Origin of the sequence: Marinilactibacillus sp. XAAS-LB27 (assembly GCF_036039175.1) — a bacterium.
Taxonomy (GTDB): domain Bacteria; phylum Bacillota; class Bacilli; order Lactobacillales; family Carnobacteriaceae_A; genus Marinilactibacillus.
In genome coordinates, this window is record NZ_JAYXKP010000004.1 from 173015 (window position 1) to 230685 (window position 57671).

General features: G+C 37.8%; 51 protein-coding genes and 1 pseudogene (2 of these 52 running past the window's edge). 42 read left to right on the top strand and 10 right to left on the bottom strand.

What is annotated here, in order from left to right:
- The 7 genes from VXN63_RS07095 to VXN63_RS07125 form a co-directional block, all read left to right on the top strand.
- Positions 1 to 247 carry the end of an amino acid ABC transporter ATP-binding protein gene (locus tag VXN63_RS07095; RefSeq protein WP_327757327.1) on the top strand. Its footprint begins 497 nt before the window's first position, so 247 of the gene's 744 nt are visible here — the last part of the coding sequence; the start codon falls outside the window, past its left edge; the stop codon is at positions 245 to 247.
- Positions 248 to 726: 479 nt separating this feature from the next.
- Positions 727 to 1560: an ABC transporter permease gene (locus VXN63_RS07100; RefSeq protein WP_327757328.1), complete on the top strand. Its 834-nt coding sequence runs from the start codon at positions 727 to 729 to the stop codon at positions 1558 to 1560.
- Positions 1553 to 2332, top strand: a complete 780-nt coding sequence (locus VXN63_RS07105; RefSeq protein WP_327757329.1) for an ABC transporter permease — start codon at positions 1553 to 1555, stop codon at positions 2330 to 2332. Before VXN63_RS07100 ends, VXN63_RS07105 begins: the two co-directional genes overlap by 8 nt.
- Before the next feature lie 61 nt (positions 2333 to 2393).
- Positions 2394 to 3434 (top strand): ABC transporter ATP-binding protein, encoded by a 1041-nt coding sequence (locus tag VXN63_RS07110; protein WP_327757331.1) that lies wholly within the window; start codon positions 2394 to 2396, stop codon positions 3432 to 3434.
- 25 nt (positions 3435 to 3459) lie between these two features.
- Complete coding sequence (locus VXN63_RS07115; RefSeq protein ID WP_327757332.1) at positions 3460 to 4509, top strand: ABC transporter substrate-binding protein; 1050 nt, start codon at positions 3460 to 3462, stop codon at positions 4507 to 4509.
- Between the two features lie 90 nt (positions 4510 to 4599).
- Positions 4600 to 6306 (top strand): adenine deaminase C-terminal domain-containing protein, encoded by a 1707-nt coding sequence (locus VXN63_RS07120; protein WP_327757333.1) that lies wholly within the window; start codon positions 4600 to 4602, stop codon positions 6304 to 6306.
- Positions 6303 to 7619 (top strand): amidohydrolase, encoded by a 1317-nt coding sequence (locus VXN63_RS07125; protein ID WP_327757334.1) that lies wholly within the window; start codon positions 6303 to 6305, stop codon positions 7617 to 7619. Before VXN63_RS07120 ends, VXN63_RS07125 begins: the two co-directional genes overlap by 4 nt.
- Positions 7620 to 7693: 74 nt before the next feature.
- Here VXN63_RS07125 and VXN63_RS07130 read toward each other — a convergent pair whose 3' ends face one another.
- From VXN63_RS07130 to VXN63_RS07150, 5 genes are all read right to left on the bottom strand, one after another.
- Positions 7694 to 9022 carry a 6-phospho-alpha-glucosidase gene (locus VXN63_RS07130; RefSeq protein WP_327757335.1) on the bottom strand — a complete coding sequence of 443 codons (1329 nt, stop codon included), beginning with the start codon at positions 9020 to 9022 and terminating at the stop codon, positions 7694 to 7696.
- A 29-nt stretch (positions 9023 to 9051) separates the two neighbouring features.
- The gene (locus tag VXN63_RS07135; RefSeq protein ID WP_327757336.1) at positions 9052 to 10665 is read right to left on the bottom strand and encodes a PTS transporter subunit EIIC; all 1614 of its coding nucleotides are present in this window, start codon (positions 10663 to 10665) and stop codon (positions 9052 to 9054) included.
- A 165-nt stretch (positions 10666 to 10830) separates the two neighbouring features.
- The gene (locus VXN63_RS07140) at positions 10831 to 11247 is read right to left on the bottom strand and encodes an SIS domain-containing protein (protein ID WP_327757337.1); all 417 of its coding nucleotides are present in this window, start codon (positions 11245 to 11247) and stop codon (positions 10831 to 10833) included.
- Between the two features lie 10 nt (positions 11248 to 11257).
- Positions 11258 to 11599 carry a MurR/RpiR family transcriptional regulator gene (locus VXN63_RS07145; RefSeq protein ID WP_327757338.1) on the bottom strand — a complete coding sequence of 114 codons (342 nt, stop codon included), beginning with the start codon at positions 11597 to 11599 and terminating at the stop codon, positions 11258 to 11260.
- An 18-nt stretch (positions 11600 to 11617) separates the two neighbouring features.
- Positions 11618 to 12469: a MurR/RpiR family transcriptional regulator gene (locus VXN63_RS07150; RefSeq protein WP_327757339.1), complete on the bottom strand. Its 852-nt coding sequence runs from the start codon at positions 12467 to 12469 to the stop codon at positions 11618 to 11620.
- 144 nt (positions 12470 to 12613) lie between these two features.
- Between VXN63_RS07150 and gnd the strand changes: the two genes are divergently transcribed.
- The 15 genes and pseudogenes from gnd (at position 12614) to VXN63_RS07225 (ending at position 33819) form a co-directional block, all read left to right on the top strand.
- On the top strand, positions 12614 to 13516 hold the full coding sequence (gnd, locus tag VXN63_RS07155; protein ID WP_327757340.1) for a phosphogluconate dehydrogenase (NAD(+)-dependent, decarboxylating): 903 nt from the start codon (positions 12614 to 12616) through the stop codon (positions 13514 to 13516).
- Between the two features lie 110 nt (positions 13517 to 13626).
- Positions 13627 to 15168 carry a gluconokinase gene (gntK, locus tag VXN63_RS07160; RefSeq protein WP_327757341.1) on the top strand — a complete coding sequence of 514 codons (1542 nt, stop codon included), beginning with the start codon at positions 13627 to 13629 and terminating at the stop codon, positions 15166 to 15168.
- Between the two features lie 384 nt (positions 15169 to 15552).
- The gene (locus VXN63_RS07165; RefSeq protein ID WP_442915300.1) at positions 15553 to 16512 is read left to right on the top strand and encodes a LacI family DNA-binding transcriptional regulator; all 960 of its coding nucleotides are present in this window, start codon (positions 15553 to 15555) and stop codon (positions 16510 to 16512) included.
- A gap of 145 nt (positions 16513 to 16657) precedes the next feature.
- Positions 16658 to 18352, top strand: coding sequence for a glycoside hydrolase family 13 protein (locus tag VXN63_RS07170; RefSeq protein WP_327757343.1), 1695 nt, complete (start codon positions 16658 to 16660; stop codon positions 18350 to 18352).
- Between the two features lie 4 nt (positions 18353 to 18356).
- Positions 18357 to 20129, top strand: a pseudogene (locus VXN63_RS07175) (glycoside hydrolase family 13 protein); the annotation flags it as partial.
- A gap of 142 nt (positions 20130 to 20271) precedes the next feature.
- Positions 20272 to 22032, top strand: a complete 1761-nt coding sequence (locus VXN63_RS07180; RefSeq protein ID WP_327757345.1) for a glycoside hydrolase family 13 protein — start codon at positions 20272 to 20274, stop codon at positions 22030 to 22032.
- Positions 22033 to 22145: 113 nt separating this feature from the next.
- Positions 22146 to 23429, top strand: a complete 1284-nt coding sequence (locus VXN63_RS07185) for an extracellular solute-binding protein (RefSeq protein ID WP_327757346.1) — start codon at positions 22146 to 22148, stop codon at positions 23427 to 23429.
- 81 nt (positions 23430 to 23510) lie between these two features.
- The gene (locus VXN63_RS07190) at positions 23511 to 24842 is read left to right on the top strand and encodes a sugar ABC transporter permease (RefSeq protein WP_327757347.1); all 1332 of its coding nucleotides are present in this window, start codon (positions 23511 to 23513) and stop codon (positions 24840 to 24842) included.
- A 1-nt stretch (position 24843) separates the two neighbouring features.
- The gene (locus VXN63_RS07195; RefSeq protein ID WP_327757348.1) at positions 24844 to 25701 is read left to right on the top strand and encodes a sugar ABC transporter permease; all 858 of its coding nucleotides are present in this window, start codon (positions 24844 to 24846) and stop codon (positions 25699 to 25701) included.
- A 36-nt stretch (positions 25702 to 25737) separates the two neighbouring features.
- Complete coding sequence (locus VXN63_RS07200; RefSeq protein ID WP_327757349.1) at positions 25738 to 26571, top strand: DUF1189 family protein; 834 nt, start codon at positions 25738 to 25740, stop codon at positions 26569 to 26571.
- A complete protein-coding gene (locus VXN63_RS07205; protein WP_327757350.1) occupies positions 26572 to 28839 on the top strand; it encodes a glycoside hydrolase family 65 protein in 2268 nt (755 codons plus the stop codon). It abuts the gene before it with no gap.
- 55 nt (positions 28840 to 28894) lie between these two features.
- Positions 28895 to 29557 carry a beta-phosphoglucomutase gene (pgmB, locus tag VXN63_RS07210; protein ID WP_327757351.1) on the top strand — a complete coding sequence of 221 codons (663 nt, stop codon included), beginning with the start codon at positions 28895 to 28897 and terminating at the stop codon, positions 29555 to 29557.
- A 24-nt stretch (positions 29558 to 29581) separates the two neighbouring features.
- A complete protein-coding gene (locus VXN63_RS07215) occupies positions 29582 to 31207 on the top strand; it encodes a glycoside hydrolase family 13 protein (RefSeq protein ID WP_327757352.1) in 1626 nt (541 codons plus the stop codon).
- A gap of 430 nt (positions 31208 to 31637) precedes the next feature.
- Entirely contained in the window at positions 31638 to 33101 is a 1464-nt protein-coding gene (locus VXN63_RS07220) for an ABC transporter substrate-binding protein/permease (protein WP_327757353.1), read from the top strand.
- Positions 33094 to 33819, top strand: coding sequence for an amino acid ABC transporter ATP-binding protein (locus tag VXN63_RS07225; protein WP_327757354.1), 726 nt, complete (start codon positions 33094 to 33096; stop codon positions 33817 to 33819). Before VXN63_RS07220 ends, VXN63_RS07225 begins: the two co-directional genes overlap by 8 nt.
- A gap of 100 nt (positions 33820 to 33919) precedes the next feature.
- Here VXN63_RS07225 and VXN63_RS07230 read toward each other — a convergent pair whose 3' ends face one another.
- Entirely contained in the window at positions 33920 to 34753 is an 834-nt protein-coding gene (locus tag VXN63_RS07230; protein WP_327757355.1) for an HAD family hydrolase, read from the bottom strand.
- Between the two features lie 305 nt (positions 34754 to 35058).
- Here VXN63_RS07230 and VXN63_RS07235 point away from each other — a divergent pair, with 305 nt between their 5' ends.
- Positions 35059 to 35553, top strand: a complete 495-nt coding sequence (locus VXN63_RS07235) for a DUF5626 family protein (RefSeq protein WP_327757356.1) — start codon at positions 35059 to 35061, stop codon at positions 35551 to 35553.
- A 56-nt stretch (positions 35554 to 35609) separates the two neighbouring features.
- On the opposite strand, the gene VXN63_RS07240 is transcribed toward VXN63_RS07235, so the two are convergent.
- Positions 35610 to 36290 (bottom strand): helix-turn-helix domain-containing protein, encoded by a 681-nt coding sequence (locus VXN63_RS07240; RefSeq protein ID WP_327757357.1) that lies wholly within the window; start codon positions 36288 to 36290, stop codon positions 35610 to 35612.
- Between the two features lie 1759 nt (positions 36291 to 38049).
- Here VXN63_RS07240 and purE point away from each other — a divergent pair.
- From purE to VXN63_RS07305, 13 genes are all read left to right on the top strand, one after another.
- Positions 38050 to 38538, top strand: a complete 489-nt coding sequence (gene purE, locus VXN63_RS07245) for a 5-(carboxyamino)imidazole ribonucleotide mutase (protein WP_327757358.1) — start codon at positions 38050 to 38052, stop codon at positions 38536 to 38538.
- A complete protein-coding gene (gene purK / locus VXN63_RS07250) occupies positions 38531 to 39655 on the top strand; it encodes a 5-(carboxyamino)imidazole ribonucleotide synthase (protein WP_327757359.1) in 1125 nt (374 codons plus the stop codon). The genes purE and purK overlap by 8 nt, the downstream gene beginning before the upstream one ends.
- A gap of 31 nt (positions 39656 to 39686) precedes the next feature.
- Positions 39687 to 40985 carry an adenylosuccinate lyase gene (gene purB / locus VXN63_RS07255; RefSeq protein WP_327757360.1) on the top strand — a complete coding sequence of 433 codons (1299 nt, stop codon included), beginning with the start codon at positions 39687 to 39689 and terminating at the stop codon, positions 40983 to 40985.
- 249 nt (positions 40986 to 41234) lie between these two features.
- Entirely contained in the window at positions 41235 to 42230 is a 996-nt protein-coding gene (locus VXN63_RS07260; protein WP_327757361.1) for a D-2-hydroxyacid dehydrogenase, read from the top strand.
- Between the two features lie 324 nt (positions 42231 to 42554).
- Complete coding sequence (licT, locus tag VXN63_RS07265; protein ID WP_327757362.1) at positions 42555 to 43391, top strand: BglG family transcription antiterminator LicT; 837 nt, start codon at positions 42555 to 42557, stop codon at positions 43389 to 43391.
- Between the two features lie 169 nt (positions 43392 to 43560).
- Positions 43561 to 45519 carry a beta-glucoside-specific PTS transporter subunit IIABC gene (locus VXN63_RS07270; RefSeq protein ID WP_327757363.1) on the top strand — a complete coding sequence of 653 codons (1959 nt, stop codon included), beginning with the start codon at positions 43561 to 43563 and terminating at the stop codon, positions 45517 to 45519.
- 75 nt (positions 45520 to 45594) lie between these two features.
- Positions 45595 to 47049 carry a 6-phospho-beta-glucosidase gene (gene ascB, locus VXN63_RS07275; RefSeq protein WP_327757364.1) on the top strand — a complete coding sequence of 485 codons (1455 nt, stop codon included), beginning with the start codon at positions 45595 to 45597 and terminating at the stop codon, positions 47047 to 47049.
- Between the two features lie 133 nt (positions 47050 to 47182).
- Entirely contained in the window at positions 47183 to 48178 is a 996-nt protein-coding gene (locus tag VXN63_RS07280) for an aldo/keto reductase (protein ID WP_327757365.1), read from the top strand.
- 120 nt (positions 48179 to 48298) lie between these two features.
- The gene (locus VXN63_RS07285; protein WP_225743062.1) at positions 48299 to 48655 is read left to right on the top strand and encodes a DUF4288 domain-containing protein; all 357 of its coding nucleotides are present in this window, start codon (positions 48299 to 48301) and stop codon (positions 48653 to 48655) included.
- A gap of 60 nt (positions 48656 to 48715) precedes the next feature.
- Positions 48716 to 49285, top strand: coding sequence for a hypothetical protein (locus VXN63_RS07290; RefSeq protein ID WP_327757366.1), 570 nt, complete (start codon positions 48716 to 48718; stop codon positions 49283 to 49285).
- A gap of 71 nt (positions 49286 to 49356) precedes the next feature.
- Positions 49357 to 49746: a MerR family transcriptional regulator gene (locus VXN63_RS07295; protein WP_327757367.1), complete on the top strand. Its 390-nt coding sequence runs from the start codon at positions 49357 to 49359 to the stop codon at positions 49744 to 49746.
- Positions 49747 to 49846: 100 nt separating this feature from the next.
- The gene (locus tag VXN63_RS07300) at positions 49847 to 50437 is read left to right on the top strand and encodes a hypothetical protein (RefSeq protein WP_327757389.1); all 591 of its coding nucleotides are present in this window, start codon (positions 49847 to 49849) and stop codon (positions 50435 to 50437) included.
- A 10-nt stretch (positions 50438 to 50447) separates the two neighbouring features.
- Positions 50448 to 51929: a flotillin family protein gene (locus VXN63_RS07305; RefSeq protein ID WP_327757368.1), complete on the top strand. Its 1482-nt coding sequence runs from the start codon at positions 50448 to 50450 to the stop codon at positions 51927 to 51929.
- Between the two features lie 224 nt (positions 51930 to 52153).
- On the opposite strand, the gene VXN63_RS07310 is transcribed toward VXN63_RS07305, so the two are convergent.
- Together VXN63_RS07310 and VXN63_RS07315 are read right to left on the bottom strand one after the other, a co-directional pair.
- Positions 52154 to 52516 carry a hypothetical protein gene (locus VXN63_RS07310; protein ID WP_327757369.1) on the bottom strand — a complete coding sequence of 121 codons (363 nt, stop codon included), beginning with the start codon at positions 52514 to 52516 and terminating at the stop codon, positions 52154 to 52156.
- 58 nt (positions 52517 to 52574) lie between these two features.
- A complete protein-coding gene (locus VXN63_RS07315; protein WP_327757370.1) occupies positions 52575 to 52772 on the bottom strand; it encodes a helix-turn-helix transcriptional regulator in 198 nt (65 codons plus the stop codon).
- Positions 52773 to 53068: 296 nt separating this feature from the next.
- Here VXN63_RS07315 and VXN63_RS07320 point away from each other — a divergent pair, with 296 nt between their 5' ends.
- Entirely contained in the window at positions 53069 to 53557 is a 489-nt protein-coding gene (locus VXN63_RS07320; protein WP_327757371.1) for a hypothetical protein, read from the top strand.
- Positions 53558 to 53652: 95 nt separating this feature from the next.
- Positions 53653 to 54510 carry a CPBP family intramembrane glutamic endopeptidase gene (locus VXN63_RS07325; protein WP_327757372.1) on the top strand — a complete coding sequence of 286 codons (858 nt, stop codon included), beginning with the start codon at positions 53653 to 53655 and terminating at the stop codon, positions 54508 to 54510.
- Between the two features lie 52 nt (positions 54511 to 54562).
- Here VXN63_RS07325 and VXN63_RS07330 read toward each other — a convergent pair whose 3' ends face one another.
- A complete protein-coding gene (locus VXN63_RS07330; protein ID WP_327757373.1) occupies positions 54563 to 55270 on the bottom strand; it encodes a DsbA family oxidoreductase in 708 nt (235 codons plus the stop codon).
- A gap of 320 nt (positions 55271 to 55590) precedes the next feature.
- On the opposite strand from VXN63_RS07330, the gene purC reads away from it, so the two are divergent.
- The 4 genes in view from purC to purL are tightly spaced (at most 16 nt apart) and all read left to right on the top strand, a layout consistent with a single transcriptional unit that may run on beyond the window.
- Entirely contained in the window at positions 55591 to 56301 is a 711-nt protein-coding gene (purC, locus tag VXN63_RS07335; protein WP_327757374.1) for a phosphoribosylaminoimidazolesuccinocarboxamide synthase, read from the top strand.
- Positions 56302 to 56317: 16 nt separating this feature from the next.
- Positions 56318 to 56578: a phosphoribosylformylglycinamidine synthase subunit PurS gene (purS, locus tag VXN63_RS07340; RefSeq protein ID WP_327757375.1), complete on the top strand. Its 261-nt coding sequence runs from the start codon at positions 56318 to 56320 to the stop codon at positions 56576 to 56578.
- Between the two features lie 2 nt (positions 56579 to 56580).
- The gene (gene purQ / locus VXN63_RS07345) at positions 56581 to 57264 is read left to right on the top strand and encodes a phosphoribosylformylglycinamidine synthase subunit PurQ (protein ID WP_327757376.1); all 684 of its coding nucleotides are present in this window, start codon (positions 56581 to 56583) and stop codon (positions 57262 to 57264) included.
- Positions 57261 to 57671, top strand: partial view of a phosphoribosylformylglycinamidine synthase subunit PurL gene (purL, locus tag VXN63_RS07350; RefSeq protein WP_327757377.1) — the 5' end (the start) only. Its footprint extends 1821 nt past the window's final position; 411 of the gene's 2232 nt are visible here — the first part of the coding sequence; its start codon is at positions 57261 to 57263; its stop codon lies off the right edge, out of view. Before purQ ends, purL begins: the two co-directional genes overlap by 4 nt.

The window sequence follows — 57671 nt, forward strand, 5'->3', positions numbered from 1 at the left end:
TGAACCTACTTCTGCTTTAGACCCTCAATTGGTTAGAGAGGTACTCAAAGTCATAGAAAATCTAGCAAAAGAAGGACAGACGATGGTGATCGTCACACATGAAATGAACTTTGCTAGACGCATTGCGAATCGAGCATTGTTTATGGATGAAGGATATATTCTAGAAGAGGGACCAGCAGAAAAAGTGCTGACGGATCCAAGAGAAGCCCGTACAAGAGAATTTTTGGCGCTTTTAGAAGATGAGTAAGCTTCAAGATTTTAGATAGGAATTCGAAATTGATTTTACAGTAGCTATAAACGAAACATTACGCTAACTAAATAATACTCAAATAAAGCCAGCTGGTATCTAATACGGGCTGGCTTTATTTGAGTATCGGGGAATATGAGAAACGCTGCCATTATTCTCTCATATAATTCAAGATGTTCAGGACAAGCGCCTAAAAATGAACAACTTATCTTAGTTTGCGCCAGTATTCAAGATATAGGGGGGTAGATAAAAGTCTGATAATTTATTGAAACCGTTATCAAAGCTAAACACGAACATTATTTATTAGAATTTATCCTTATATTCGTTTTGTTGTTGTAATGACTTGGTCATTTACCTATAATTCATTGTGTGCTTACAAAAACTTAACAATCTCATTCAATAGTATATAAATATATGGATTCGAACTGTTTTTTTAATATAAATAGCTTAAACCTCATGAAAAAGGATGATTTATCAGAATGTCTAAAAAAACCTCGTATTTGATTTTAGCACCTGGACTAGTACTTTTGCTCTTCTTTTTAATACTTCCCCTGATTACAATCATATGGCCGACTTTCTATAACGGTGGTATTACGTTCGATGCCTACTTATCATTTTTTCAAGATACCTATAACGTCAATATTCTATACCGAACAATCAAAATTTCTCTAATGGTTACTTTTGTCAGTATTATTTTTGGCGTACCGACAGCTTATTTTATAGCTAATAGTCCTAAGAAATGGCGAGGACTACTAATGTCTTTAACATTATTTCCGTTACTGACGAATTCAGTAGTACGCAGTTTTGCCTGGATCAATATTCTAGGAAGAAACGGGATTATTAATAGTTTGTTGCTTGCAACTGGTTTGATTTCTGAACCCATCACGTTACTGTATACAGAATTTGCGATTATCATCGGATCATTTTACTTATTCCTGCCGGTCATGATCATTTCGCTCGTGGGAACGTTTGAAAATATCGATACAGAAATTATGGAAGCTGCGGAAACGCTAGGGGCTAATCGTTTGATGGCATTTATAAAAGTGATTTTACCCTTAAGCATTCCTGGAATCATCGTCGGAAGTATTCTTGTTTTCACAGGGACGCTGACCGCTTATACAACGCCTCAGTTACTTGGTGGCAACCGAAATATGATGATGTCAACTTTCCTCTATCAAAACGCCATGGCGCTTGGAGACTGGCAAAGTGCTAGTGTGATTGCTTTAATCATGATTGTAACCACGATGTTGGTTATGAAAGGATTTAATGTTTTAGCTTCAAGATTGGATAAGCGAGGTGAGGAATATGCGTAAACAAAGAGGATTATCGATTTTTGTTTTACTAGTTTTTATATTTCTCTGTCTACCTTTAATCATTGTTACGGTAACTGCTTTTGGTGAGAATCCAAGTATACAGTTTCCAATAGAAGGATTTACTTTTGACTGGTTCAAAAAAGTGTTCGAAATTAGTTCATTTATCGACAGCTTTTTCCTAAGTTTACAGATTTCATTTCTTGCGACAATATTGGCACTAGCAGTCGGAGTTCCTGCGGCTTATGCGTTAGCACGTTACCGAACACCAAAAACAGCTTGGTTAAAAAGTTTCTTTCTATCACCGACTGTCATTCCAGGAGTCGTCGTGGGTTATGCCTTGTTTCAATTTATTGTCGTTCAGTTAAATCTTCCAATCTATCAAGGATTATTATTGGGACACTTCCTGATCAGCTTACCGTATGTGATACGGGTTGTGGGATCTAGTCTGGAGCAATTAGATTTTTCTATTGAAGAAGTTGCCTGGACGCTTGGATGCACGAAAGTTAAAGCCTTTATACGCGTCGTATTACCGAACATTACATCAGGAATCTTTGCTTCCTTTATGCTAGCATTTATCAATTCATTTAATAATATCCCTGTTTCTCAATTTTTGTCTGGACCAGGTGTATCCACCTTACCAACAACATTGATGAATTATATTGAATACAATTATGACCCGACTGTTTCTGCATTGTCTGTACTTTTGATGCTAGGAACGATTGTGCTGATGTATTTAATTGAAAAAACATTAGGGCTAGCGAGTGTAGCTTAAAGTTAAATCCACTTGATTTATGATTGTTTGTTTTAGAAGTTGAAGGAGGAAGTAGAAAGGTATGTCATTCGTTGACCTAGAAGATATTCGCGTTTCTTACGACGGGAAAAATAATATTTTAAAAGATTTGAATTTATCTATTGAAGAAGGACAGTTAGTTTCATTATTAGGACCATCAGGATGTGGAAAGACAACAACTTTACGAGTCATAGCCGGTTTGATTGAACCTAATGACGGAGCGTTTAAGGTAGAAGGAGCGAACCTTACAAAGGTACCCGTGCATAAAAGAAATTTCGGAATGGTGTTTCAAAGTTACGCGCTATTTCCTCATTTAACGATTAAAGAAAATGTTGGATTTGGATTGAAATTACGGAAAGAACCAAAAGATATAATCCATAAAAAGGTTATGGAAATGTTAGAAGTGACAGGACTTGCGGACTTTGCGGATCGTTATCCTAAACAACTTTCCGGTGGCCAACGCCAACGAGTGGCCTTAGCTCGAGCATTGGTGATTGAACCGAAATTACTTTTATTAGATGAACCACTTAGTAACCTAGATGCAAAACTAAGAATCAACATGCGTTTAGAAATCAAGAAAATTCAACAACGCCTAGGTATCACTTCTGTATTTGTAACCCATGATCAGGAAGAGTGTTTCTCCATCTCTGATAAAGTAGCAGTCATGAACCAAGGGGTTATCGAACAATTTGATTCACCTGAAGTCATTTACAATTACCCTAAAACCGAATTCGTAGCACGCTTTATCGGCTTCGAAAACTTTTTTGATCTGACGCTTGTGGATGATCAGACTTATGCGGCACCAGATGGAAGTCTGTTCAAGACGAAACGAGCTTGGGAATCGACGAAAAAAGTAGGGACAATTCGACCGGAAGATATCACACTTCTTGAAGAACAGTCAGAACAAACGGTCAATACACTCCCTGGTGAAGTGAAAGTGCGCACGTTTTTAGGGAAAAGTTACCAATATGAAGTCGAAACACCACTTGGAAAAATACTCGTACAAGATGGCCATTCAACTGCTTATGCTGCTGGAGATAAAGTAAGCCTTTATATACCAGAAGAGAAATTGATCTTAGTTTAACTAAATGACAAAAGGGGATAATAAAATGAATAAGAAAGTTCAACTATTAGGATTATCATTAATGAGTACGGCGGTTTTAGCTGCTTGTGGGAATAATGCAACTGGAGAAGATAAGCAAGAATTGGTTATCTCAACGTTTGGATTGAGTGAAGACGTTATGGAAGAAGATATCTTTGCACCTTTTGAAGAAGAGCATAATGTCGATATCGTTACAGAAACAGGAACAAGTTCAGAGCGCTATACAAAATTTGCGAGTAATGGTAACACTACGATTGATATTCTAGATATTTCTCAATCCAATGCTGCAAAAGGATTTGAAGAAGGTCTGTTTGAAGAGTTGGATGCGACAAAAGTACCGAATATGGATAATTTGATTACTAGCGCAACAGAACTTTCAGCGGATGGTTCGGGCCCAGCTTATACAGTGAATAGTATTGGAATTATTTATAATGAAGAAGCTGCAGGAATGAAGATCGAAGAATGGTCAGATCTATGGGATCCATCTCTAGAAGGTAAAATATCTGTTCCAGATGTTGCCACAACTTTTGGGCCAGCGATGCTTCATGTAGCGAGTGATTATAAAGGTGTAGATATACAAGAAGATGACGGTAAAGCGGCACTTGAAGGCATAGAAGAATTATCTCCTAATATCGTTAAAACCTATAGTAAATCATCTGATTTAGTGAATATGTTCCAATCTGGTGAAGTTGTTGTTGCTGTAATTGGTGATTTCGCTGTACCGATTATTTCAGGAGCGAATTCAGACGTTCAGTATGTGGTTCCAGAGTCAGGAACTTATGGGAATTTCAACACGGTTAATGTAAACGTAAATTCTGAAAACAAGGATTTAGCATATGAATTCATCAACTGGAGAATCAGTGAAACCTTACAACAAGTAACAGCTGAATCTCTAAACGAAGCACCAACGAATGCAAATGTTGAGTTGAGTGAAGAAGTGGCTGCCGACAAAACATATGGAGACATTGCAGAACGTACTCAGCCGATTGATTATACGTTTGTAAATGCTCACCTAGAAGACTGGATTAATCAATGGAATAGAACCATCAATCAATAAATTCAAACTCAAAAAGGCTGGGACACTTGTTCCATCCTTTTTTGTTTTAAGAATAGTCTTTAGAATACGGATATAGGAGTGACCCGTGAAATGGAAATCGATCTGATCGTTAAACATGCACAAGTATACAACACTTTTTTGAAAACATTCGAACAAAAAACTGTCGCTATTTTAGAAGGAAAGTTCTTTTATATCGGTCAAAAGGAATTAGAGGAGCTGACAGCCAAGCAAGTAGTAGACGCTGAAGGAAAATACATGATTCCAGGACTGATAGACATTCACATGCATATTGAGAGTTCTATGATGCCACCTTCTATCTTTTCGAAAGCAGGATTGGCACATGGCGTCACAACAGTTGTAGCGGATGCGCATGAAATCGCAAACGTTTTTGGTATGGAAGGGATTCAATCTTTTTTGGAAGAAAAAACAGAGATGGATATCTTTTATGCCATTCCTTCATCAGTACCTTCCACAACGACTGCTATGGAAACAACGGGTGGAACAGTCGGTTTAGATGAAGTTCGGGAGCTATTAGTTTCTCCACAAATCATTGCACTAGGAGAAGCGATGAACTTCAAAGGAATAGTGAGTGAACCAGATTCTCTCATTCGCCAGCTGTTAAAAGAAACGCAGCAAGTAGATCCTTTCATGCCAATTGAAGGACATGTCCCACGGGTGACGGGAATGGATTTAGCTAAATTTCAGTTTGCTGGTATTACAGCTGATCATACTCAACAAACGCCAGAATCGATTTATGAAAAGATTAGTAGCGGCATGTTTATTGAATTGCAGAAAAAATCGATTAATAAAGAAAATATCGATATAATCAAAAAATATGGATTTTATGAATATATTGCTTTAGTAACAGACGATATCATCGTGGATGATTTGTTAGAAGGGCATTTAAACGCAAATGTTAAAGGGGCAATCAACTGCGGAATGTCAGTTGAACAAGCGATTTATATTAGTACGTATACACCAGCTAGACGAATGAGATTTCAGGACAGGGGTGCTATTGCTGCTGGGTTGAAGGCTGATTTTATGTTGCTGGATGATTTAAATACGCTTACCATTTCAGAAGTATATAAAGATGGGCAGTTGAAGCATCAAAAAGGCGATCCTTTTGACTATCCTGAAACAAAACCAGTCTTTCCATCTCATTTTTACCAATCAATTGATTGCAAAAAGTTAGAAGCTGAAGATTTAGTCATTAAAGTCGAGGGCGAAAAAGCACTGTGCAATGTGATTCGTATTCAAGAGAAAGGAACGTTCACAGAACATGTAAAGCGAACCATTCCGATTCGAGAAGGGATTTTGGATTGGGAATCAAGTGGATTAGCGTTGATTCTAGTTATGGAACGTTACGGTAAAAACGGGGCCATTGCTTTTGGCTTAGTAGAAAATGCCTTAACTGAAAAAGGCGCTATCGCGACAACATGGGCACATGATCATCATAACTTAATGGTGATGGGCACTTCCGCAACGGATATCTTAAGGGCACAACATAAAGTACTAGAGATGCAGGGTGGATACGTTGTGACTAGAGAAGGAAATTTGACTGGATGTTGTCCGCTTCCTATTGGTGGAATCGTTACAGATGCCCCGATTGAAGAAACTGGAAAACAGCTCAAAGAAGTACGCAAAGCGATGAATAATTTGGGATATATCAATACAAACGAAATCATGTCTTTTTCTACATTGTCTTTACCCGTTTCACCAGTTCTAAAAATAACGGACCAGGGCATGTTTGATGTTCGTACGCAAGTTCCAATTCCGCTGATTGAGGAGATTAAATGAAAATACTGATTAAAAATGTTCACGTATTGACGATGGATATAGAAAAAAGTGAATACCCAAAGGGCTATGTTTTAATAGAAGATCGTGATATTTCTTCTGTTGGGAGTATGGAAAATCTTCCTGAAAAGGTGGAAGATATAGAAGTCATTGATGGGCATCAGGCCATTGCTATGCCAGGGATGATTAATACCCATACACACGTTGGGATGATTCCTTTTCGGTCACTAGGAGATGATTATCCGGATCGTTTACGCCGGTTTCTATTTCCCTTAGAAAAGGACTGTATGACCGCTGAGCTGGCCTATCACAGCGGGAAATATGCAATTGCAGAAATGCAATTGGCCGGGGTGACAACTTTTATGGATATGTACTACTTTGAAGACGCGATAGCACAAGCAACCGAAGAGATGGGGTCGCGTGCCATTTTAGGAGAAACTGTGATTGATTTTCCAACTTGTGATGCAGAGGCTGCACATGGAGGACTTAATTACGCGCGCACATTTATTCCAAAGTGGTTAAACCATGAACTCATTACACCAGCCATTGCCCCACATGCCCCTAATACAAATAGTCCAGAAGCTTTGCAAGAAGCGGTTCAGTTATCTGAAATGTATCAAGTACCCATTACGATGCATGTTTCAGAGATGGACTATGAACAAGAGTACTTCCAGAATACTTTTGGTCAGACCCCCGTTGAGTTTCTCTCTAGTATTGGTGCATTAACCAAGAGGTTCATAGCGGCTCACTGTATTCATTTGAGTGATAAAGATATTGAATTACTGGAGGAACATAAAGTGAGTGTTGCGCATTGTATCGGGGCGAACACGAAATCAGCAAAAGGTGTAGCGAGAGTTAAAGATTTACTGGAAAAAGGGATACCGGTTGGTTTAGGAACGGACGGTCCAAGCAGTGGAAATACCCTAGACTTGTTTACACAAATGAAGCTTTTTGCAAATTTCCATAAAACCACTTTAAAAGATAGGGGTGCCTTTTTAGCATCTGAGATTGTAGAACTCGCTACGATAGGCGGGGCAAAAGTATTAGGTTTACAAGATAAAGTTGGGTCACTGGAAGCTGGTAAAAAAGCGGATATCGTATTAATCGAAACACAATCCGTTAATATGTTTCCGATATTCGATCCCTATGCGGCCTTAGTTTACTCAGCGAATGCCAGTAATGTTCAGGATGTCTTCATAAATGGGAAGAGAAAAATCAAAAATAAACAACTGAATGAAAATAATTTGAATACATTACGCCAAAATCTTTTTGAGCAGATGGAGAATTTTACCGCTAGCGCTAAAGATCGTCTTTAAAACACAGAAAGACCCTGTGACTCACTAAGTATATTTGCTTAGTCAGTACAGGGTCTTTTCATTAGGTGCAATGATTAGGTTAATTCTGGCCAGAAGCCTTTGTTTGCTTCAATTAAGTCATCGAGCAAGCCTTTTGCAACGCCCGCACTTGGGACAGTTTTAGATAACGTCAGAGCTTGCCATAATTTTAAATAGCTGCCTTCTATATAGGCTTCAACAACCATTTTTTCTACAGTAACTTGTTGATACATCAACGTTTTCTCAAATTCTGGAATTTTACCTTGTGCAAGTGGCTCTGGTCCATCAACGCCAACAAGGCAAGGGACTTCAACCATTGTGTCGTCAGGAAAGTTAGCGATAGCGCCGTTATTTTCAACAATCATCAACATTCTCTCATGTGTGTTGAATGCAATCGCCCGTGCAAGATCAACAATAAAAGATGCGTGGCTGTCGATATGGAACTCATCACCAGCAGCTGTTCCTTTTTCAGTAATGGTACGAGCAGCATCGAACACTTCTTTTTCACGGCCGTTCATAACTTCGTTAGCCCGTGTATAAGAACAATCAGAATGACTGACTTCATCGTCTGGATACAGATAGTATTTCAGGTAGGTATTTGGTAAATATCTTGGGTTAACAGCCAGTAAGTCTTTAGCTTTTTTATGCGTTTGTTGCCAACTTGGATCTGTATGTTGTGTTTCTACCTCTACAGATGTCAAATAGCCATTTTCAGCCACGTACTCGCGAATTTGATCAAGATATTCATGACCACTTTTATCTTTGATACTTGTCCACCAGCCAAAGTGGTTTAATCCAAAGTAACGCACTTCTAGTTCGTCTGGCGTTTTACCAACGATTTGAGACATTCTTCTCAGTGTTCCAACGGGCATATCACAAATATTTAGGACTTTTGAATCAGGACGCATTACACGGCACGCTTCTGCAACGATTGCTGCAGGGTTTGAGTAGTTCAGCATCCAGCAGTCGGGAGAATATTTTTCCATCAGATCAATTAATTCAATCATTCCACCGATACTTCTCAAGCCGTATGCAATTCCACCAGGACCACAAGTCTCTTGTCCAATAACACCATGATTTAAAGGGATTTTTTCGTCTTGTTCCCGCATTGCATATTTTCCGACACGGATGTGGGCCATACAGAAATCAACATCTGTGAATGCTTCTTCTGGATCTGTTGTGAAAGAGAAATCTATATCTGGCGCTTGTTCTTTCATCAAAATAGCAAGGGCTTTCCCCAAGGTTGCTTGTCGTTCCTCATCATTATCGTACAATTTCAATGTGCGTAATGGGAAACGGTCCAGATTTTCTAATAACATTCGAACGATTCCTGGTGTGAATGTGCTTCCTCCACCTGCAATAACGACTGAAAACTTTTTATCCATTTTATTTTTCTCCTCCATGAGTTCCATTTTTATTCTTCTGGGTCACGACCAAGATACTGTTCAACAGACCTCCGGACGCTATTGACTTGTAAGCCGTATACGACTTGTACATTATGATCTTTTACAATGACACCACTTGCCCCTGTATCAGCACGTAGCGTTTGTTCATCCACTAATCCTGGATCTTTCAAGGTCAATCTTAATCGGGTATAACAGTTTGTAATAGTATCAATATTGTCTGGTCCACCGAGTGCTTGAACAATCAACGGAGCTGAGCCTGATTCTTTTTCGGTCTCTTTATCGCCAACAACGGAATTGACCATTTGACCAGATTTAGCTGCGTGATAATCTTTTTTAGAATACAGTTTGGTTTCTTGCGTAGCTTCTTCTCGTCCAATCGTCCGGAAATTGAATTTTGTGATCAAGAAACGGAAGAGCAAGTAGTATAGAACAAAGTAGAGTACACCAACAAGAATGAATAGCGGCCATCTCGTACGTTCGATTCCGAGTGGTAAATTGTATAAAAGGAAATCGATAAAACCGTTTGGTCCGATGGCTCTGACATTTAATAAATTCAATGTCACCATACTTAAACCACTCAAAACAGAGTGAATAACGAATAAGACAGGCGCGATAAACATAAAGGAGAATTCAATCGGTTCTGTTACACCAGCAATAAATGAAGTAAAAACTGCTGGGATTAAAATTGCTTTTGCTTTCGCTTTGTTTTCAGGTTTAGCTGTGTGATACATAGCCAAACAAGCACCGACTAGACCAAACATTTTTGAGATCCCACGAGCATCCCAGATGACACTTTCAGATAGAACACGGATAGATGGATCAGCCATCTCAGCAAAGTAAATATTACGAGCACCTTCAAAGACTTCGCCACCTATTTCAGCGACACCACCAAGTGATGTATATAAGAAAGGTGTGTAAATCAAGTGATGCAAACCAGTTGGGATGAGTAATCGTTCGAGGGTACCATATAAGAACAAACCAAAGTTTCCAGTTTGATTGATAAATGTACCAGTAGAGTCAATGCCTGATTGAATAACTGGCCAAACGTAACTCATTAAAATAGCGGATATGACTACAATAGGAATGAGAACAATAAATACGAATCTTGATCCGCCATAAATTTGGAAGGCATTGTCAAATTCTTTATCAGCGAACATATTGTGGATAATAGCAGTCACAACACCGAGAATAATGCCTAAAAAGACGCCCATATCCAGTACCTGAACACCTAATACCATGGCTTGTCCAGAACCTCTTAATGCTTCAGGATCGACAAGTAGTTCATTGAAGAGTAAAAAGTTATTCATCGCATAAATGAAAACTAAGAAGCCTAGTAATGCTGTAAATCCAGCTTCTGCTTTCTTCTTATCTGCTAGACCTGTTGCAATCCCTACACAAAAAATCAGTCCAAGGTTTGTCAAGATAGAGACCAAAGATCCTGATAAGACAGTTCCGAATCCCATTGTGATCGGATTGTCTAGAAACGGAAAAGTTTCAATCAACTGTGCATTGGTAAAGAGATTCCCGATCGCAATCAGTAAACCGGCAATTGGTAAGATCAATACGGGTATGAACATCGCTTTTGCAAAGCGCTGCATCCCATTCATCAATTTGTCTTTCATTATTTTCCTCCAATACGATTTTGTTCATTCCTGTTCAGTCCAGTACGGAAATGAATAAGAATGACCTTTGTTATGAGTAGTATAACGTGTAAGCGGTTATAGTGTTAGCGTTTTACATACAAAAGAAACGTGTTTCCTGATTAGGAAACACGTTTCATAAAATGATTAAGTATTTGATTGATTCAGATACTGTTCTACAATGGATTCAAAGGACAAGAGCACACCGGGGAAAAACAAGTTCGGTAACATATTGCGGTCATCCAATTTATGGAAATCATAAACTTGAATATTCAAATCGGACAATAAACCAATTCGATTCTCGACTTCTCGAGTAAAAGAAACTGTATAAATATTAGCTTCTTTCGCAGTCTGCAGCTTCTGGTAAACTTGTTTTGTTTCACCAGATTTAGATACAACAATCATGGCTCCGATGTCTTCTAAATTATTTTCGAAGACGCCAATGGAGTCAGAGCCACTCGCTAGTATAGCTTTTCTACCAAGTACGAGTAATTTTTTATAAATATATTCTGCTGTGATTTGTGAAAATCCAGTGGCGTAGATAAAAATGTATTGGTGCTTCAAGAGTAGTACGTTATCGATAAATTGTTGCGTCGTCTCGGTTGAGCAGTTTCTTATAATTGATTTTAAATCGGTGCTTAAAATCGTTTCTTAAAATCGTTTCTTCTGAATCAACAGAACTATATTCAGCTTTTTTTATGATTGGTAACAAAGAATAATACATATCTGTAAAACCTGTATACCCCAATTTTTTAGATAAGCGAATAACGGAGGCAGGGGAGGTGAAAGTCGCTTTAGCCAAAGCTCGGACACCCATCTCTTGGACAGTATCGATATGTTCAACGAAGTACTTGAAAATTTCTTCTTCAAGAGAAGTTAAACGCTTTTCAGCTGTTAATTTGTTTAAATCAATCATGGGTAGACTCCTCTACTGTTAGATTCTACGATTTTGAATCGCTTTACGGACTTTAGTGATAGAGGCTTTTCCTTTTTCTTCTATTTGCATCATAATACTGACGTAAAGCGCATCTAAAAGACTAAGTTGCGCAATTCTTGAGGAGAGCGCTTCAGAACGGTAGTCTGTTTCTTCGGACAATGTGTGTAAAGCATAATCGACTTGATCATTTAAGGGTGACTGGGTAAAACTTGTTATCCCAATGGTTGGGACATTATTTTGTTTGAAAATATCTACCAATTCTAGAATATCCTTTGAGTGACCGGTGTGAGAAATAAGAATAGCCACATCTGCAGAAGTTAGTTGGGAGGCAGACATCAATTGCATGTGAGCATCAATTTGCGCAGAAACGGATAGACCGGTACGAATGAATTTATGATACCCATCAAGTGCGATTACGTTGGATCCGCCGAAACCGAATAGTTCAATTCTGTTTGCATGAAGGAGCACATCAATGGCTTGTTTGAATTGTGCTTCGTCTAGAACGGTCAATGTGTCTTCAAGTGTTTTCATGTTGGATTCAAACACTTTTCTAATAATCGTACGGGAATCATCATCAACAGATACAAGCTCGTGAATATCTTGAAGCGTCTCTGTTTGTTCAGAAGCTAAGGCGATCTTCATATCTTGAAAGCCATTATACTGGATTCTTTTACAAAATCGGAAGACCGTCGAATCCGCCAACTGAGTGTCTGCAGCAATTTGTGTAATCGTTCCATGAATGATTTTTTCAGGATGATTTAAAATATAATCCGCCAATCGTTTCTCCTTTTCACTGAAAGAGGCATAAAGTGATCGGATTCTAATTTTACAGCTTTGAGTAGGTGCCATGATTTCGTTAACTCCTTTATGAATTGTAGTTCTATTATAAATAGAAACAGAGAGAAAGAAAATATTTTTATATTAAACTTGAATAAAATAATATTCTTTTATATACTGACGTCATGGAATAATATTTCTTTGGAGGGTGAAGATATGAAATTAGCAATTATGGGACTAGGGAAAATGGGATTCAATTTAATGCAAAATGCGCTCAAACAAAATCATGAGGTTGTCTCATATGATGTCAATTTGGAACAAGTGAAACAGGCAGAAGAAAAAGGCGCTCAGGGAGCAGAAACAATAGAAGAGATGATCAGACACTTTGATAATCAGAAAATCATCTGGATGATGGTTCCTTCAGGCGATATTACAGAAAATTTGATTACTGAATTAACGCCTCTTTTGGGTGAAGGAGATATTCTAATTGATGGTGGGAATAGTCATTACAAAGATACGGTAAGAAGATACTCTAAGCTCGCTGAAAAAGGGATTTCATATGTAGATGTCGGTACAAGTGGAGGAATGGAAGGGGCTTTAGCGGGGGCTTGTACGATGATTGGTGGAGACCGACTTGTTTTCGAAAAACTAGAACCGCTATTCAAAGATCTCTCCGTAGAAAATGGCTACCTCTATACGGGAGAATCCGGTAGTGGTCACTTTCTTAAAATGATTCATAATGGAATTGAATACGGAATGATGCAGTCAATTAGTGAAGGTTTTGATATTTTAGAAAAAAGTCCTTATGATTTTGACCATGAAAAAGTAGCGCGTGTATGGAATCATGGTTCTGTTATTCGTTCTTGGCTAATGGAATTGATGGAGTCGGCTTTCTCTGAAGATCCTAAATTAGATCAAATCAAAGGTGTCGTTCAGGCATCAGGAGAAGGCAAGTGGACAGTGGAAACAGCGATGGAACTAGAAACGGCAGCACCAGTTATTGCGCTATCACTCATGATGCGAAATCGCTCTTTAGAAACGGATTCGTTTAGTGGGAAAGTGGTTGCTTCTTTAAGAAATCAGTTTGGTGGACATGCGGTAGAGAAACAACAAGGATAATGAAAACGGATTAATCTTGATTTGTGTTCACTTAGAATCAGGGGTATAGTTATACATGAAATCAAGTCATCAGTAGAAATATTGAATTGCATTTGGAAAGGAAAGTCAGTGTGGACACATATATGATGGGTGTCGATTTAGGGACAACAAGTACAAAAGCTGTCCTATTCGATCAAAAAGGTAAAGTTAAAAGTCAGTCTACGGTAGAGTACCCTTTAAACGTACCAGAACCGGGAGCGGCTGTTCAAGATCCAACAGAAATACTAGAAGCTGTAAAACGTTCCATCAGAGAGGTCATGGATAGAAGCGGGATTTCTAAAAAGTCATTGAAGCTCATTTCGTTTAGTGCTGCCATGCATAGCTTGATCGCGATTGATGATGAGGGATTACCCTTGACCCCTTCAATCACTTGGGCGGATCAAAGAAGTGAACCTTACGCAGAAGAAATCAAAAGCCAAACCGGACTAGAACTCTATAAAAAAACCGGTACACCAATTCATCCGATGTCTCCGTTAACGAATATTTTGTGGATCAGAAAAGATCAACCAGAGATTTTTAAACGGACAGCTAAATTTATCGGGATAAAAGAATATATTTTCAATGTATTTTTCAAAGAATATGTTGTTGATCATTCCATTGCTTCCGCAACAGGATTACTCAACATGTATACGCTCGACTGGGACGAAGAAGCACTAGAAATTGCGGGAATCAGTTCGGATTATTTATCTCGACTCGTTTCGACAACGACACAGTTTAAGGGGCTCAATTCAGAGCTTGCGAACGAAATGGGGATTGACCCTGAAGTGCCTTTTATCATTGGAGCAAATGATGGCTGCCTAGCAAACTTAGGAGTAGATGCCGTTATGCCAGGAGAAGTTGCGATTACGATTGGGACAAGTGGGGCAATCAGAACCGTTACAGACAAGCCGATTACAGATGAGAAAGGGAGAACCTTCTGTTATGCGCTGACGGAAAACCACTGGGTCATCGGTGGTCCCGTTAATAATGGTGGAATGGTATTGAGATGGTTAAGAGATGAGTTTTGCGCTGAAGAAGTACAACAGGCAAAAGCGCTAAATCAAAACCCGTATGACCTGATCACAGACCGAATTGATCAAGTAGCTGCAGGGTCGGAAGGTTTACTGTTTCACCCTTACTTATCCGGAGAAAGAGCCCCTTCATGGAATGCGAATGCTAGAGGATCCTTCTTCGGACTTGCGATGCACCATAAACGTGACCATATGATGCGTGCAGTTCTTGAAGGCATTAATATGAATATGTATATGGTCTTGCTGGCTCTTGAAGAGTTAATTGGAACACCAAAAGAAGTCCGTGCCACCGGTGGATTCGCCCATTCGAAAGTTTGGAGACAAATGGTTGCAGATATCTTTGGACATGAAGTCCATGTTCCAGAAACAGTAGAAAGTGCCTGCTTAGGTGCAGCGATTCTAGGATTATTTGCGATTGGAGAAATCGACGATCTTTCCGAAGTGAAGAGAATGGTCAAGACGAGATCCATCAACCACCCAAATAAAGAAAAAGGACTCGTTTATAAAGAGTTATTGCCTATATTCATTCGGCTAAGTCGATTGTACGAGCAAGAATATCAGTCAGTTGTGGCGTTTCAGAATAAGTACACAAAAATAGAATGAATTATCGATTTTGATAATGATAATGACACATAGGGACGGATGCTCACCGACCATCAATATTTTGCTTGTCATTTTAGTCATTATTGGATACTTTGCTCAACTAGGATACAATTACTATCAAATGAAACATAAAGAAAATATCTGACTACTTAAAAGACCGAAAAGGAACTTTCAGTAACCTAAATAGGTTATGATTTCTTAGGTCTTTTTTTTCTACTTAACTACTTAAAATAAAACTAGTTTGACGCAAGAGTTAGAAAGAACGATTATTACAAGACATGGCGACCTTCATTTGAATATGCTAAAATCAATTGGATAAAACGATGGCAAAAATCGGTATTCGCTATTGCGAGGTGATCAGCCATCAGAAAAGGGATGATGTTATTGCCAACATTAAGTGATGTGGCAAAAAAAGCCAATGTTTCTAAAATGACAGTTTCTCGAGTCATCAATCACCCTGAAAGGGTAACAGAAGAATTAAAAATTATGGTTCATGCTGCAATGAAAGAATTGAACTATAAGCCAAATGTCATGGCAAAAGCATTAGCCAATAACCGTACACAAATCATAAAGCTATTAATACTGGAAGAAATGGACTATGTAGAACCTTATTATATGCAACTGCTTGTAGGGATTGCGAATGAATTGGAAAAGCACTCTTATGGGCTTCAATTAGTAACAAAGCGCAATACACAAATCGGGGATTCAGATGGATACATTGTATGTGGGATGAGAGAAACGGACTACAAATGGCTAAACACACTCGATAAACCAATGGTGTTGTTTGGCGAAAATACCCATGGATATGATTTTGTCGATAGCGATAATCAAAAGAGTATTGAAAAAGCGGTAGAATATGGTGTACTTTTAAATTATGAGACCATTGTATTCATTGGTATGGATGTCAACGAACCTTTTGCGTTATCTAGAGAAAAGGGCTACAGAAACGCTATGGAAATGTATGGTTTAAAACAGCAAGTTGTTAAACTAGAGAATCGATCACGATTTTCAGCGACATTTATTAGAGAAAATTGGCAGGAATTTAATTCGAATACGTTATTCATTTGTGCCACGGATCGATTAGCTTTAGGGATCAGTAGAGAATTGCAAGAACAGGGTGGTAATATTCCAGAAGAATATGGGATTATCGGACATGACGGTGTGTTTTTGGATCAAATTGCTTACCCATTTTTGACGACCTTGAAACAGTCACTCGATGAAATGGGTGCGGCTGCAGTACAATTAGTATTAAACAAAATCAACGCTGGTGGTCTTCCTCAAGAAAATGCGATTTTTGAGACTGAATTAAAATTAGGAGGCACCACGCGGGAACCGTCCGTTTAAGTGATTCAAAATATGATGGATTCAAGACCAGAGCATGTGAGCTTTGGTTTTTTTCTGTTATCGGTAACATCGAAGATTACCTTGTTTCTTTTAAGACAGATGCTAGAATGATAATGAAACCGCTTCATAAGGAGGGCTTTAATTGATGAACAATCAAATAAATAGCGAAGAAGTCATTTATCAGGTGTATCCAAAAAGTTTTCTGGATACAAATCAGGATGGTATTGGGGACTTGAAAGGTGTCATCCAAAAGCTTGATTACATTCAAGAGTTAGGAGTAACAACGATATGGTTGAATCCGATTTTTAGTTCTCCACATGTGGACAATGGTTATGATGTCTCTGACTATTACACCATTGATCCACAATACGGCAATATGGAATTAGTAGAGATACTAATTGAGGAGGCCCATAAAAGAGGACTTAAAATCTTGTTTGATCTTGTACTGAATCACACATCTTCCAAACATAAATGGTTTCAGGAAGCATTGAAAGGACCGGACAATCCTTACCGAAACTACTACATATGGAAGGAAGAAGAGGAAAAGGGAAAATTACCAAATAACTGGAAATCTTTTTTCGGAGGATCTGTCTGGGAGAAAGAATCCGAAACAGGGGATTACTATTTTCATCTATTTGACAAAGAAATGCCAGATTTGAACTGGCAAAACGAATCAGTTCGTAAGGAAATGATCAAAATAGCGAAATTCTGGCTGGGAAAAGGGATTGATGGATACAGACTTGATGCATTTATCCACATGGAAAAAGAGCCTGGGTATCCGGATGCTCGTTACGCAGATCCTGATCAACTGATTAGTGCAGAAGACTTTTTTGCTAATTTACCTCAAGTGGATGATTATCTGAGAGAATTTTCTGCAAGTATAAGAGAAGTTTACCCAGACGCTTATTTGTTAGGGGAGGCAGCATCCGCTGATCCGGAAAGAGCGGTCAAGTACACCTTTCCTAAAGGAGAAGCATGTGATTCGATTGTTTCTTTCAAATATTTTCCAATGGATACGACAAAAAAAGACGACCGATTTCCATTAGAGAATCAGGAAGGGAAGTTAAATGTTATAGCCTTTAAGCAAGTTATGGATGAATGGCAGAGAAAAGTTGGAGAAGTCAGTGAGATGACCCTTTACTTAAACAATCACGATATGCAAAGAGTCGTATCCAGATTAGGGGATCCAGCTGAATTTAGGGAAGAAAGTGCTAAAACGCTTGCTACAACGATGTACTTGCAAAGAGGTGTACCTGTTCTTTTAAACGGTGAAGAAATCGGAATGAAGAATTTGGAATTAAAGCGTTGGGAAAATACACGAATTGAACGAATTCATGAAGTTTACGCAACGCTTTTGGATAGAGGAGTCACTAAAGAAGAAGCACAAACCTATTTGGGCTCTATCAGTATCAATGCGAGTAGAGGAGCTATGCAGTGGTCAGATCAAAATTATGCGGGCTTTTCTACTATAGAGCCCTGGAGTGGAGTTAATCAAGAAGCAGCGTACAATGTGGCTGCTCAAGAAACGGACACAGCGAGCATTTTAACCTTTTATAAACAGCTCATTCAACTGAAAAAAACAGCTTTATTCACGCATGGATCGTACGAGATGCTCATTTCTAAAAGTCCAATTATGGCTTATCGTCGACAATTTGAAAAAGAACAAGCAATTGTAGTCTCGAATTTAAGTGGCGAGCCACAAGAGAGTTTGCTAGACCTAACCAATTTTAAAGATCAAGACAGTACGTTGAGTGTTGGAAACTACACATACAATAATGGAAAAATCGTCTTATCACCTTATGCTTCACTTGTTATTAAATCAGACTATAAAGGGAGTTAATTAAATGAATACAGCAGCACTATACCACCGAACTGAAAGCGAATATGCTTATTTATATGAAAAAAATCATTTCCACATCCGTTTAAGAACACAAGCTGGAGATGTTGCTCATGTAGAACTATTGAGTGGAGATCCTTACACAATTGATGCGGATAAATGGTACGAAAACGGTAAGGAAATGAAAAAAATAGCCAGCACTAACTTACATGACTATTGGCTGATTGATACCCACGAACAAACTAACCGAATGTCCTATGGATTTCATGTAACCGGCCAAGACGGCATTGAAGTATTTTACTCTGATCAAGGCGTTTATCCATACGAAGAAGCTTTTTTACAAGAAGCGAGCTTTTACTTTAGAATTCCTTATATTCATGAAATTGATGCATTTAAAGCTCCAGAATGGGTAAAGGAAACAGTTTGGTACCAGATTTTTCCAGATCGTTTTGAAAACGGAGATGCATCGATTAATCCCGAGGGCACATTGCCATGGGGGGATAAAGAAAATCCGTCTAGAGATGACTTTTATGGTGGAGATTTAAGAGGAATTATTAATCAATTAGATTACCTGGAAGACCTTGGTATTAATGGGATTTATTTATGCCCCATTTTCAAAGCGTCTTCCAATCATAAATACGACACAATAGACTATTACGAAATTGATCCTGCCTTTGGAGATAAAGAAACATTCAGAGAATTAATCAGTAAAGCCCACGACAAAGGAATCAAGATTATGCTAGACGCAGTGTTTAACCATATGGGATGGCATTCTCCGCAGTGGCAAGATGTACTGAAATACCAAGAGAATTCAAAATACACAGACTGGTTCTATATTCATAATTATCCAGTACAGAACCTTGGAGAATTGACAACAGATGAAATGGAAAATGTTGGACGAGTCAATTACGAAACTTTTGCCTTCACAGGACATATGCCTAAGTTGAATACAGCGAATCAAGAAGTTCAAGATTATTTATTGGATATCGCAAGATACTGGATAGAAGAATTTGATATTGATGCTTGGAGACTGGACGTAGCCAATGAAGTAGATCATTTCTTCTGGAAAAAGTTCTTCAAAGAAACGACAGCGATCAAAGAAGACATTTATATTTTAGGTGAAATCTGGCATTCATCGCAAAACTGGTTAAATGGAGACGAATTTCATGCAGTCATGAATTATGCTTTCAATGACAATATTGAAAATTACTTTTTAAAGAAAATCATCTCACCTTCACGTATGGTATCCGGATTGAACGCACAGATGATGTTATACAGACAACAAACCTCTGAAGTGATGTTCAATTTACTGGATTCACACGATACTCCTAGATTGCTGACAAAGGCAAAAGGAGATAAAGAACTAGTCAAATCTGCCTTATCCTTTATGTTTGCGCAGTCAGGGACACCTTGTATTTATTATGGAACAGAAATTGGGCTTTATGGGGACATGGATCCTGACTGTAGAAAATGTATGGTTTGGAATGACTCACTTCAAGATCAAGATATGCTGGAATTTACCAAAAAACTAATCTCGTTCCGGAAAAATTATCAGAATATCTTAACTTATGGCGCAACAGACTGGCACGATGTTAGAGACGATGAGCAACTCATAGGATTCAAACGCACATTAGGTAATGAATCATTAATTTTCTACTTCAATCAGGACAAAGACGATGCTTTTCTAGACTCTGTTCCAGTAGAGGCAGCATTATCTTTAGAAACAGGTACAGTTCATTATGATAACCAAACGGTCATTCATGAAAATGGATTTGTCGTTTATTACCATTTAGATACAGAAGCTGAAAAACGTGAGCGTATAGAACAAAAACGTCAACGTACCAAAAAAAGAATGAAACAATTGAAAGTTTCACCTTCACATTTGGTCAGAAACTGATCACTAGGGTAAAGGGGGAGAAACGTTGAATAAACAAGCAGTCTATCATAAAGCGAATAGTGCATTTGCTTATATGAAAGATGTCCAAACGATATGTCTAACCATTCGAACTGCGCGAGATATTGAACGTGTTTATTTGCTGACGGATCATCCAGATGGATGGGTAAAAGGATCAGAAGGTTACTATTGGAAAAAAGAACAAACGAACATGCAGTTAATTTATCAAACAACTCTCTATGATTATTGGCAAATTGAACATCGTCCGTTTAATCATCAAATGCGTTATGGCTTTATACTAGAAACTCCTGAAGAAACAGCTTTGTATCTTGAACGCGGCTGGTTTTCTCCAGATGATGTATTTATAGAAAATGATATCAATAGTTACTTTGCGTTTCCTTATTTACATGAATCTGAAGTATTCAAAGCACCAAAGTGGGTTAGAGAAACAGTCTGGTACCAAATTATGCCAGACCGTTTCTATGATCCGGAAAACGACTTTTGGGGAAGGAAAGATCAGGTAGGTCAGTACGATTTCCATAGTGGAACATTAGAAGGTATACGAAAGAAATTACCGTATTTAAAGGATCTTGGAATTACAGGAATTTACTTAACGCCGATTTTTCAAAGTCCGACTACACATAGATACGATACAGAAAATTATTTTGAAATCGATCCAAGGCTTGGAAGCAAGGAGATGTTCAAATCAGTCGTTGACGATGCGCATGCATCAGGAATAAAGATTTTACTGGATGGTGTATTCAATCATATCGGAGATCAGTCCATCCAGTTTCAAGATGTATTAAATAATGGTGAAAAATCAGCTTATAAGGACTGGTTTTACATTGAAAAATTTCCACTAAAAAGCGCTGAGGGAATTCGTTTAGACAAGCATTACCGTCACTTTACACCGAACATGCCCAAGTTGAATACACTGAATAAAGATGTACAGAAATATTTAATAGATGTTGCGATGTATTGGATGAAAAACTTTAGGGTAGATGGTTGGCGACTTGACGTAGTCAATGAAATTGACCATGCCTTTTTAAGATTGTTGAGATCACGCTTAAAAAGTGCTTACCCAGATTGTTATATTGTTGGGGAAATTTGGCATAACGCAGATTCTTGGCTTTTAGGCGACCAATTAGATGGTGTGATGAATTATCCGCTAGGTAAACCGATTCTTGAGTGGGCTGCGGCGGGAAGGATTTCTACAACTGATTTTCAAGAACAGTTTGTACAGGCGCTGTTGCAATATTCAGAAAACGTTCAACAAGGGATGCTGACGTTGTTGGACAGTCACGATGCACCGAGATTATATGAGTATGCTGGTTTCGATCGAAGAAAAACAGAACTGTGTCTCACTATGCTATTTCTGCTCCCAGGATCTATTTGTCTGTACTATGGAACGGAAATGGGTATGAGTGGGTATGAAGATCCAGAAAACAGAAAACCGATGCAGTGGACTAAGAGTCAAGCGGTGGATTTCAAAGAACATATCCAGCTTTTATCTAGGTTGAGACGATCAGATCAAGAACTATTTGCTAGAAACCGATTTACCTTTCTTGAAGTCCAAAACGATGTATTGGTTTTAAAAAAAGAAACTGAAACGTATGCGCTCTATCTTTTAATCAACAAATCTAGCGAGCAAAAGTGGATTGAATTGAGCGAACTGAAAGACAAAAAAGTAGAAAATCTGCTATCTCAACATTCCGTTATTGTAGACAGCCTTGTACCGTTAAAACCAGAGTCGCATATTCTTTACAAGTTTGAAAAGATCAGCTCTTAAACGATCATAAAAATCTGATACCGGTAACAACGAGAAAACGGTTGCAATGGTTCTATAATGAAATATAATTGAAAATGTAGACAGGTATAGAAAGTAAGAGGAGGAAAAATTAGATGATAAAATTTTATAAAATAGCAATGGCAGGTTCAGCAGCACTATTACTTGCAGCATGTGGAAATGGATCAGACAGTGGTTCAGGTTCACAAGGCGAAACAGAAGGTGAAGGTGCAGCAACTGGCGAAATCGGGGGTTCAATCGAAGTTGGGGTTGGAGAAGATTACGTAGAATTCGTTGAAGCAATTGCTCCAGCATTTGAAGAAGAGTATGGTGTTGAAGTGACCGTATCTGAACGAGATATGTTCGATACACTAGAAGCTGTACCTCTAGATGGTCCAGCTGGATTATCTCCAGATGTTCTTCTATCTCCTTATGACCGAATCGGTGGAATGGGCCAACAAGGTCACTTATCTGAAATGACACTTGTCGATGACGGTCGATATGATGAGACGGATCAACAACAAGTAACAGTTGATGATACTGTATACGGTACACCGTTCGTTATTGAATCACTCGTCCTTTTTTACAATAAGGATTTGATGGATACAGCACCAGCGACATTCGACGAATTGGAAGCTCTTACAGAAGACGAACAATATGCCTTTTCAGGACAAGCTGATACAAGTACAGCGTTCCTTGCGAACTGGGTAGACTTTTATAATTCTTACGGATTGATTTCTGGGTTTGGTGGATATGTATTTGGAGAAGATGGCGAAGATACTGCCGATATCGGGTTAAATTCACCGGAAGCAATCGAAGGAATTGAATATGCACAGCAATGGTTCAACGATGTATGGCCAGAAGGTATGCTTGATGTAACAAGTGCCGGCGATTTCATCGATGATCAATTTATCCAAGGCAATGCAGCAGCCGTTATTAACGGACCATGGGGCGCGGCGAACTATAGAGATAGTGGCGTAAACCTTGGCGTAGCAGCCATTCCAACATTACCTAGTGGAAATGAATATGCACCATTTGCAGGTGGTAAAGGATGGGTCGTTCCTTCTTACACTGAAAATTATGAAACTGCAGCAGCGTTCGTAGACTTCGTGACAAATGAAGAAAATATGATGATGCTTTATGAAGAGTACACAAACGAAATTCCTGCTAACCAGAATGCGCGTAATGCAATCAACGAAGCTGGAGAAGATGAATTAGCAGTAGCGGTAATCGAGCAATATAATAATGCAGTACCAATGCCAAATATCCCAGAAATGGCTGAAGTTTGGACAGGTGCTGAATCAATGATGTTTGATGCAGGCTCAGGAAACAAAACAGCTGAAGAGTCAGCAAACGATGCAGTACAAATTATCCAAGACAACATTGAACAGAAATATTAATCTTTAATAGAAGACTAGATGATTCGGCAGAGATAGTAGGATGATCTCTGCCGTTTTTATCATTGAAAGGGCGTGTAACAGTTGAAGAATAAAAAGAAAGATAAGATCGTACTTTCTGATCAAGATCAAAAAAAGATACACACTGCGACATGGCTATCCATTATTCCGGGGCTTGGCCAGATTTATAATAAACAATTGTTTAAAGGAATCGTGTTCTTGGCAGTATTTATGGGAGCTGTCATTGAACTCCTCATATTTGGAGCAGGAGCTATAGAAGGTCTTATTACTTTAGGAACGATTCCTAGAGAAGACCACTCGCTATTTCTTCTAATTGAAGGAACCATTCAAATTCTCCTTACCGTTATCTATTTAATTTTTACAGCAGCTGTCATGATGGATGCGCATCGTGTTGCTAAAAAAAGAGTCATCAGTCCGAACACGGTGAACTATACCGTCAAAGATACAGCAATTAGTGTATTTGAGAATGGTTTCCCTTACTTACTAACCATACCCGCTTACTTGGTTATGATTTTTGCCATTGTGTTCCCGGTTTTGGTAACCATATTTATTGCCTTTACAAATTACAACTTTCAAAATGTACCACCGGCGAATATCGTCGACTGGGTTGGATTTGAGACATTCAGTAGTATCTTCACACTAACGACTTATCGAGATACGTTCTTTGCAGTTTTCTCGTGGACGATTATCTGGACACTAGCAGCAACTACTTTGCAGCTTGTCATTGGTGTGTTTACAGCACTTGTTCTAAATCAACCGCACATTCGTTTTAACCGATTCTTTGGTGTCATTATGCTATTACCATGGGCAGTTCCAGCGTTTATTACCATTCTGACTTTTTCAAATATCTTCAACCCAAGTGTTGGAGCAATCAACACACAGGTTATCCCGTTCTTTAACCAGCTGATTCCGTTTCTTGAAATTCCTGCAATTTCTTGGAAGACTGATCCGTTCTGGACAAAGATTGCAATCATCATGATCCAAGGCTGGGTAGGTTATCCTTATATTTATGTTTTAACGTCAGGAATTTTACAGTCTATACCAAATGACTGGTATGAAGCATCTGTTATTGATGGTGCAACTGCTTTACAAAAATTTAGACATATCACAATGCCACATGTTTTCGCAGTGGCTGCACCCATCTTTATCACACAATATACAGGAAACTTCAACAACTTCAACTTGATTTATCTGTTTAATGAAGGTGGTCCCGGAAGCGTGGGAAGTGGAGCAGGATCGACAGATATCTTGATTTCATGGATCTACAAGTTAACGACCGGAACATCTCCGCAATATAACATATCAGCAGCCGTTACATTGATCATTTCTGCAATTGTCATTACGATTTCAATGGTCATTTTCAGTCGGACACGTGCTTTTGAAATGGAGGATTAACATGAAAAAATCCAAACGAATTAAAACGCAGAAAAACTCTCGTTTCTGGAACAAGTTTTTTTCTTATGCGTATTTAATCGGTATGTCGATCGTGATTATTTACCCTCTTTTGATCACCGTTACTTCCGCGTTCAGAACAGGGAATATTATGGCTTTCGATTTAAATTTCTCAGGACCTTGGTCACTGGCAAACTTCTCACGATTATTCAATAATACGCTTTATGGTACCTGGTACTTGAATACCTTAAAAGTTGCCGGAACTACTATGATCATTCAAGTAGCCGCAATCACATTAGCAGGTTACGCGTATAGTCGGTATCGTTTCATCGGAAGAAAACAAAGTATTAAGTTCTTCTTAATTATTCAAATGGTTCCAACAACAGCGGCTTTGACGGCTTTCTACGTTATGGCACTCCTTGTTGGTGGACTAAACTCACACTGGTTCTTAACGGTTATTTATATCGGTGGTGGGATACCGATGAACACCTGGCTCATGAAGGGGTATTTTGATACTGTCCCATTAGAGTTAGACGAATCCGCTAAACTTGATGGTGCCGGACACTTGAGATCTTTCTGGCAAATTATTCTTCCACTCGTTAAACCAATGATTGCCGTTCAAGCGCTTTGGGCATTTATGGGACCATTTGGAGAATACATGCTAGCGAGATTCTTACTCAGAACACCTGAACTATACACAGTAGCGATTGGTCTACAAACGTTTATCAGTAATCCTAGAGACCAGCGTGTAACGTTATTCGCTGCGGGTGCCATCTTAATTGCTTTACCAATCTGTATTTTGTTCTTCTATCTACAAAAACACTTTGTATCTGGATTAACAGCAGGTGGGACGAAAGGTTAATGTACGAAAAAATGATTTTAAAAAGTAGGAATGAATATGAGAACAGACAGCTTTCCATTAAATTATTTCACAAATATTTTCACACCTAAACGAGCTTTTTTCAATCGCCATGCGATTGGATGGCCGACCATTGTAATCGTCTTGATCTTTTTGAATGCACTGATCACGATTCCAGTTTCATTGAACTTTGCGCAGACAGACACAATCGGTGTTGAGCAGTTTTATCCAGAAGCTTTTAACCTAATTGACGGTGAAGCTGCAGAGGGACTCTCTAAAATTCCTGTAGAAGAAGGCAGATTACTCGTCGAGCAGTCTACTCTTCAGACAAAAACAGACGGGCTAGTACTCATTGATCAGTCAGATAATCCGTTAATCGACAGTGATGTCGCTGTAGCATTTGGTCCAACGGAGTTTACGATCAGGGAACATGCACAACCTGAACTAAAAGTGCGCTATACAAAAGACTTTTCGGTGGAATCTGCTTCAGTAGAAGAAGTGAAAACAGAACTAAATCGACAATGGAGAGTGAATAATCGTGTCTATATCGTAGCTGCACTGACTTTTTTAATTTCATTTATGACCTTTACCATGTTAGTCGTATTAACCTTAGGTTCAGCGTTATTTCTTTATTTCACGAAAAAGAGTCACTTAACTTCAATAACGACATATAAAGAGTCTGTTGCCATTATTCTTTATGGATTAGGACTACCAACAATTTTAGCTTTACTATATGGATTGATCCAGTTTGATATTATCTGGATGATGACGATCCAAACAACAGGACTACTGATTATGCTGGTTCTGATTTACTTTAAAACACAGTTCAACGATAAAAAAGATCAATCTAGAGTACAGGAGTGGACAGATTAAATGGAGAGACTATTTGGAATTGACCCATGGAAACTGACTTCAGATACAGTGGGAGAGAACAAAAGGCTACAGGAGAGCCTAACTTCTATTGGTAACGGGTATATGGGTTTAAGAGGAAATTATGAAGAAGGCTATTCTGGGGATTCACATATCGGAACCTATATTGCGGGTGTTTGGTTCCCAGACAAAACAAAGGTTGGCTGGTGGAAAATCGGCTATCCAGACTATTTTGGCAAAGTGATCAACGCAACGAACTTTATTCCAGTCGACATTTATGTGGATGAACATAAAGTAGATCTTGCTGTTGATACCGCTCAGCAGTTCAAAGTTGAACTAGATATGAAAGAAGGGGTCCTGAGACGTTCTTTTGTCTGGAAAAAAGAGCAATTAGAAATCTTATTTCACTTCACACGGTTCGTTAGTGCACACACCAAAGAACTTGCCGTTGTTAAAGTAGAAGCGGAAATGCTTTCGGGAGCAGCAGAAATCACGTTGATTCCACATTTAGATGGTAACGTGACGAATGAAGATAGTAATTACGAAGAACAATTTTGGATCGAACTTGAAAAAGGACATCAACCACTCCCGTTCTTAAAAACGAAAACAAAAGAAAATCCCTTCGGTACGGAGCGATTTACCGTTACGACAATGATGAGTAACGAGTCAGAAGCAGAATCGAAAGATCCTGAAAAAGAACAGTCCATGTATGTTGGCGAGCGTTTTTTCTACAAGCTTGAAACCGGTCATCAGTTAGAATTGACCAAATTTATAGCGGTCGTAACAAGCCGTGATGTAGAAGCTGAGAAGCAAGTTCAACAAGCTGAACAAATCTTAGAGCGGGCTTCAGATAAGGGTTTCCAAAAAGTACTAGAAGAACATTTAACGGAGTGGAGCACGCGCTGGAATAATGCAGATGTTCAAATTGACGGAGATGATGCAAGCCAGCAAGGTATTCGGTTCAATATCTTCCAGTTATTTTCAACCTATTACGGAGAAGATCCGAGACTAAACGTGGGGCCAAAAGGTTTCACAGGTGAAAAATACGGCGGCGCTACTTATTGGGATACAGAAGCTTGTATCCTGCCGATGTACTTATCCGTTACAAATGAAGAGACCTTTAGACAGTTACTTGTTTACCGCCATAATCAATTAGAACAAGCTTACGAGAATGCAGCGAAGCAAGGGCTCAAAGGTGCTCTGTATCCTATGGTAACCTTCACTGGAATTGAGTGTCACAATGAATGGGAGATCACATTTGAAGAAATTCACCGTAACGGTGCGATTGCACACGGGATTTTCAACTATACGACGTATACAGGTAATGAAGACTATCTCTTAAACCAAGGTGTGGATGTACTTGTAGGTATTTCTAGATTCTGGGCTGATCGTGTTCACTATTCTGCTAGAAACGAGCAATACATGATTCATGGTGTAACGGGGCCAAATGAATATGAAAATAACGTCAGCAACAACTGGTATACCAACACGATGGCGAAATGGTGTCTGAATTATACATTAGAAACGTTAACCAAAGTGAGCAGTGAGAAGCTTCAAGAGTTAAGTATTAATGAAACAGAACAAAAACAATGGAAAGAAATTGCTGAAAAGATGTACTTGCCTAAAGATGAAGCACTCGATATCTTTGTCCAACATGACTCATTCCTAGACAAAGATTTGAGACCCGTTGACACACTTGACCCATCAGAACGTCCAATCAATCAGAATTGGTCATGGGACAAGATTTTAAGATCACCGTTTATCAAACAAGCAGATGTCTTACAAGGACTCTATTTCTTGAATCATAACTATAGTCAAGCTGAAAAAGAACAGAACTTTAATTTCTATGAGCCGCTAACGGTTCATGAATCTTCTTTATCTCCATTGGTTCATTCTATCCTTGCTTCTGAGCTCGGCAAAAAAGAAAAAGCTTTTGAAATGTATGAAAGAACAGCCAGACTGGATCTTGATAACTACAACAATGATACAGAAGATGGACTTCATATCACTTCAATGAGTGGAGGCTGGTTATCAATCGTTCAAGGATTTGCGGGTATGCGAACTCAAACAGGAAGCTTATCTTTTGCTCCGTATTGTCCAGAACAATGGAATGAATATGCCTTTAAATTAAATTATCGAGAAAGATTACTCAGTGTAACAGTTGAAAAAACAGTTGTGACTTTCCGCTTAGAAACGGGAGAAGCACTGAATTTTGAAGTGTTTGGTAAGCCGGTCACATTGGAAGACTCGGTAAAGATAGAAATTCAATAAATTAGAATAAGTTGAAATAATGTAAAACGAAAAGTCAAAGATTGAGGAGATTGAAATGATTAAAGGTCTTGTTTTGGATCTGGACGGTGTAATCACTGACACAGCTGAATACCACTATCTAGCTTGGAAATCGCTAGCAGAAAAAATTGGAATTGAAATTGACCGAAAGTTTAACGAGCAGTTAAAAGGCATCAGCCGTATGGAGTCACTAGAATTAATTTTAAAACATGGAGAAAAGGAAAAAGACTATACAGAAGAAGAAAAGCAGGAGCTGGCAACGAGAAAAAACGAAGAATACAAAAGTTCTATCGAGAACATCACGCCAGCAAATCTTTGTCCAGGAATGGAACAACTCCTACTGGATGCACGGAAGATGGATATTAAGTTATCGGTAGCTTCGGCTAGCAAAAATGCACCAACGATTCTTGAACACTTACAGGTGAAAGATCAGTTCGTTGGGATTGTTGATCCTGCTAGCTTGAAACAAGGAAAACCTTCTCCAGAAATTTTCCATAAGGGTGCTGATTTGCTAGGACTGACACCTGCTGAATGTATTGGTATTGAAGATGCAGAAGCGGGAATCGAAGCAATCAATCGTGCAGGGATGTTTTCTGTAGGTGTTGGCTCAAAAGAGTCAATGAAAGCAGCTGATTATTTTGTTGAACAGACAGATGAACTTGATTTAAAGACTTTAGTTGAAAAAGCGGAAGCTCATTAAAACAATCATGAAGGAAGTGAAGATGTGAAGTGGTGGCAGAATGCAGTAGTCTATCAAATTTACCCTAGAAGCTTTCAAGATTCAAATGGAGATGGCCTAGGTGACATCAGAGGCATCATTCAACGTTTAGACTACCTAGAGGAGCTAGGTATCGATGCGATATGGTTAAGCCCGGTCTATCAGTCTCCAAATGATGACAATGGCTATGATATCAGTGACTATCAGGCGATTCATCCAGAGTTCGGAACGATGGATGATATGGACGAATTGATTGAAGAAGCAAAAAAGAGGTCTATTCGTATCGTAATGGATTTAGTGGTTAATCATACAAGTGATGAACACGAATGGTTCAAAGATGCTAAGAGTGGCGTAAATGCTAAATATAGAGACTATTACATCTGGAGAGATCCTATTGATGGTGAGGAGCCCAACGATTTAAAATCCACTTTTAGTGGATCAGCGTGGACCTTTGATGAGAATAGTCAGCAATATTATCTACATTTATTCAGTAAAAAACAACCAGACTTAAATTGGGAAAACCCCAAAATGCGTCAGGATATCTACAAAATGATGAATTTCTGGCTCGAGAAAGGTATTGGCGGTTTCCGAATGGATGTCATTGATCTAATTGGGAAAGTACCAGATGAAAAAATTACAGATAAGGGTCCGAGGTTACATGAGTTCTTACAAGAAATGAATCACGAGACGTTTGGTCAGTACGATGTCATGACAGTTGGTGAGACTTGGAGTGCTACACCTGAAAACGCAGAATTGTTTTCTGGAGCGGATCGGGATGAACTATCTATGGTTTTCCAGTTTGAACATATAACTTTAGATCAAGAACCTGAAAGTAAGTGGGCACTTAAAGCGTTGGACTTAGTAGAGCTGAAAACCGTATTATCCAAATGGCAGACGTCGTTAAGTGATTCGGCTTGGAACAGTCTTTTCTGGAATAATCATGACACACCTAGAGTCGTTTCTAGATGGGGAAATGATCAAGAATACCGTGTGGAAAGTGCAAAATGTTTTGCGGTTCTACTGCATTTGATGAAAGGGACACCTTACATTTATCAAGGCGAAGAGATTGGAATGACGAATCGTCTGGTAAAAGATATTTCAGAAGTTAAAGATATTGAAAGTATCAACATGTACAAAGAGGAACTTGAAAACGGGAAACATTCAGAAGAGCTACTGAACGCCATTAACCATAAAGGTCGAGATAATGCTCGGACACCTATGCAATGGAATGACGAAATGAATGCTGGATTTTCAAAAGGAACACCGTGGATTGCGGTCAATTCGAACCACAATGAAATTAATGTTGAGCAAGCAATAGCTGATCAAGAATCGATTTTTTACACATACAAAGAATTGATTCAATACAGAAAAGAAAATGAGGCAGTCGTTTTAGGAGCGTATAACTTATTACTTCCAAACCATCAGCAAGTATTTGCTTATGAAAGAACGCATAAAGGCAATAAGATTATAGTTGCTGCGAATCTCTCAGAAGAATCTGCATCGATTGAATTGCCAGAGACCTCAGAAAAAGCCAGTGTGAGATTTAGTAATTATGATAGAAAACAAGTTGACTCAACTGAATGGATCTTAAAACCTTATGAGTGTTTTGTGATAGAAAACGTCAACCAGTAACGTTTACTCAAATAGAACCATCTAGATTTAATACAAATCTAGATGGTTCTTTTGTCTGAAATATGAAGTATATTTTTAAATGGTAATTTGAAATAAGATGAATAATAATAATTGTTTATACATCATGAATAGATGGGTAAGTAATAGGAAATAATGGGAAATCCTCTTAATTTACGTTTTGTATAGGTATACATAAAAAAGTATATCGGTAGAGATGGTTAAAAAATATATGAATATTTATTGATTTTAATATACATTAATATTGTATATTAAAATGATAAATCACATTTTAAAGCAATTAATTATTTATTATGTTGCATAATTATTTAAATGATGATATGATTCTTTTCAACACCTCTTATAAATAGAAGGTTGGATTATACAAAAATTATACAAATACATTGATCGTAGTATCAGGGGAGACAAGCAGATGAAGAAATCGTTCAAAGCATTTATAGCCTTTATTATTTTGGTAGTAACACTTCTAGTCCCGGCACAGTCGGTATACGCGGAAGATGGATCATTAGACCGTGTACAAGAGAAGGGGCAACTTGTTATTGGTACAAGTGGAGATTTTCCGCCGTTTGAATTCTATGCAGAAGTTGATGGTGAACAGCAACTCGTTGGTATGGATATGTCGATCGCTCGAAAAATTGCGGACGATATGGGTGTTGAACTTGTGATCAGAGATATGGAATTCGATAGTTTGATTCCGGCTCTTGAAGCAAATAATATAGATATGATCGTAGCAGGAATGACACCTACGGCAGAACGTCGGCAAAGTGTAAACTTCTCTGATATCTATTACCAGACATTCCAGAACATCATGGTTCAAGCGGAAGATGAAGCGATTTATGATTCCGTAGAATCTTTAAGAGGTCAAAAAGTCGGCGTTCAGACTGCTTCATTGCAAGAGCAGTTGGCAGAACAAATTCCAGATGTAGAATTAATGCAGCTAGGAAATATTAATGACTTGATTTTAGCTCTACAGACAAATCGTATTGAAGCCATCGTGATGCAAGGACCGAATGCAGTGGCTCACGCTGAAAATGATAGCACGCTTTACACATTCGAAGGAGACTTTGAATTAGATGAAGAAGATCAAGGTTCAGCGATTGCCATGCGTATGGGTGAAGACTCCTTGGCAGCGGCAGTCAATGAAAGTTTAGGAGAAATTTTAGATCAAAATCTGATTGAGGAATATCTTGGAACAGCTGGGGAATATATGGCTGGTACATCGGAAGAAGATGTATCTGAAAACTTTCTAGGCACTTATTGGACATACTTTGCTGATGGAATGTATGTCACGATCCTAATTTCAGTGATTAGTGTATTAGTAGGAATGGTACTTGGTTTCCTCTTATCTCTCATGAGACTAACGAAGAATGTTGTGATTCGCTTTTTGGCATCTTCATATGTAGAATTTGTAAGAGGGACACCGCTATTGATTCAAGTTATGTTTATCTACTTTGGTGCAGGCGTGTTCTTTGATCTTCCAGCACTAACAGCAGGGATTATTGCAGTTTCACTAAATAGTGGAGCCTATATTTGTGAGATTATCCGTGGTGGGTTGAACTCAGTCGATTCGGGTCAATCTGAAGCGGCACGTAGTTTAGGAATGAGTAAAAACCAAACAATGCGATATATCTTATTCCCACAAGCATTAAAGAACATCTGGCCAGCGCTTGGGAATGAATTTATTACCATCATCAAGGAATCTTCGATCGTATCGGTTATCGGTGTTAGTGAACTGATTTTCCAAACGAGAATTGTTCGTTCCACATCTTTCCGAGGAATCTTGCCATTATTCATAACGATGCTGATTTATTTCTTCCTGACATTTACGTTAACGAAAATCTTGAACTACTTTGAAGGGAGAATGAATCATGATTAGTGTGAAACATTTGAAAAAATCGTTTGGAAAAAATGAAGTTTTAAAAGATATCAATGAAGAAATCAATCAGGGGGAAGTCGTTGTTGTTATCGGCCCTTCTGGTTCTGGCAAGTCAACATTCTTGCGCTGCTTGAATCTATTGGAAGAACCTACTGATGGGGAAATAGTATTTGAAGGCACACCGTTGACTGGATTAAAAGAGCAGAATCTGAATCAATTGCGTCAAAAAATGGGGATGGTTTTCCAGCAATTTAATTTATTCCCGCATATGACAGTACAGAAAAATCTAATGATTTCACCGGTACAAAGCAAAGGAATAGATAAATCCAAGGCAGAGGAAAAAGCTGGTCAGTTACTCAAACAAGTAGGGTTGGGTGATAAGTTAGAAGCCTATCCTTCAAGTTTGTCTGGTGGACAGAAGCAGCGTGTGGCGATTGCACGTGCTTTAGCAATGGATCCAGACGTCATGCTTTTTGATGAACCAACTTCGGCATTAGATCCTGAGATGGTCGGAGAAGTTTTGAACGTTATGAATCAATTAGCTACATCTGGGATGACCATGGTCGTTGTCACACATGAAATGGGATTTGCAAGAGAAGTAGCCGATCGCGTACTCTTTATGGATGACGGTTATATTGTTGAACAAGGAACACCGGATGAAATATTCCAAAATCCTCAACACCCAAGAACAAAAGATTTCTTAGCGAAAATTCTTTAAAAGTAATTTTCAATTAGAATATAAGAACATTAAAACCACCCCAGAAACTTTTATCAAATAAAGTTTCTGGGGTGGTTTTTTGCGTTTTCTTGGTAATAGATTAAATTAATCCATGACGCTCTAAAGCAACGGCGATACCGTCAGAGTTGTTTGATGTAGTGACTTCGTCTGCGACAGCTAGCAACTGGTCACTAGCATTTTCCATTGCAATACCGTAACGGACAGCCGCAAACATCTCGACGTCATTATGGCCATCACCGAAGGCCATCGTGTGAGCTTTATCTTCATTCATATAATGGAGGACATATTCTATAGCAGTTTGCTTATGAATATTTTTAACTCCAACTTCGCCACTTTCTTTACCAAAAGCGGAAACAGTTGTCGGAATAACCTGGAAATCGTTACTGTAACGGTCATAGATGTTTTGGAAAGGAATCGTCTGATTTACAAAACTTAATTTATTTATATGATCGTAGTCAATTTTACTCTCGTCTTCAATCAATAAATCTGTGAACCAGGTGATTGCTTTGAGTGCTTCAGGCCCTTTGCCTGGATTATCTCTTAACGTCATTTCGTTGAGTAAGTTTTTTAAATTTGTACTCGCGAAGAGACCATCGTTAGATTCTAAATAATACTCTACTTTGTTTTCTTTTAAATAAGAAACTAAATCTAGTAGTCCTTCTTTTTCTAGAACTTTGTGGAAAACAACTTTATCATCGACTTCGCAATATCCTCCGCCCGCTCCGATAATACCGTCAATCGGTAAAGACAAGACTTCGTCCGTTAACTCTGCTTTCGATCTACCTGTGCAGATAAAAAAGCGGTGGCCATTTGCATGTGCTTTTTGAATGGCTTCTTTAGTGCGTGTAGAAATGGTCCCTTCTGAAGTACAAAGTGTCCCATCTACATCTAGAAATATTAATTGCTTTTCCATACGTTCACCTCTTCGTCATATGCTTAATTTAAGTATTAAACAGAAAATGATTTTTCTAATCTTTGAATACTTACTACATAATCGTAAGCTATTCTCTATAAGAGTTCAACCAAATCAAAAATTTTATACAAGAAAAAAGTTTTTGGTTCTACAAAAATCATGTCCAATACCAATATAAGCAGTGACCGTTAACTTCTGGAAAACGCATGATATCAAGGGGGAAACGAATCGTTGCCCCCTTGAAAGTGGATAGTTCTTTCTTATGAGTAGTAGATAGATATAATGAAAATTAAAGGAGGGATAAAATGAAACCAATTTTATTAGCATCTATTTGGGCCATGGGTTGGAGCACCCTTTCGATGGATCAATCAGTCGAAGCGAGCGAAGTTTTTTCATATGACATGAACGTCGGAGGAGAACAGTCTGCTTATATCGAAACAGAATCAGGCAGTGAGTTATTGGTGACGATAGTCGAAATCGATGAGCCTATTCAGAATCAATCTTTTGATAGGTTTAGTTCATCATTAGCACTAGAAAACAAAACTTACTTAATAAAAGGTTCGCTGCCACTGTACTGGGAGGCAAGTTATAAGATTACGGTAAACAATCGACTCATCACTAGAGCGTATGAATCTAAGGTCACGCCGTTTTCTGGAAAAGTATCGCAAAGAAAACTGATTAGAGAAAGCTCCAATAAAAGAGCACGGTTAGAATTTTTAGTTAGCCCTTTAATTGGTTCGGATAGAAGTGGAAAGCTCGTTTCGACGATTAATGGGAATGAATTAGTTATCTCCAAATAAAAAACTACTTATACACCGAGTTTGAAAGACCGGAGTGTATAAGTAGTTAACAGCAATTAAAAAGGATCAGTTGAAGACGTTTCATCTTTAATGGATTCATCAGACTGATTATCTTCAAGTTCTTCATCTAGAAGAATAACTTCGTAGTTGGTAAACCAGCCGAACTTTGTACCGAAATAACCATAAGTTTCAAGTGAAACTAATAAGAGAGAAGCAATAATAGCTAAAGTATAGTAAACGCGCTTTTTCTTGTATAAATAAGCTAATAACATAATTGGAAAAGATAATAGTAGTGTAGCTGGATGGATGACTATAGGGAATAAAGAAATCAAACTCATCATCATAAAATGGCTATCCAATGATTTTAAGAAGGTTTTCAAATTGTCTATTAAAGAAGGGCTATAAAGATGACTTTCTTTCTCGACAGGTTCGGTTATGTAGGTATCCTCAGCTACAGTATTCAAAGGCAGAGCTTGTTCTGAGACAAACTCAGTAGAAACCGGTTCTAAATAGGGTTCTAGATCAGGTTCTAAATCGACTGAATCACTTAGTAAATTATCTATCGAAATATTGAAAAAACAACTAATTTGTTTTAAGGTTTCATGATCTGGTTTACCAAGCCCACGTTCCCACTTGGAGATGGCTTGACGCGTGACGTAGAGTTCATTTGCAAGCGCAGTTTGTGAATACCCTTTATTCAGACGTAACTGTTTGAGTCTTTCTGGAAATTCCATCATAATCACCTCCCTATTTACTGATTATTTTACTATATAGAGTAACGCAAAGGAAGGCTTTGTTCTGTTCTTTCCAGTTTATATTGAACAAATATGACTTTTTGTTTTATTTGACGATCCATTTCAAAATAAAGAGACAGGTGACTCCTTGATAAAGTGGAATGGTCTTCACAACAAGTTAAATTAGTAGAAAGTGATTTTTGAAATTCAACTAATGAGACGTTGATATATCAAGTATTCTAATAGGGGCAACGAAGCGTTGCTCCCCCTATTCGTTTCTTTTGTGCATAATCATAAGTAGATACAATGGGGACTCATGATATCAATTAAAAATGATCCAGAAAGGACAGACTATGTATTTAATCTTATCCGGTTTTTTGTTGCTTTTTCTAAAACTAAATTTTACGTTGTTTGACTATAGTTTAATCTATATTAGTACAAACTTTATCGGTTACCTTTTCTTACGCTTGGGTATTGAAAACAGTGACGAAGCGGATGAATTATACATGAAAGACTCACTTTGGTTTTACCTTACGCTGAACTTAGTCTTGTTGTTTTGTCGTATCTTCGGAGTTTCAATTGATAACATCACTTTTAATTACATAGACTCGTATTTATTAGCAGCAACTTTGCTATTTGTGCATATTTATCTATTCGTTTACCCCCTTTACCTGTTTTCAAAGTTTATCGCGTATTTAGAACTACAGTCTAAATGTCTGCAGTCAAAAAAGCTACAAACGATTACGAAGATATGTGTAATGCTGGTTATATTAGCTACGCTCTGTTCTAACTTAATTTCAGATTTCCAATATTTATGGATTGTAGTGATCTTACTGCAATTAACTGCGTTAGTGTTATTGAAAAAGTATACAGTGTCTTTAAATCGTTAATTCAGTGAACATATGTAAAGTAATATACAAGAATCAATTCACCAGTAAATAATCAGCTGATCACAAAAGTGAAAGAAATTGCCAATGACAAAATAGTGATTGTGTCCTTTGAAACAAGTATACTTTATAGAGAGAATCGTACAGAAAAAGAGTTAAGACAACAATGTTCAATTATTGTTGTCTTAACTCTTTTTATACTGCTTAAATAAATATATTAGAGAGATATTTTAGTAAATTTAGCTAGTAAAGATAATAAGCCTTTTGCACTTAAGAATCCTATTACGAAAGGAATCGTAAGAGAGGCTATTGTAGGGAGTAATTCTTTTGATTCAGGGCTGGTCAAGTAATCATTGAACAACTATACAGACAAATACATATAAATGAAGCTAAAACCTACACCTAACAGAAAAAAATAATACGGTATAAAGAAATGAACGAGAATTTGAACGGGTATTTGTAGATTTTTCGTCAGGGTTATTCATACTACCTGCAATGTCCGTTTGTCGCGTTCCGTTTTTACTATTGTTTAAATCATTACCGATGTTCACCCTCGAATACATGGAACTACTAATATTATTGTTTCTATCATGTTTGTTTTGTCTATCTCGATCACTCATACTGTCCAACTCCTTTGTCATTTTTATACTCTAAAAAGCTTTATCTGTGCTGAAAATTAGGTTCGAAATCCTATCTTTGAGTTTTCAAATCTACTTGTGAAAGTAAAATACTGATATTAATTTGATCAAAAACGAACGTTTTATCGTTTTTATTGATTAAAGTTCGATTAATGCTTTTTAAATAAAGGGATTATTGCTAGAATATAGAAGAATGGTTTATAAAAAGTATAAATATGAATCTGTAGGAGGCGCATCATGTCTGTAGAAGTAGCTGTAATTATGGGAAGTACATCGGACTGGGAAACAATGAAATATACTTGTGAAATACTGGATGAACTGGAAATAGGATACAGCAAAACCGTCGTGTCCGCCCATCGTACTCCTGATTTAATGTTTGAGTTCGCGGAGTCAGCAAGAAGTAAAGGAATCAAAGTTATTATCGCTGGAGCAGGCGGCGCTGCACATCTTCCGGGAATGGTTGCGGCTAAAACAACGCTACCAGTGATTGGTGTTCCAGTGCAGTCTCGTACATTGAATGGACTGGATTCTTTGCTTTCTATTGTACAAATGCCAGGAGGTGTTCCTGTAGCAACAGTAGCGATTGGGAAAGCTGGAGCAACCAACGCTGGCTTGCTTGCAGCCCAGATACTAGGAATAACGAATCTTAAAATAGCTGATAGAATAGAATCACGTAGAGAACGGTTAAAACAAACTGTAATAGAAAGTAGTGAAGCGCTTGTCTAATTTGATCAAACCTCATAGTACGATAGGTATTATTGGTGGAGGACAACTAGGGCGTATGATGGCTTTTTCTGCGAAAGAAAGAGGTTATCAAGTAGGCGTTTTAGATCCTACTCCAAATTGCCCGACTGCTCAAGTAGCGGACTGGCATATTGAAGCAGATTACGATGATGCTGAAGCTTTATTAAGTCTGGCAAAACAATGTGACGTACTGACTTATGAATTCGAAAACGTTGATGCTAGTACGATTGAACGCGTTATGGATCAAGTTCATGTACCTCAAGGCACAGATTTATTATTGATTACACAAAATCGATTAAAAGAAAAAGAGTTTTTTAAAAAATCGGGTATTCCAGTTGCATCCTATGCTAGAATTGATTCTATAGAAGATTTAAAGAATCAAAGTGAGACGATAGGCTATCCTTCAGTTCTGAAAACGATCCAAGGAGGATATGATGGCAAAGGTCAGTTTGTACTGAAGAAATCTTCGGATATTGAATCAGCCGCAACTTTGCTTGAACAAGGGACCTGTATTCTTGAGAAGTGGGTATCTTTTCAAATGGAAGTCTCCGTGATGGTAACAAGAAATGAAAGAGGCACGATTGCTGTATTCCCTGTTTCTGAAAATATCCACCAAAATAATATTTTACTAAAAAGTATTGTACCGGCTAGAATATCTAAAGATTTACAGAAAGAAGTTAAGCAGATTGCTGAAACGATTGCGGATCAATTAAATTTGGTAGGCGTACTTGGCATTGAGCTCTTTGTAACAGAGCAGGGAGAACTTTACGCAAACGAACTGGCACCTAGACCGCATAATTCTGGTCATTATTCAATCGAAGCTTGTACAGACTCGCAATTTGATATGCATATAAGAGCAATATGTGGGTACAGCCTTCCGGAAGTTGAGCTATTGAAACCAGCAGTGATGGTCAATATTCTAGGCGAACATCTAGAGCGTGCACATGAGTTGAATGAACAGCAGCCTAGCTGGCATGTCCATGACTATGGAAAATCAGAGGCAAAAGTCGGGCGCAAGATGGGCCATATCACCGTACTTACCGATGACGTGAATCAGACTTTAAACGAAGTTGAAGATACTGGAATATGGAAATTCTAAACTTATAGAGTGAAAAATGAGGAGTAATCATATGATCGAACGTTATACGAGACCGGAAATGAAACAACTATGGTCAGAAGAAAATCGCTATAATACTTGGCTTGAGGTAGAAATCTTAGCAGATGAAGCTTGGGCAGAACTTGGTGAAATCCCTAAAGAAGATGTAAAGAAAATCCGCGAGAACGCTTCTTTTGATATTGAACGCATTTTAGAAATTGAAAAAGAAACGAGACATGATGTTGTAGCTTTCACCCGTGCAGTGTCAGAATCCCTTGGTGAAGAGAAAAAATGGGTTCACTACGGTTTGACTAGTACGGATGTCGTTGATACAGCTTACGGATACCAGTTAAAACAAGTCAATGATATCTTACGTAAAGACCTACAGATACTTCTTGAAGTTATTGGAGAAAAAGCGAAAGAGCACAAGCATACTGTAACAATGGGTAGAACGCATGGGGTTCATGCAGAGCCGACAACATTTGGATTGAAGTTGGCGCTTTGGTATTCAGAAATGAAACGTCACATTGAACGCTTTGAACATGCTGCTGAAGGTGTAGAAGCAGGGAAAATTAGTGGAGCCGTTGGAACATTTGCGAATATCCCGACATTCGTTGAAAAATATGTCTGCGAAAAATTGGGAACTCGTCCACAAGAAATCTCAACACAAGTACTCCCGCGTGACTTGCATGCAGAGTATGTTAGTTCCATCGCTTTGATTGCGACAAGTGTAGAGAAGTTCGCAACTGAAATTAGAGGACTTCAAAAATCTGAAACAAGAGAAGTAGAAGAAGGTTTTGCTAAAGGACAAAAAGGCTCTTCAGCAATGCCACATAAACGGAACCCGATTGGGTCTGAAAATATGGCTGGTCTTGCGCGTGTTATTCGTGGGCACATGGTCACTGCTTACGAAAATGTAACGCTTTGGCACGAACGAGATATTTCTCATTCTTCAGCGGAACGGATTATTTTACCTGACAGTACAACATTGCTGAATTACATGTTGAACCGTTTCTCAAATATTGTCCGTAATCTAACTGTTTTCCCGGAAAATATGAAACGCAATATGAATGCAACACTAGGCTTAATCTATAGTCAACGTGTACTACTTAAACTGATCGATAAAGGCTTAAGTCGTGAAGCAGCATATGACTTGGTTCAGCCACTAACAGCAATTGCGTGGGATGAGCAGAAAGCGTTCAGAACTTTAGTGGAACAAGATGAAACGGTCATGTCTCATCTATCTGGTGAAGAAGTAGAAGAAGCATTTGATTACAATTACCATTTAAAAAATGTAGATGAAATATTTGAAAGAGTCGGTTTAGGAGAATAAGATAAGCCTTCTGTGTGGACAATTTCCTATACAGAGGGCTTTTTACATAAAAAGGATAGATATCTTTCGAGTTTTTGACAGTCCAAGTACTATAGTATCCAAGAAATAATTTGTAAAGACTTATAGAGTTGATGAAAAAAGAAATCTGACAAGTTTAAAATCTAGAATTATAGAGGAATCAGTCACCTGAGTTGAGTCAGACGAAAACCAATGCTAAACTGGTTTCATTAAGGATAGAGCGGAGAATGATTGATGAAATTGATTATGTTTAGCGTAAGAGAAGATGAAAAGCCAGCTGTAAAGGCTTGGGAAAAGCGTAATGGTGTAGAAGTCACAATGGTAACAAATCCTTTGACGCTCGAAACAGTAGAGCTAGTAGACGGGTATGCAGGTGTTTGCCTGCAGCAGAGAATTGATTTAACAGAAGAAGCAATCTACCAAAAATTATCATCTTTCGGGATTCAACAAATTGCTTTACGTACTGCGGGCTACGATATTATAGATTTAAACCTAGCAAAAAAATACCACTTAAAGATTACTAATGTTCCAGCGTATTCTCCAACATCAGTAGCGGAACTAGTGGTTATGCAGGCATTGAGACTGATTCGAAATAATCCAATTGTCGAAGATCAGATGAATAAGGGAGACTTTCGTTGGGGCGGAATGATTGCGAAAGAAATCAATACCTTAACTGTCGGGATTATCGGCGCAGGTAAAATTGGTGGCACAGCTGCTCGGTTATTCAATGCATTAGGCGCGGATGTTATAGCTTATGATCCAATTATTAGAGAAGAGCTTAAAGAAATCCTTACTTATGAAAAAGATCAGCAATCTGTTTTAGAAAAATCGGATATTGTTAGCTTGCACGTACCATTAGATGAGTCAACGACTCAGCTAATTGATGCAGAAGCACTGACACAAATGAAATCAGATGCGTACTTGATTAATGCCGCTCGAGGTCCAATAGTCGATATCAAAGCCTTAATAGAAGCATTGAAAGAGAAAATGATTGCGGGAGCCGCTTTAGATACCTTGCCGAACGAGCAACACTTCTTTAATTTCGATTTCAAAAATCAATCCTTACCAGATCAAGATCTTGAAGCGTTGATGAAAATGAACAATGTATTGATCACACCTCATATTGGGTTTTACACAACAGTTGCTGTTCAAAATATGGTCGATATCTCATTAGGAAGTGCTCTAGATATTCTGCAAACAGAAACAAGCGAGAACGAAGTATACTAATCTGTTCAGAGAGGCTATAAAAGAAAAGCCTCTCTAGATAAGTTCAAGTAAAAAGTGAAAAATTTTGGTGTATAAAGGGAAATATAGAATTCTGAAATAAATTTAAAAAAACGCTTGCAAGAATTTTGAAGCCGTGTTATAGTTACATCAACAATTAAATACAGCAGTCATTCAATAAAATGGATTGTTACCAGACTTAATTGTATGGGCAAAACCTAAATTGATCTGAAAGCTACTCTTTAGCGAATTTTCGCTGTATAGTAGGTTTGGGATGAGTTTAGGTTTTTTTTAATAAATCCTAAATGGAGGTGTCATAAGAGTGAAATGAAAATTGAGAAAGTATTGAACAATAATGTAGTGCTCGCATTTAACGAGTCAAACCAAGAAATGGTTGTTATGGGAAGAGGTATTGCTTTTCAAAAGCATACGGGAGACGAAATCGAGATAGATAAAATCGAGAAAACGTTTATTCCAGAAGGTCAAGACGTCATGGAGCATTTACTCTCATTGTATAGAGATATTGACCCAGATATCCTTGAGATTGCGACGAATGTAATCAAATATGCTCAAGGTATATTACATGCTAGACTCAGCAATCATATTTATCTAACCTTACCAGATCACTTGAGCTATGCGATTAGCAGAGCAAAAGATGGACTAGACATTAAAAATCCATTGACCTGGGAAATCAAGCGATTTTACAAAGTGGAACACGAAATCGGGCTGAAAGCTTTAGAACTTGTTGAAAAAAACCTATCGATCCAGTTACCAGAGTCAGAAGCAGCAGCAGTTGCATTGCACATTGTAAATGCCAGACAAGATGAACAAGATTTACAAGTAACCATTCGAATGACAGAGATGGTCCAAGATATATTGAATATTGTTAGCTATTATTATGGGAAAACATTCAACGAAGAATCTTTTCAGTATACTCGGTTCATTACTCATCTTCAGTATTTTGCAAGGCGGTTACTGCAACAGGAAAGAAAAGAATCAGGGGACACCTTTTTATACGATCAGGTGAAAAGTAAATACGAAAAAGCCTTCAACTGTACGGAGCGGATAAATGAATATCTGCTGAAGACACAAGGAGCGGCGTTGACTACAGATGAGCAGTTATATCTAGCGATTCATATTCAACGTGTCACAACTGAAGATTAATCTATCACAGATGGATTGTTACTGATTCGGGAGACCGAATGCAGGCAAAACCTAAGTTGATAGTCAGACATACATTCTCCTTAAGGGGAAATTGTATTCTCGACTATTAAATTAGGTTTTTTATTACTCAAATTCAAAAAATAAGAAAACAAGAAAGAAGGAAAATGTAATGGCTTACGAAGAATTAGCAAAAGAAATCCTAGACAACGTCGGGGGCAAAGAAAACGTCAATAGCTTAACGCATTGTATTACAAGACTACGTTTTAAATTGAAAGACGAAGGTAAAGCAAACACAGATCATATTAAAAATATGGATGGTGTTGTAACAGTTATGAAGAGTGGTGGACAATACCAAGTTGTTATTGGTAACCACGTACCAGATGTTTATGCACAAGTTGTACAAGAGGGTAACTTAGGAAACGCTTCGGACACAGATGAAGATACAGGACCTAAAGGTAATCCATTAGATCAATTTATCGATTTAGTATCAGGTATTTTCCAACCCGTACTGGGTGTACTAGCAGCTACAGGGATGATCAAAGGATTCAACGCATTATTCCTAGCAATTGGTGTATTAGAAGAGACTTCTGGAACATACCAGATTCTAAACGCGATTGGCGATGCATTATTTTATTTCTTCCCGATTTTCCTAGCGTATACAGCGTCTAAGAAATTCAAAGTAGCACCGTTCATTGCTATGGCAATAGGTGGAGCGTTAGTTTATCCAAGTATCGCAGGAATTACTGGTGGCGAAATCATGTATACATTATTTGCTGGTACATTATTCGAATCTCCAGTGTATCTAGACTTCTTGAAAATTCCAGTTATTCTTCCACAAGGTGGATATGGTTCTACCGTTATTCCAATTATTTTAGCTGTATTCTTTGCTTCTAAAATTGAGAAATTGATGAAAAAAATTGTTCCAGATGTAGTTAAACTGTTCGTCGTACCGCTCCTTACATTGCTTATTGTTGTACCTGTAACCTTTATCGTTATTGGACCTGTTGCGAATATCGCTGCAAATATGATTGGCGCAGGAACGTTAGCAGTTTACAACTTTAGCCCAATTATCGCGGGTCTATTGATTGGTGGATTCTGGCAAATCCTTGTGATCTTCGGATTACACTGGGGACTTGTTCCAGTTGCAATTAACAACTTGTCAGTTTACGAATTTGATCCAATCTTAGCCCTATCATTTATCGCTTCGTTTGCACAAACAGGCGCAATCATTGGTGTATTCTTAAGAACGAAAGAAACAAAAGTTAAAACATTGGCAGTGCCAGCAATCATCTCAGGATTCTTTGGTGTAACAGAGCCAGCAATATATGGTATCTCTTTACCACTTAGAAAACCATTCATCATCAGTTGTATTGGTGGAGCACTAGGTGGAGCGGCATTAGCTCTTTTCGAAACTAGAAGTTATATTATTGGTGGACTAGGCGTATTTGGGTATACAAACTTCTTAGATCCAGCACAATCAGGTGTTCAAAACTTATTCATCATTATCGGAATTTCTGCAGCTGGTCTTGTATTCGGAGCTGTTGTAACGTATCTAGTTGGATTCGGCACATTATTTGGTGATGCTGAAGTGGCAACTGATCAAGGAATTGAAACAAAATCTGCATCAACAACTGAAGGCGCAATTGTACAAGCTAATGGTGAGTCATATGTAGAAAAAGAAGTGATCGAAAGTCCTCTAACAGGAACCGTATTACCACTAAGTGAAGTCAAAGACGAAGCATTCTCTTCAGGCGCAATGGGTAAAGGACTAGCGATTGAACCAATAGAAGGCAAAGTGGTTTCACCAGTAAAAGGTGAAGTTACAGCATTATTCCCTACAGGACACGCAATTGGCATCACAAGTGATGAAGGGGTAGAATTACTGATTCACATCGGTATGGATACTGTTCAACTAGATGGCGAAGGCTTTACTGCTCACGTTAAAGCGGGTGACCGTGTTGAAGTTGGTCAAACATTGATTGAATTCGATATCGATTTGATCAAACAAGCTGGTTACCCAGTAACAACACCAGTATTAATTACAAACGCAGATCACTATCTAGATCTTTTAACAACAGATAAAACAGGTGTAGCAACGAATGACTATCTTATGACAGTCGTTATATAAAAAAGTAACAAGAATTGTAAAAGTGCAGGTAGCGAACAAACGCTACCTACATCATAATTGAAAGGTGGAGTTATTTTGTCAGTCAAAGGATTTAAGAAAGACTTTTTATGGGGTGGCGCAACAGCTGCCAATCAGTACGAAGGTGCTTATAATGAAGGCGGTAAAGGATTATCAACCGCTGATATGGTTAAATTTGTTCCTAAAGAAGAGCGTGTAGGTGGACACTCTTTAGATGTAACGAAAGAAGAGATTCAAGCAATTTTAGATGGTCGATCTAATGCTACATTCCCTAAACGTTTTGGTACAGATTTCTATCACAGATACGCAGAAGATATCGCCTTGTTAGCTGAAATGGGCTTCAAAGTATTCCGTCTATCGATCAACTGGGCTAGAATCTTCCCGAATGGCGACGACACTGAACCAAACGAAGAAGGCCTAGCGTTTTACGATAAAGTATTTGATGAATGTCAAAAGCATGGTATCGAGCCTTTAGTCACACTTTCTCATTATGAAACGCCACTTAATTTGACGTTGAAATATAATGGCTGGACAGATAGAAAAGTTGTAGACTTCTTCTTGAATTATGCAGAAGCAGTGTTCAAACGTTATAAAGACAAGGTTACTTATTGGTTGACATTCAACGAAATCAATATTGTAACGATGAGCCCTTATACAGGCGCGGGTGTTTTAACAGAAGGTGCTGAGAACCCAATGCAACTAAGCTACCAAGCAGCTCATCATCAATTTGTAGCGAGTGCCTTAACAACTAAACTAGCTCGCGAGATTAATCCAGAATTTCAAGTTGGATGTATGTTAGCTCGTTCAACATTCTATCCTGAAACAAATAATCCAGAAGACGTGCTATTAGCACAGAACGAAAATCAAATGAACTTATTCTTCACAGATGTACATGCTCGTGGAGAATATCCAAGTTACATGGAGCGTTACTTTGAAGAGAATAATATCCATATCCAAAAAGAACGTGGAGACGATGAAATCTTAAAAGCTTATACAGTAGACTTTATTTCGTTTAGTTATTACATGTCACTATCCGTTAGTTCTAAAGAAAGTGACGATAGTGTTGGTGGAAACTTGTTTGGTGGAGTGAAGAATAACTATCTAGAAACTTCTGACTGGGGATGGCAGATTGATCCAATCGGATTACGTTATACTCTGAATGATATGTATTCACGTTACCAAAAACCTCTATTTATTGTAGAAAACGGCTTAGGTGCTTACGATGAAGTAGAAGAAGATGGTAGTATCCATGATGATTACCGTATCGACTATTTGAGAAAACACATCGAACAGATGAGAGAAGCTGTTAAAGATGGCGTAGACTTAATGGGTTACACAGCTTGGGGATGTATTGATCTTGTGAGTGCCTCAACAAGTGAAATGGCTAAACGTTACGGATTTGTCTATGTTGATCAAGACGATCATGGTAACGGAACTTTAGACCGTTCTAGAAAAGATTCGTTTTTCTGGTATAAAAAAGTCATTGAATCAAATGGTGAAGACTTAGCATAATGATAAAAGAAGCGGAAGAATCTTAATGATTCCTTCGCTTTTTTTGTATAGGATATATAACACTTATGCTTGACTTGAAGTCGACTTTAAGTGGTAAAGTAACCTTATCTTAAAGAAAAAGGAGCAAAACATCATGCAAACCGTTAAATTTGGGAACACAGGAATGGACGTTACGCCCATCTGTTTAGGCGCAATGAGTTTTGGAGATCCAGAAAAGTGGACACATGACTGGGTGCTGAAAGAAGATGAAAGTCGTAGCATCATCAAGCATGCACTTGACCAAGGAATCAATTTTTTCGATACAGCTAATATTTATTCAAAAGGTGAAAGTGAAAGAATTTTAGGTCGGGCACTGAAAGATTTTGCTGATAGAGAAAAAATCGTTGTTGCCTCTAAAGTTTATTTCGACATTCATGAAGGTCCTAACGCGAAGGGGTTATCAAGAAAAGCAATTTTACATGAGATCGACCAAACATTAGGTCGACTAGATATGGATTATATCGACTTATATATTATCCACCGCTGGGACTACAATACGCCAATTGAAGAGACGATGGAAGCCTTGCATGATGTCGTTAAATCTGGAAAAGTACGGTATATTGGGGCTTCTGCAATGTATGCTTGGCAATTCCAAAAAGCACAGTACATTGCGGAGAAAAATGGCTGGACTAAATTTGTTTCGATGCAAAATCATTATAATTTAATCTATAGAGAAGATGAACGCGATATGATCCCATTTTGTGAAGACCAAAATATTGCGTTAACACCCTATAGTCCATTAGCTTCAGGAAGACTTGCTCGTGACTGGTCTGTACAAACAGAGCGTTCTAAAACGGACCAAGTTCAAAAATCCAAATACGGATCAACAGAAAAGCAAGATAAAGAAGTGGTTGATCAATTAGCAGAAATGGCCGAGAAAAAAGGCGTGCCGCGTGCACAACTAGCACTTGCTTGGTTACTGCACAAACCACAAGTTGTTTCTCCCATCATCGGTGCCACAAAAGAAAAGTATATTGACGATGCAGTAGCGGCTCTTGATATTTCACTAACGAAAGACGAAATGGATAAACTAGAAGCTTTATATGTGCCCCACAATGTTGTTGGTGCCCTACCAGATCCGAATAAATAAGCCGTTAATACGCTAGAAAAAAGGGGGCAACCAATCGTTGCTCCCTTTTTTTATTGTAGATGTGTATACTGAAATAAAACGAAGACAGTAACGCTTTTAGAAACCAAAGGAGTTTTGAAAATGTTAGTGGTTCGAGCAGTTAGTTTACTGATGGGGTCATTCAATGCAAGTGATCATTCAATAAGAAACGATTTTGAGCATCGCATACTGCTTTATCAATTCGACGAAATACTTGATCCCAATGTATTAAAACAAATGGTTTATAAAGAGAATACCGAAGAACCATACCAGGTCGAATCAGGGGAAATGGTTTACTGGAAAGTCGTTAGAATAGTAGATGTCTTCGAAATGGTAGATAAAGTCACTTTCGAACAGGGCGCTGAAGTATATAGTCGGTTCTTTATCGAAGAAGGTTTGACGTCAGAAAAAATTATATCCAAGTATTTTTCTGATTTTGATTGGGAGAAAACTAATTAAACGAGTATTAGCATTCTGTTGGTTGTCTAGATGAACTTTAAGTAAATAGGAGGACCGAGTGTGGACAATGAATTTAGAGGAATAATAGATCCCGGAGAATCGGTAGATGAGGACAATACGCCAATGCTTCTGGCTCAATACCGTGACCGACTAAATATTGTAGAAGTAAAAGAAGATCCTTTAGAAGTGATTAAAAAACTAGTGGATTTGGAAGACTACGCTCTTGAAAATATAGTAAAAGCTCAACTGGAAATTTTGGAATACAATACAAAACAGTTACCGGCGTATTTAGGCGGAAAAATAGATCTACAACTTTATAAAGTTGTGAACAACGAGAAGAGTCAGCTATACTATGATGAAATCCTTGCATTTGGAGAAGGCATGTTTCAACCTTATTTTGATGACGTTACCATAATTTTAGTGGTGGAAAAGACGGTTGGAGTCATAGAATTAGGCAGTCGATTGTTTGACTATGACTATGCTTTTTTAAGAGGCGTGACAGCCAAAGAACTGGTAGAAACATCACCCGAATTAACTCGCTTCTTGGCACTAGTTGAAATCTTTGAAACACCGTTTAAAGAAAGAAAAGAAATCGATTGGTTGTTCAACGAGATTAGGAGAGTAGAGTGAATCGTTCACATTCACTTCACTTAAAGTCGACTTTAAGTGATATACTGATTTTAGGAAGTGAGGAGAATTGGATGAATATTTCAAAAGTAGCGGAAGAAATGAATATCGCACCATCAACTATTCGGTATTATGAAAGGATCGATTTGATTCCACCTATCACTAGAAATAAAGCTGGTGTTCGAGTGTTTAGTGAGCAAGATTTGAAATGGATCGATTTTATTAAATGCATGCGAACAGTTGGTTTACCACTTGAAATATTAAAAGAATATACAAGTTTGGTTAGACAGGGTGCAGATGAAGCTCTAGAAAAAAGAAGAGAAATATTGATGGAAGAACGAAAAATACTATTGAAGAAACAAGAAGAAATGGCTCAAGTCTTACAAAAATTAGACAAGAAAATTAATGACTATGAAGGTCGGTTGGCGAGTAAAGAAACGGCAATGAAAAACTTGAGTTATTAAAAAGAAAGCTGAGATTTTAGTATGAAATTTATATGATACACAATGTATGAACAACATTTAAAAACAAAAACTGAAAGGGGGTGAACCTTATTTGATTGAAATGATTTTATCCAACCAAACATATATGCAACTGGCTTTCGTTGCTTGTCTGATCTTGGCCTTACTTACGTTACCTCTGAGGGAAATTATAACAATCGGTTTTTTTGACATCAGTGATCTGTTTGTTAGTCTAATGATTGCTGTATTCATCGGTTACATGATCAACGAAAGCATGCCTGGTAATGCCTTTATTTCAATTGGGCTATTTATACTTATATTTGTGACTGTTGTGACTGGAATTGTTCTACTTAATATCTTCGTGATTATTCCCTTTCGAAGCCGTTCAGAAAATTCGAGTGCCACATCTATTCGTCAACTCGAAGGCAAAGAAGGGACAGTGTCGGTTTCAATAACGGCTGACGGCGTGGGAGAAGTGCTGGTATATACTGGTTTTACAAAAACCAATAGAATGGCTAAAATTTACGAGAACAGTAGCGAACCTGTAACCTTTATCGAGCAAGGTACGAATGTTTTAGTCATGGACGTCAAGGACTCTTTCTTATACGTCTTACCGTATACCAATACGATCCAAGCAACAAATGAGCAACAACCAACATGGAATTTAAACAAAAAAAATAGAAAACGAAAGTAGGAATTTATTCATGGATGCAAGACTTTTTGGAATCATCGGCATCGTTGCCATCTCACTAATCGTTATCGTTTTATTAATTAGCCGTTACCGTATTGCTTCACCCGATATTGCGCTGATTATCAGTGGAACGGCACTCGGAAACAGAAATGTCTATACAGATCCAAACACAAACAACAAGATGAAGATTGTCAGTGGTGGTGGTTCATTCGTACTACCCGTTATACAATCTGCTAGAACCTTATCTCTATTATCATCTAAATTAAAAGTGAGTACACCTGACGTTTACACCAAAGAAGGGGTACCCGTTACCGCAGACGGAACCGTTATTATCAAAGTTGGTTCAACAACTGAAGATATCGCTACTGCTGCTGAACAATATCTTGGTAAAGCGACAGAAGACTTAGAGAACGAAGCACGCGAAGTTTTAGAAGGTCATCTACGTTCGATTTTAGGTTCGTTGACGGTTGAAGAAATCTATCAAAACAGAGATCGATTCAGTCAAGATGTACAAAAAGTTGCTTCAGTGGATTTAGCTAAAATGGGTTTAACGATTGTTTCGTTTACTTTGAAAGAAGTAACAGACAAAAACGGTTATCTAGACTCACTTGGTCAAGGACGTATTGCTGAAGTTAGACGTGATGCGGATATTCAGTCAGCAAGAGCCGACAAAGAAACGCGTATTGAACGTGCCCTAGCGGAACAACAATCTAAAAAAGCTGAATTACAACGTCAAACAGAAACAGCTGAATCTGAAAAAGATAAGAGCTTACGTATTGCAGAATACAAACGACAAGAAAATGTAGCCACAGCACAAGCTGAAAGTGCCTACGAGTTAGAAAAAGCAAAATTACAAAAACAAGTCCTTATCGAACAAGGTAACGCTCAAATCATCGAGCGTGAGAAACAAATTGAATTACAAGAAAAAGAAACCATCAGAAAAGAACGTGAATACGACGCTTCTGTTCGTAAGAAAGCTGACGCTGAGCGTTATGCCATCGAAACTGAATCTGAAGCAAATAAATCAAAAGCCATCGCTGAATCGGAAGCGCGTGCGAAAGAAATTGAACTGAATGGTAAAGCGAAAGCTGAAAGTATCCGTGAAATTGGTAAAGCTGAAGCTGAAAGTAAAACAGCATTGGCTAAAGCGCTGAAGGAATACGGACAAGAAGCGATTGCTACTTTGATGATCGAAGCGTATCCTGAAATGATTCGTGCTGTATCTGAACCACTAGGTAATATTGACAAGATAACCGTTGTTGATAGTGGTAATGGTCAAGGTGCATCATCTCTAACCAATACTGCCTTGAATACATTAGCATCATCACAAGAAGCTTTCAAAGATGCTGTTGGTTTAGACCTTACTAGTTTGATCGAATCCTATGCCGGAACAAAAAATGTCGGTGGGCAAGTACGAGAATTGAACAATACATTAAAAGAATCAGGAAAAAATGAATCTGTTTCATCTGAAAATGATGAGTCAGTAACAGAATAGACAATATGAGGTTATACTGAATATATTTGTTGAGTTCTATGAACACAAATGATCATTAAACGAAGTGAAATATAAATTAAAATAGAAAAAAGGATGACTATTCTGATTCAAAATCGGAGTAGTCATCCTTTTTTTACTTAAATAATTTTATATGATAATTCTATTTTTGAAGTGCTATAAATGAACTGAGCAAATGCCCTAAACTAATATTCTTTTGTCATTATCTAGTCTTTCCGTTTAATACGTATATAATAAAGACAAATATAAGGAGTAAGAACACAGATGAAAAATACTCCGCCTGCGATGAATCCGCTTATTGGACCAGACTCATTTTCAAATGGTGCAAAAATACCTACTGCAATAGAAATAATTGCAATAATAGCGATAGAGATAAGGAGACTTTTTTTGGGGGCTCTTTTTTGAACTTCATGATCTACACTAATAGTCATAGAGAAAAAAGATACTACAGTAATTGAAAGCATAAAAACAAACCATAATGGGTTTTTAAACATTTCTTCTGATCCTTTAGTAATCCAGTCATACCCTAATATACCAAGGATACCTAGAGTTTGAATCGCGTAAGCCATTCTAATGTTTTTAGATTTTTCAAAATTAAACGTTCATCTGTAATTTTTTTCATTTATATCAGTCCCTTTCTTTCCAAAATAGTTCATCTAGTGTTTTATTGACGGCGTGGCATATATTAAGACACAGTTTTAGAGAGGGATTATATTTACCTTTCTCAATCAAACTAATGGTCTGACGAGTGACATTTACTTTTTCAGCTAACTGTTGCTGCGTTAAATCAACTTGAATACGAGCAATTTTTATTTTATTTTCCACGAATATTATCAAACTCCTTTAAATTTCTTATACTAGTAGTGTAACATATACATTACTTAATGTAATGTATATGTTACATTATTTAGTTAAAGCTTATTTGTAACAAAACATACGAGCAACGACTTATTGGAACTACACCAGAAACTGAGAAATGATTTAACCGGGCATAAGAAATAACAAATACTAGCCGACTTTCACAACGGTAATGTCTTTAGGAAAGATAAAATTAAGGTGTTTTAAAGTTCCTCTTTACAACGTAATTAAATTAAAATAAGATTATAGAGAGGTGGAAAGAAATGATAAAATTCAATGATCTGTCTTCCAATGATAAAACCAAGCGATATCGTTGGACAGTCGAAGTTCCGTTTTTTGTTTTACTATTTATGTTAACAGTATTCGAAGTAAACGTTATGACTATAGGTATTCTATATACGACCTCTATGATTTTTGGTCTGTTTTTTTATGGCCTAATCAATAACAAAAGGAATTACTCTGTTCACAATTTATCAATCGACTCGATCGTATTATATTCAATCACTATTCTACAAATCTTATTTTTAACACCTCTTTTGATAGATGCTATGGGAATTACGTTTGAGAGTAGTTATTATTCACATATTTTTGCCGTTTTAGTATCCTTGCTCATGACACATATATTTTGGTATACGGTTTTAATGGTTCAAAAACTTTATTTTAAAAGCAAAAATAACTGGAAAGTGAAAGCTAGTGGTTTATTCAATTCTACTTGGAGTTTTAAAAGGAACGATGTGGAGCCAGAGTCATAACCTCATTATTCTAGGCTTATTTACAACGAGTACTAGTGGTAAAGCATCCGTTATTTGAAATGCAACAAACTTTATAGTTTAAAAGGAGTAGTCATTTGAACGAAAAAATTGAAAAAGTTTCTCTTATAAAAATTATTTTACATAGTGTTATGGCAGTTTTAATTGTGTTTGTATGTTACAGGGTGCTTATTGAATTTATGCCAGAGTCTTATTCAAATCTGGCTCCTTCTCTAATTCAACTAACAATGAATCTTGCTTTTATTTGTATCATAAAAAATCAACTCAATAAAAATAATATTCGGTTATTTGAAATTACGGGTAAAATTCAAGTTAAGCCAAAGGAAATGGCACTTTATATATGGGGAATTATACTTAAACTGTTACTTTCTTTCACGTTTCTCTTCTCGCTAATTCGTATAGCAATCGTCTTTATTGGTTCAGAACCTATCATATCAGAACTTCTTTTAGATACATCTGATTCTTCATCAGGACTTGGAATAGGTACTTTGATTGCGACAGTTTTTCTAGCACCTATAGTAGAAGAGTTGATTTTTAGGGGGATATTACTAAATAAGTGGACAATGAAGATGAGCAATAAGAAGGCTTTGTTTTGGAGTGCTTTATTGTTTGGGATTCTTCACTTTGACTCATTTGTTATTCCGCAATTGTTAGGTGGATTATTGTACGGAATGGCTTACTTAAAAACCAAAAAGCTCATTTACCCAATAGTCCTGCATGTCATCAACAATGCAGCGCTTGTATTGCTACTTGCTTTACCAGAATCAGAATTTAAAGTAGAGAACATGGTTGAGGCAGCTCGAGAATTAATTTTTGCACTCAATATTAGTAGTGCAGGATTTTTAATTAGTTTATTACTTTTCGGGTGGTTTGTTTATAAAATAGGAAAAGATATCAACAATGAACAAGCTCCCTATCTTGTCCACTCGAAATAAGAAAGCAAAGGAAGAAGCCCGACCAAAAAGGTTGGGCTTCTTTTTAATTCATTTAAATAGAACAGCTTCCGTCTTCACATAGACCTTCATCCGGATTCCCTATGATCTGTAAACCAGGTTTAATGCCTAGTTCATCAGCAACTTTCTGCAGCGTTTCTTGAAAGAGTTGCTGTGGTTGGGCACCAGAGATAGCATATTTTCTTTCTAGAACAAAGAAAGGTACACCTTGAACACCAATGGCTTGTGCTTCTTGAATGTCTCTAGCGACATCCTCAGCGTACTGATTACTAGACAATACTTCTTGAGCAGATTCACGAGATAATCCTACGCTTTCAGCGATATCCAGTAAAACTTCATCGATATTTAAAGCGCGGTTCTCTAAAAAATGAGCGGCTAGCAGAGCTTCATCAATTTCTGAGCCTTTTCCGTGTTCTTCAGCGTATTTAGCTAATCGATGCGATTTTTTTGTGTTGGCATTGATCATTTTAGAAAAGTCATAATCTAAGCCAACTGACTTAGCGCGCTCTGTTACGGCTTCAAACATGCCGTCTATTTGAGAAGCACTCATGCCTTTTTTCTGCATTAGACTTTCTTTAATTGGATCTTCACCTGTTAATGGCGTCGCTGGATCTAGTTCGTAAGCCTTGAATTGGACTTCTACTTGACCAGACAATCCCGTTTCTTTTATCGCTTGTTCAAGTTCTCTTTTTCCTATATAGCAAAATGGACAAACATAATCTGACCATACTTCAATTTTCATCAAAAAAATCACTTCTCTTCCTAAAAGTAAGTAATTATACTATACCAATAGTTTAGCTAAAACACAATATACATTGTAATCGAGATACTTAGGAGATAAATAGCATTGTTCGTTATTCGGTGATTAAGTAATCATTTATAATCATCTATAAAGTTTATTTAGAAATTAAAACCGAACGATAAGCGACATTAGTTTATAGATGTACTGTAAAAGGTTGACTATGATGAACTTAAATCTTATGATGAACTCAATAGATAACATTTAGTCGTATTTTTAAATAAATTGTTCGTGATTAGCTTTAGAGTTGGAGGGGTTAAGCTTTGGAAAAATGCGTACTACTTTACGAAGGAAAGGCAAAAGAACTATATGAGACAAATGATTCAAACTTTTTATGGGTCACTTATAAAAACCAGGCAACAGCGGGTAACGGTGCAAAAAAAGAAATGATTGAAGGAAAAGGTAGATTAAACAATCAAATTACCAGCCGAATTTTTGAAAATTTAAAAGAAGCAGGTATTAAAAGTCACTTTGTTAAGCAATTATCTGAGACAGAACAAGTGATTCAAAAAGTAGAGATGTTTGCATTAGAAGTTGTCGTAAGAAACGTTGCTGCTGGAAGCTTTTCTAAAAGGTTAGGCGTAGAGGAAGGAACAGCTTTGCCATTTCCAGTTCTTGAGTTTTATCTTAAAGAAGATGCTTTGAATGACCCGATCATCAATGAAGATCATATACGAGTACTTGAATTGGCAACAGATTTACAAGTAGCGGAAATTAAAAAACAGGCTCTTGATATCAATGATGTACTTCAGAAAATGTTTGAAAAGATGTCTGTCAGACTGGTTGACTTCAAGCTAGAGTTTGGGAAAACAGCGAACGGAAGTATCTTACTTGCAGATGAAATCTCGCCGGACACTTGTCGACTATGGGATTTAAACACGAACGATCGATTAGATAAAGATGTCTTCAGAAAAGATTTGGGAGATATTATTCCATTATATGAAGAAATACTGAAGCGACTTACTCAACTATAAAAGGAGAACTGAAGACATGTATAACGTAAAAGTTTTTGTAACGTACAAAGAATCCATTCTTGATCCTCAAGGCGAAGCTGTAAGGGGTGCTGTTCACCGTATGGGGTTTGATGAGATTGAAGATATTCGAATTGGAAAGTACTTTGAAATCAAAGTTTCTAGTCAAGAGGGACGAGACATTGAAGAAACGATTGAAACAATTTGTGATAAGTTGCTAGCAAACGTGGTCATGGAAACCTACCGCTATGAAATTGAAAAAGTAAAGGAGACGGTGTAACGATGCGATTCGCTGTGATTCAATTTCCTGGTTCGAACTGTGATGTCGACTTGCTTCACGCAATTAAAGATGGTGCAGGAGAAGAAGCAACATATGTTTCTCATACTGAAAAAAGCTTAGAAGGATTCGATGGTGTGTTACTACCTGGAGGTTTTTCTTACGGGGACTACCTTAGAAGTGGTGCAATTTCTCGGTTTTCCAATATTATGAGTGAAGTTCAGAGATTCGCGGATGAAGGTAAGCCTGTTTTTGGAACCTGTAATGGATTCCAAATTTTAGTAGAAGCTGGTTTACTCCCAGGCGCATTACAAAGAAACAGAAACCTACATTTCATTTGTAAAACAATGGAACTAAAAGTGGAAAACAGCGAGACGAAGTTTACATCGCTTTATGAATCAGGAGAGCAGTTAACGATTCCAATTGCTCATGGTGAAGGGAGTTATTACTGTGATCCTGAAACCCTTCAAGAATTAAAAGACCATAACCAGATTGTCTTCTCTTATGCATCAGAAAATCCAAATGGATCTATAGAGAATATTGCTGGAATCGTTAATAAAGCGGGGAATGTGTTAGGTATGATGCCACATCCAGAACGCGCAATCGAAGAACTACTCGGTTCAGAAGATGGACTTCGTTTTTTCAAATCAATGGTACAGAATTTCTCAAAGGAGACCGCTAGCGTATGAAAACAATCCAGGAACCAACAGCTGAAATGATTAAAGATCAGAGAATTTACGCAGAATGGGGGCTAACTGACGAGGAATATCAAACGATATCTGAAGACATTCTTGGCCGCTTACCGAACTACACAGAAACGGGTTTATTCTCTGTTATGTGGAGTGAGCATTGTTCCTATAAAAATTCAAAACCTGTTTTGCGCAAATTTCCAACAAGTGGACCTCAAGTCCTCCAAGGGCCAGGCGAAGGTGCCGGTATCGTAGATATTGGAGATGGACAAGCGGTTGTATTCAAAGCAGAGAGCCATAATCATCCGTCCGCAGTAGAACCTTATGAAGGTGCAGCAACGGGTGTTGGTGGGATTATTCGCGATATTTTCAGTATGGGTGCACGTCCCATTGCCATGTTGGATTCT

Coding starts and splice junctions, on each gene's coding strand:
- VXN63_RS07285 (WP_225743062.1), top strand. CDS start 48,299: ATGTTAGTGGTTCGAGCAGTTAGTTTACTGATGGGGTCATTCAATGCA.
- VXN63_RS07125 (WP_327757334.1), top strand. CDS start 6,303: ATGAAAATACTGATTAAAAATGTTCACGTATTGACGATGGATATAGAA.
- VXN63_RS07115 (WP_327757332.1), top strand. CDS start 3,460: ATGAATAAGAAAGTTCAACTATTAGGATTATCATTAATGAGTACGGCG.
- purB (WP_327757360.1), top strand. CDS start 39,687: ATGATCGAACGTTATACGAGACCGGAAATGAAACAACTATGGTCAGAA.
- VXN63_RS07120 (WP_327757333.1), top strand. CDS start 4,600: ATGGAAATCGATCTGATCGTTAAACATGCACAAGTATACAACACTTTT.
- purQ (WP_327757376.1), top strand. CDS start 56,581: ATGCGATTCGCTGTGATTCAATTTCCTGGTTCGAACTGTGATGTCGAC.
- VXN63_RS07330 (WP_327757373.1), bottom strand. CDS start 55,270: ATGAAAATTGAAGTATGGTCAGATTATGTTTGTCCATTTTGCTATATA.
- VXN63_RS07145 (WP_327757338.1), bottom strand. CDS start 11,599: ATGATTGATTTAAACAAATTAACAGCTGAAAAGCGTTTAACTTCTCTT.
- purE (WP_327757358.1), top strand. CDS start 38,050: ATGTCTGTAGAAGTAGCTGTAATTATGGGAAGTACATCGGACTGGGAA.
- VXN63_RS07185 (WP_327757346.1), top strand. CDS start 22,146: ATGATAAAATTTTATAAAATAGCAATGGCAGGTTCAGCAGCACTATTA.
- purS (WP_327757375.1), top strand. CDS start 56,318: ATGTATAACGTAAAAGTTTTTGTAACGTACAAAGAATCCATTCTTGAT.
- VXN63_RS07220 (WP_327757353.1), top strand. CDS start 31,638: ATGAAGAAATCGTTCAAAGCATTTATAGCCTTTATTATTTTGGTAGTA.
- VXN63_RS07320 (WP_327757371.1), top strand. CDS start 53,069: ATGATAAAATTCAATGATCTGTCTTCCAATGATAAAACCAAGCGATAT.
- VXN63_RS07100 (WP_327757328.1), top strand. CDS start 727: ATGTCTAAAAAAACCTCGTATTTGATTTTAGCACCTGGACTAGTACTT.
- VXN63_RS07270 (WP_327757363.1), top strand. CDS start 43,561: ATGGCTTACGAAGAATTAGCAAAAGAAATCCTAGACAACGTCGGGGGC.
- VXN63_RS07280 (WP_327757365.1), top strand. CDS start 47,183: ATGCAAACCGTTAAATTTGGGAACACAGGAATGGACGTTACGCCCATC.
- VXN63_RS07225 (WP_327757354.1), top strand. CDS start 33,094: ATGATTAGTGTGAAACATTTGAAAAAATCGTTTGGAAAAAATGAAGTT.
- gnd (WP_327757340.1), top strand. CDS start 12,614: ATGAAATTAGCAATTATGGGACTAGGGAAAATGGGATTCAATTTAATG.
- VXN63_RS07135 (WP_327757336.1), bottom strand. CDS start 10,665: ATGAAAGACAAATTGATGAATGGGATGCAGCGCTTTGCAAAAGCGATG.
- licT (WP_327757362.1), top strand. CDS start 42,555: ATGAAAATTGAGAAAGTATTGAACAATAATGTAGTGCTCGCATTTAAC.
- VXN63_RS07295 (WP_327757367.1), top strand. CDS start 49,357: ATGAATATTTCAAAAGTAGCGGAAGAAATGAATATCGCACCATCAACT.
- VXN63_RS07150 (WP_327757339.1), bottom strand. CDS start 12,469: ATGGCACCTACTCAAAGCTGTAAAATTAGAATCCGATCACTTTATGCC.
- VXN63_RS07110 (WP_327757331.1), top strand. CDS start 2,394: ATGTCATTCGTTGACCTAGAAGATATTCGCGTTTCTTACGACGGGAAA.
- VXN63_RS07230 (WP_327757355.1), bottom strand. CDS start 34,753: ATGGAAAAGCAATTAATATTTCTAGATGTAGATGGGACACTTTGTACT.
- VXN63_RS07300 (WP_327757389.1), top strand. CDS start 49,847: ATGATTTTATCCAACCAAACATATATGCAACTGGCTTTCGTTGCTTGT.
- VXN63_RS07200 (WP_327757349.1), top strand. CDS start 25,738: ATGAGAACAGACAGCTTTCCATTAAATTATTTCACAAATATTTTCACA.
- VXN63_RS07305 (WP_327757368.1), top strand. CDS start 50,448: ATGGATGCAAGACTTTTTGGAATCATCGGCATCGTTGCCATCTCACTA.
- VXN63_RS07310 (WP_327757369.1), bottom strand. CDS start 52,516: ATGGCTTACGCGATTCAAACTCTAGGTATCCTTGGTATATTAGGGTAT.
- VXN63_RS07240 (WP_327757357.1), bottom strand. CDS start 36,290: ATGATGGAATTTCCAGAAAGACTCAAACAGTTACGTCTGAATAAAGGG.
- VXN63_RS07235 (WP_327757356.1), top strand. CDS start 35,059: ATGAAACCAATTTTATTAGCATCTATTTGGGCCATGGGTTGGAGCACC.
- VXN63_RS07105 (WP_327757329.1), top strand. CDS start 1,553: ATGCGTAAACAAAGAGGATTATCGATTTTTGTTTTACTAGTTTTTATA.
- VXN63_RS07205 (WP_327757350.1), top strand. CDS start 26,572: ATGGAGAGACTATTTGGAATTGACCCATGGAAACTGACTTCAGATACA.
- VXN63_RS07170 (WP_327757343.1), top strand. CDS start 16,658: ATGAACAATCAAATAAATAGCGAAGAAGTCATTTATCAGGTGTATCCA.
- pgmB (WP_327757351.1), top strand. CDS start 28,895: ATGATTAAAGGTCTTGTTTTGGATCTGGACGGTGTAATCACTGACACA.
- VXN63_RS07130 (WP_327757335.1), bottom strand. CDS start 9,022: ATGGATAAAAAGTTTTCAGTCGTTATTGCAGGTGGAGGAAGCACATTC.
- VXN63_RS07195 (WP_327757348.1), top strand. CDS start 24,844: ATGAAAAAATCCAAACGAATTAAAACGCAGAAAAACTCTCGTTTCTGG.